Origin of the sequence: Actinokineospora sp. (genome assembly GCF_050699995.1) — a bacterium.
Classification (GTDB): Bacteria; Actinomycetota; Actinomycetes; order Mycobacteriales; family Pseudonocardiaceae; genus Actinokineospora.
This window is the reverse complement of the sequence record NZ_JBOHGC010000172.1, coordinates 1-50093: the sequence shown is the minus strand read 5'-3', so window position 1 is coordinate 50093 and position 50093 is coordinate 1. Positions and strand designations below refer to the sequence as shown.

The 50093-nt window shown below is 69.9% G+C and carries 50 protein-coding genes and 1 pseudogene; 25 read left to right on the top strand and 26 right to left on the bottom strand.

Features of this window, described 5'->3' with window-relative positions; genetic code table 11:
• Positions 1-373: 373 nt before the first annotated feature.
• Positions 374-1015: a DUF1707 SHOCT-like domain-containing protein gene (locus ACRDSQ_RS09700; protein ID WP_431420508.1), complete on the bottom strand. Its 642-nt coding sequence runs from the start codon at positions 1013-1015 to the stop codon at positions 374-376.
• 74 nt (positions 1016-1089) lie between these two features.
• Between ACRDSQ_RS09700 and ACRDSQ_RS09695 the strand changes: the two genes are divergently transcribed.
• Positions 1090-1893, top strand: coding sequence for a methyltransferase domain-containing protein (locus ACRDSQ_RS09695; protein WP_431420507.1), 804 nt, complete (start codon positions 1090-1092; stop codon positions 1891-1893).
• Here the strand turns inward: ACRDSQ_RS09695 and ACRDSQ_RS09690 are convergent.
• Both ACRDSQ_RS09690 and ACRDSQ_RS09685 read right to left on the bottom strand, forming a co-directional pair.
• Entirely contained in the window at positions 1855-3966 is a 2112-nt protein-coding gene (locus tag ACRDSQ_RS09690) for a bifunctional polysaccharide deacetylase/glycosyltransferase family 2 protein (protein ID WP_431420506.1), read from the bottom strand. The genes ACRDSQ_RS09695 and ACRDSQ_RS09690 overlap by 39 nt on opposite strands.
• Positions 3966-4367, bottom strand: a complete 402-nt coding sequence (locus tag ACRDSQ_RS09685) for a hypothetical protein (RefSeq protein WP_431420505.1) — start codon at positions 4365-4367, stop codon at positions 3966-3968. The genes ACRDSQ_RS09690 and ACRDSQ_RS09685 overlap by 1 nt, the downstream gene beginning before the upstream one ends.
• 112 nt (positions 4368-4479) lie before the next feature.
• Between ACRDSQ_RS09685 and upp the strand changes: the two genes are divergently transcribed.
• Complete coding sequence (upp, locus tag ACRDSQ_RS09680; RefSeq protein ID WP_431420504.1) at positions 4480-5103, top strand: uracil phosphoribosyltransferase; 624 nt, start codon at positions 4480-4482, stop codon at positions 5101-5103.
• Here the strand turns inward: upp and ACRDSQ_RS09675 are convergent.
• Positions 5100-5687, bottom strand: a complete 588-nt coding sequence (locus ACRDSQ_RS09675) for a TetR/AcrR family transcriptional regulator (RefSeq protein WP_431420503.1) — start codon at positions 5685-5687, stop codon at positions 5100-5102. The genes upp and ACRDSQ_RS09675 overlap by 4 nt on opposite strands.
• A 78-nt stretch (positions 5688-5765) precedes the next feature.
• On the opposite strand from ACRDSQ_RS09675, the gene ACRDSQ_RS09670 reads away from it, so the two are divergent.
• Genes ACRDSQ_RS09670 through ACRDSQ_RS09655 form a run of 4 tightly spaced genes read left to right on the top strand, consistent with a single transcriptional unit; the run spans position 5766 to position 7750 of the window.
• Positions 5766-5972, top strand: a complete 207-nt coding sequence (locus tag ACRDSQ_RS09670; protein ID WP_091383967.1) for a ribbon-helix-helix protein, CopG family — start codon at positions 5766-5768, stop codon at positions 5970-5972.
• Entirely contained in the window at positions 5969-6358 is a 390-nt protein-coding gene (locus ACRDSQ_RS09665) for a type II toxin-antitoxin system death-on-curing family toxin (protein WP_431420502.1), read from the top strand. The genes ACRDSQ_RS09670 and ACRDSQ_RS09665 overlap by 4 nt, the downstream gene beginning before the upstream one ends.
• Before the next feature lie 37 nt (positions 6359-6395).
• Entirely contained in the window at positions 6396-6773 is a 378-nt protein-coding gene (locus tag ACRDSQ_RS09660) for a MerR family transcriptional regulator (RefSeq protein ID WP_431420501.1), read from the top strand.
• A complete protein-coding gene (locus tag ACRDSQ_RS09655) occupies positions 6770-7750 on the top strand; it encodes an aldo/keto reductase (RefSeq protein ID WP_431420500.1) in 981 nt (326 codons plus the stop codon). Before ACRDSQ_RS09660 ends, ACRDSQ_RS09655 begins: the two co-directional genes overlap by 4 nt.
• A 129-nt stretch (positions 7751-7879) precedes the next feature.
• Here ACRDSQ_RS09655 and ACRDSQ_RS09650 read toward each other — a convergent pair whose 3' ends face one another.
• Genes ACRDSQ_RS09650 through ACRDSQ_RS09630 form a run of 5 tightly spaced genes read right to left on the bottom strand, consistent with a single transcriptional unit; the run spans position 7880 to position 12167 of the window.
• Positions 7880-8329, bottom strand: a complete 450-nt coding sequence (locus tag ACRDSQ_RS09650) for a flavodoxin family protein (protein WP_431420512.1) — start codon at positions 8327-8329, stop codon at positions 7880-7882.
• 23 nt (positions 8330-8352) lie between these two features.
• Positions 8353-9966, bottom strand: coding sequence for a phospho-sugar mutase (locus ACRDSQ_RS09645; protein WP_431420511.1), 1614 nt, complete (start codon positions 9964-9966; stop codon positions 8353-8355).
• Between the two features lie 41 nt (positions 9967-10007).
• On the bottom strand, positions 10008-10820 hold the full coding sequence (locus ACRDSQ_RS09640) for a purine-nucleoside phosphorylase (protein WP_431420499.1): 813 nt from the start codon (positions 10818-10820) through the stop codon (positions 10008-10010).
• Positions 10821-10830: 10 nt separating this feature from the next.
• The gene (locus ACRDSQ_RS09635; protein WP_431420498.1) at positions 10831-11247 is read right to left on the bottom strand and encodes an ABA4-like family protein; all 417 of its coding nucleotides are present in this window, start codon (positions 11245-11247) and stop codon (positions 10831-10833) included.
• Positions 11244-12167 carry a hypothetical protein gene (locus ACRDSQ_RS09630; protein WP_431420497.1) on the bottom strand — a complete coding sequence of 308 codons (924 nt, stop codon included), beginning with the start codon at positions 12165-12167 and terminating at the stop codon, positions 11244-11246. Before ACRDSQ_RS09630 ends, ACRDSQ_RS09635 begins: the two co-directional genes overlap by 4 nt.
• Before the next feature lie 96 nt (positions 12168-12263).
• On the opposite strand from ACRDSQ_RS09630, the gene ACRDSQ_RS09625 reads away from it, so the two are divergent.
• Complete coding sequence (locus ACRDSQ_RS09625; RefSeq protein WP_431420496.1) at positions 12264-12893, top strand: MerR family transcriptional regulator; 630 nt, start codon at positions 12264-12266, stop codon at positions 12891-12893.
• On the opposite strand, the gene ACRDSQ_RS09620 is transcribed toward ACRDSQ_RS09625, so the two are convergent.
• Positions 12894-14570, bottom strand: coding sequence for a protein kinase domain-containing protein (locus tag ACRDSQ_RS09620; protein WP_431420495.1), 1677 nt, complete (start codon positions 14568-14570; stop codon positions 12894-12896).
• A gap of 134 nt (positions 14571-14704) precedes the next feature.
• Here ACRDSQ_RS09620 and ACRDSQ_RS09615 point away from each other — a divergent pair, with 134 nt between their 5' ends.
• From ACRDSQ_RS09615 to ACRDSQ_RS09590, 6 genes are all read left to right on the top strand, one after another.
• The gene (locus ACRDSQ_RS09615) at positions 14705-16555 is read left to right on the top strand and encodes a methylmalonyl-CoA mutase family protein (protein ID WP_431420494.1); all 1851 of its coding nucleotides are present in this window, start codon (positions 14705-14707) and stop codon (positions 16553-16555) included.
• On the top strand, positions 16552-18732 hold the full coding sequence (gene scpA, locus ACRDSQ_RS09610; protein WP_431420493.1) for a methylmalonyl-CoA mutase: 2181 nt from the start codon (positions 16552-16554) through the stop codon (positions 18730-18732). Before ACRDSQ_RS09615 ends, scpA begins: the two co-directional genes overlap by 4 nt.
• A complete protein-coding gene (gene meaB / locus ACRDSQ_RS09605; RefSeq protein WP_431420492.1) occupies positions 18725-19723 on the top strand; it encodes a methylmalonyl Co-A mutase-associated GTPase MeaB in 999 nt (332 codons plus the stop codon). The genes scpA and meaB overlap by 8 nt, the downstream gene beginning before the upstream one ends.
• 36 nt (positions 19724-19759) lie before the next feature.
• Positions 19760-20017, top strand: a complete 258-nt coding sequence (locus ACRDSQ_RS09600) for a hypothetical protein (protein WP_431420491.1) — start codon at positions 19760-19762, stop codon at positions 20015-20017.
• Between the two features lie 190 nt (positions 20018-20207).
• Positions 20208-21512, top strand: a complete 1305-nt coding sequence (locus tag ACRDSQ_RS09595; protein WP_431420490.1) for a M20 family metallopeptidase — start codon at positions 20208-20210, stop codon at positions 21510-21512.
• Between the two features lie 127 nt (positions 21513-21639).
• Positions 21640-22536 carry an endonuclease domain-containing protein gene (locus ACRDSQ_RS09590; protein ID WP_431420489.1) on the top strand — a complete coding sequence of 299 codons (897 nt, stop codon included), beginning with the start codon at positions 21640-21642 and terminating at the stop codon, positions 22534-22536.
• A gap of 68 nt (positions 22537-22604) precedes the next feature.
• Here ACRDSQ_RS09590 and ACRDSQ_RS09585 read toward each other — a convergent pair whose 3' ends face one another.
• Both ACRDSQ_RS09585 and ACRDSQ_RS09580 read right to left on the bottom strand, forming a co-directional pair.
• Entirely contained in the window at positions 22605-23174 is a 570-nt protein-coding gene (locus tag ACRDSQ_RS09585; RefSeq protein WP_431420488.1) for an AMIN-like domain-containing (lipo)protein, read from the bottom strand.
• Positions 23175-23275: 101 nt separating this feature from the next.
• Positions 23276-23734, bottom strand: coding sequence for a gamma-glutamylcyclotransferase family protein (locus ACRDSQ_RS09580; RefSeq protein ID WP_431420487.1), 459 nt, complete (start codon positions 23732-23734; stop codon positions 23276-23278).
• 127 nt (positions 23735-23861) lie between these two features.
• Here ACRDSQ_RS09580 and ACRDSQ_RS09575 point away from each other — a divergent pair, with 127 nt between their 5' ends.
• Positions 23862-25265: an NAD(P)H-quinone dehydrogenase gene (locus tag ACRDSQ_RS09575; protein WP_431420486.1), complete on the top strand. Its 1404-nt coding sequence runs from the start codon at positions 23862-23864 to the stop codon at positions 25263-25265.
• A gap of 36 nt (positions 25266-25301) precedes the next feature.
• On the opposite strand, the gene ACRDSQ_RS09570 is transcribed toward ACRDSQ_RS09575, so the two are convergent.
• The gene (locus ACRDSQ_RS09570) at positions 25302-26306 is read right to left on the bottom strand and encodes a serine hydrolase (protein WP_431420485.1); all 1005 of its coding nucleotides are present in this window, start codon (positions 26304-26306) and stop codon (positions 25302-25304) included.
• A 516-nt stretch (positions 26307-26822) separates the two neighbouring features.
• Between ACRDSQ_RS09570 and ACRDSQ_RS09565 the strand changes: the two genes are divergently transcribed.
• From ACRDSQ_RS09565 to ACRDSQ_RS09540, 6 genes are all read left to right on the top strand, one after another.
• Positions 26823-27038, top strand: coding sequence for a hypothetical protein (locus ACRDSQ_RS09565; RefSeq protein ID WP_431420484.1), 216 nt, complete (start codon positions 26823-26825; stop codon positions 27036-27038).
• A 228-nt stretch (positions 27039-27266) separates the two neighbouring features.
• Positions 27267-27398, top strand: a complete 132-nt coding sequence (locus ACRDSQ_RS09560) for a helix-turn-helix domain-containing protein (protein WP_431420483.1) — start codon at positions 27267-27269, stop codon at positions 27396-27398.
• A gap of 123 nt (positions 27399-27521) precedes the next feature.
• Positions 27522-28295, top strand: coding sequence for a hypothetical protein (locus ACRDSQ_RS09555; protein WP_431420482.1), 774 nt, complete (start codon positions 27522-27524; stop codon positions 28293-28295).
• Positions 28296-28634: 339 nt separating this feature from the next.
• Positions 28635-28796: a hypothetical protein gene (locus ACRDSQ_RS09550; protein ID WP_431420481.1), complete on the top strand. Its 162-nt coding sequence runs from the start codon at positions 28635-28637 to the stop codon at positions 28794-28796.
• Complete coding sequence (locus tag ACRDSQ_RS09545; RefSeq protein WP_431420480.1) at positions 28793-29029, top strand: hypothetical protein; 237 nt, start codon at positions 28793-28795, stop codon at positions 29027-29029. The genes ACRDSQ_RS09550 and ACRDSQ_RS09545 overlap by 4 nt, the downstream gene beginning before the upstream one ends.
• 786 nt (positions 29030-29815) lie before the next feature.
• Positions 29816-30391, top strand: coding sequence for a VanZ family protein (locus ACRDSQ_RS09540; protein ID WP_431420479.1), 576 nt, complete (start codon positions 29816-29818; stop codon positions 30389-30391).
• Between the two features lie 53 nt (positions 30392-30444).
• On the opposite strand, the gene glpK is transcribed toward ACRDSQ_RS09540, so the two are convergent.
• Together glpK and ACRDSQ_RS09530 are read right to left on the bottom strand one after the other, a co-directional pair.
• Entirely contained in the window at positions 30445-31959 is a 1515-nt protein-coding gene (gene glpK, locus ACRDSQ_RS09535) for a glycerol kinase GlpK (protein ID WP_431420478.1), read from the bottom strand.
• A 28-nt stretch (positions 31960-31987) separates the two neighbouring features.
• Positions 31988-32731 carry an MIP/aquaporin family protein gene (locus ACRDSQ_RS09530; RefSeq protein ID WP_431420477.1) on the bottom strand — a complete coding sequence of 248 codons (744 nt, stop codon included), beginning with the start codon at positions 32729-32731 and terminating at the stop codon, positions 31988-31990.
• A 230-nt stretch (positions 32732-32961) separates the two neighbouring features.
• Between ACRDSQ_RS09530 and ACRDSQ_RS09525 the strand changes: the two genes are divergently transcribed.
• Positions 32962-34692 (top strand): glycerol-3-phosphate dehydrogenase/oxidase, encoded by a 1731-nt coding sequence (locus tag ACRDSQ_RS09525; protein ID WP_431420510.1) that lies wholly within the window; start codon positions 32962-32964, stop codon positions 34690-34692.
• A gap of 43 nt (positions 34693-34735) precedes the next feature.
• Here the strand turns inward: ACRDSQ_RS09525 and ACRDSQ_RS09520 are convergent, their stop codons facing one another.
• From ACRDSQ_RS09520 to ACRDSQ_RS09500, 5 genes are all read right to left on the bottom strand, one after another.
• Complete coding sequence (locus ACRDSQ_RS09520) at positions 34736-35914, bottom strand: PPE domain-containing protein (RefSeq protein WP_431420476.1); 1179 nt, start codon at positions 35912-35914, stop codon at positions 34736-34738.
• Positions 35915-35924: 10 nt separating this feature from the next.
• The gene (locus ACRDSQ_RS09515; protein WP_431420475.1) at positions 35925-36284 is read right to left on the bottom strand and encodes a transcriptional regulator; all 360 of its coding nucleotides are present in this window, start codon (positions 36282-36284) and stop codon (positions 35925-35927) included.
• Between the two features lie 135 nt (positions 36285-36419).
• Positions 36420-36926, bottom strand: a complete 507-nt coding sequence (locus ACRDSQ_RS09510) for a GNAT family N-acetyltransferase (RefSeq protein ID WP_431420509.1) — start codon at positions 36924-36926, stop codon at positions 36420-36422.
• Between the two features lie 511 nt (positions 36927-37437).
• The gene (locus ACRDSQ_RS09505; protein ID WP_431420474.1) at positions 37438-37872 is read right to left on the bottom strand and encodes a DUF1707 SHOCT-like domain-containing protein; all 435 of its coding nucleotides are present in this window, start codon (positions 37870-37872) and stop codon (positions 37438-37440) included.
• A 135-nt stretch (positions 37873-38007) separates the two neighbouring features.
• Positions 38008-39789 carry an acetyl/propionyl/methylcrotonyl-CoA carboxylase subunit alpha gene (locus ACRDSQ_RS09500; RefSeq protein ID WP_431420473.1) on the bottom strand — a complete coding sequence of 594 codons (1782 nt, stop codon included), beginning with the start codon at positions 39787-39789 and terminating at the stop codon, positions 38008-38010.
• Positions 39790-39918: 129 nt separating this feature from the next.
• Between ACRDSQ_RS09500 and ACRDSQ_RS09495 the strand changes: the two genes are divergently transcribed.
• Positions 39919-40629, top strand: coding sequence for a hypothetical protein (locus tag ACRDSQ_RS09495; protein ID WP_431420472.1), 711 nt, complete (start codon positions 39919-39921; stop codon positions 40627-40629).
• Positions 40630-40703: 74 nt separating this feature from the next.
• On the opposite strand, the pseudogene ACRDSQ_RS09490 reads toward ACRDSQ_RS09495, so the two are convergent.
• The 6 genes and pseudogenes from ACRDSQ_RS09490 to ACRDSQ_RS09465 form a co-directional block, all read right to left on the bottom strand.
• Positions 40704-40892: pseudogene (locus tag ACRDSQ_RS09490) on the bottom strand (cation:dicarboxylate symporter family transporter); the annotation flags it as partial.
• 288 nt (positions 40893-41180) lie between these two features.
• Positions 41181-41810: a Maf family protein gene (locus ACRDSQ_RS09485; RefSeq protein ID WP_431420471.1), complete on the bottom strand. Its 630-nt coding sequence runs from the start codon at positions 41808-41810 to the stop codon at positions 41181-41183.
• 10 nt (positions 41811-41820) lie between these two features.
• Positions 41821-43647 carry a Xaa-Pro dipeptidyl-peptidase gene (locus ACRDSQ_RS09480; RefSeq protein ID WP_431420470.1) on the bottom strand — a complete coding sequence of 609 codons (1827 nt, stop codon included), beginning with the start codon at positions 43645-43647 and terminating at the stop codon, positions 41821-41823.
• A gap of 9 nt (positions 43648-43656) precedes the next feature.
• A complete protein-coding gene (locus ACRDSQ_RS09475; RefSeq protein WP_431420469.1) occupies positions 43657-45255 on the bottom strand; it encodes a DHA2 family efflux MFS transporter permease subunit in 1599 nt (532 codons plus the stop codon).
• A gap of 34 nt (positions 45256-45289) precedes the next feature.
• Complete coding sequence (locus tag ACRDSQ_RS09470; protein WP_431420468.1) at positions 45290-45499, bottom strand: acyl-CoA carboxylase subunit epsilon; 210 nt, start codon at positions 45497-45499, stop codon at positions 45290-45292.
• Positions 45500-45522: 23 nt separating this feature from the next.
• Complete coding sequence (locus ACRDSQ_RS09465; RefSeq protein ID WP_431420467.1) at positions 45523-47160, bottom strand: acyl-CoA carboxylase subunit beta; 1638 nt, start codon at positions 47158-47160, stop codon at positions 45523-45525.
• A 125-nt stretch (positions 47161-47285) separates the two neighbouring features.
• Here ACRDSQ_RS09465 and ACRDSQ_RS09460 point away from each other — a divergent pair, with 125 nt between their 5' ends.
• From ACRDSQ_RS09460 to ACRDSQ_RS09450, 3 genes are all read left to right on the top strand, one after another.
• Positions 47286-48092: a biotin--[acetyl-CoA-carboxylase] ligase gene (locus ACRDSQ_RS09460; protein WP_431420466.1), complete on the top strand. Its 807-nt coding sequence runs from the start codon at positions 47286-47288 to the stop codon at positions 48090-48092.
• Between the two features lie 82 nt (positions 48093-48174).
• Positions 48175-48744, top strand: coding sequence for a PH domain-containing protein (locus tag ACRDSQ_RS09455; RefSeq protein ID WP_431420465.1), 570 nt, complete (start codon positions 48175-48177; stop codon positions 48742-48744).
• A complete protein-coding gene (locus ACRDSQ_RS09450) occupies positions 48744-49682 on the top strand; it encodes a hydroxymethylglutaryl-CoA lyase (RefSeq protein WP_431420464.1) in 939 nt (312 codons plus the stop codon). The genes ACRDSQ_RS09455 and ACRDSQ_RS09450 overlap by 1 nt, the downstream gene beginning before the upstream one ends.
• The last annotated feature ends 411 nt before the right edge of the window (positions 49683-50093 follow it).

The following is a 50093-nucleotide window of genomic DNA, read 5'->3' as shown; positions in this document are numbered from 1 at the left end:
GTCGCGCTGCGGGCCTTCGTGGCCAACTCGGCGCGACCGCGTGTCAGTCAGAGTCGGGTTGAGGCAGCGGCACGGGAGCGCCCGAGCGCTGGTTCACTGTCGGCTCCGCGATGGAGCAGGCCGGGTTGCCCGCGGTGCTGCTTCTGTTCCCCGCACCACGTCTTGGTTGCCCTGGCCGTGGACCTCTCGCCGCCGCTTACGGGCGATGATCCATCGCGTCGACCGCCTCTGTGGCCCGCAGGGATCGCGCGCCTGTACAAGCGATAGGGGACGGGTCGAGCACCACCACCTGTGGTTCTTCGGGCCGCACGTCGACCCCCGCCCATCCTGGCGAACCCAGTGACACGCGCGACCGATCAACGCCTAAAGCGGGTCAGTGCTCGATCTCGCGGTGTCCGCGCTTGTCCTTGCGCCGACGCGGCGGCTTGACGTCCACGCTGCCCCACATGGCGAAGCCGGTGATGCGGACGACCGGGGAGCCGGGAGGGCCCTGGGTGCGGACGGAGTTGGCGAAGCCGCCCATGAAGCCGATGCCGTCGACCACCACAGTGATGCCCTCGGGCACCCGGATCTCGACCCCGCCCATCAGGGCGTAGGCCTGGATCACGGTCTCCGCCGCTTCGAACGTGGCCTGGGTCAGGTCGATCTCGACCCCGCCCATGATCGCGATGGCGTTGAACGACGGCGGGACCACCCACGGCCCCTTGCGGTCCGAGCCCGACATGATCGCGATCGCGTTGGACGACGTGCCGCGGCCGCCGATGCGGTTGGGTGCGGGCGTCGCGAGTGGCTGTTGGATTCGCGGGACCACCTGGTAGCCGGGCAGGTCGCGGACCACGGGGATCAGGTCCCCGTAGGTTTTCGCGGCGTAGACCTGGTCCAACCGCTCCTCGAGTTCTCCGACGGTGAGCCTGCCCTCGGACATGGCTTCGTGGAGGATTTTCGAGAAGCGCTCCCGGTCGTCGTTGGACGCGCGCATCTCGTGCGGACCTGGGATTGCCGGCTGCTCGCTCACGCCGGGCAGCGTAGCGCGATCGGGTGACGTCGCGAGGCGCAACCGAACCGATCCGACCCGGCTACGGTGGGCTCATGCCAGAAAGTGAACCGTCGTTCCGCGCCGAGCGGATCAATCCAGCCGACCTGGACCGGCTGGTCGCCCTCCTCGACCTGCAGGCCGCCCTGCCCGGCATCCAGCGGCTGCGGCAGTGGGCGATGCTCGCGCTCGACCCGCAGCCAGGCGAGAAGGCCCTCGACGTGGGCGCCGGGACCGGCTCGGAAGTGCAGGCGTTCGCCGCCGCGGTCGGGTCCGCGGGCGACGCTGTCGGGGTCGAGCCGAACGCCGGGATGCGGTCGATCGCCGAGGAGCGCGCGAGGGGCAGCGCCGCCCGGTTCGTCGACGGCGACGCGTACGAACTTCCCTTTGCGGACAACACTTTCGACGCCGTCCGCTGTGAGCGGGTCTTCCAGCACCTCCACGAGCCCGAGCGGGCGGCCGCCGAGATCGCCCGGGTGCTGCGGCCGGGCGGGCGGGCGGTGGTGATCGACTCCGACTGGGCGACCGCGATCCTGCACCCCGGCGACCCGGCCGTGCTGAACGCCCTCACCGGGGCCATGCTCGCCACCACGCCCAACCCCCACAGCGGGCGCGGGCTCGCCGGGCAGCTCACCGCCGCCGGGCTGAAGGTGACCGACATCGGTTCGCAGGCCCTGATCCAGGACAACGCCGCCGCCGACGGCTCCCTCGTGCGCATGCTGGCCGCCACCGGCATCCATCGCGGCGCCATCACCCAGGATCAGGCCGACAAGTTCCTCGCCGACCTGGCCGAGGGCGCCGCGGCAGGCGACTTCCACATGTCAGTGACGATGTTCGCCGTCCTGGCCCACAAGGGCTAGGTCCTGACCGCGCCGCTCCAGCTTGTGCCAGGGCAGCCGCACCCCCGACACGGCCGTGGCCAGCGACTGGATGACCACCAGGTACATCAGCTGCCGGTACACGAACTGCTGCAGCGGCAACGCCCACAGCGGGCCCAGCCGCTCCTTGTCGAGCCGGAACGCGATGATCGCCGGGATCGCCTGCATCAGCAGGAAACCGAGCCACGTCAGCAGCGTCGTCGTCGCGTCGCCGGTGAGCAGGCCGAACACGGCGGCGACGTCGACGATCGGCGCCAGCACCGGCAGCAGCACCTGGAACATCAGCAGGTACGGCAGCCCGCGCCTGCCCAGCTTGCCCGACTGCCCCGGCTCTATGACCGCCCGCCGGTGCTTCCACACGGCCTGCAAAGTGCCGTAGCACCAGCGGTAACGCTGCTTCCACAGCTGCCCGAGCGTCGCCGGGGCCTCGGTCCACGCGCCCTCCGAGTAGATCACCCGCCAGCCGTCGCGCTCCAACGCCATCGTGAGGTCGGTGTCCTCGGCGAGCGTGTCCTCGCCGACGCCGCCCACTTCCAGCACCGCGGAACGACGGAACGCGCCGATCGCGCCGGGCACGGTCGGCATGCACTGCAGCACGTCGTACATGCGACGGTCGAGGTTGAAGCCGATGACGTACTCGATGTGCTGCCAGCGACCCAGGACGCCGCCGCGGTTGCCGACCTTCGCGTTGCCCGACACCGCGCCGATCGTCGGGTCGGCGAAGTGCGCGGCGAGCGTGCCGACCGCTTCGGGTTCCAGCACGGTGTCGCCGTCGACCATGACGATCAGCTCCGTGCGCGCCGCGGCGAGACCGGTGTTCAGCGCCGCCGCTTTGCCCGCGTTGGCCTGCCGGATCAGCCGGACCCTGGGCAGCTGCAGGTCTCGGACGATGCGCCCGGTGCCGTCGATGGAGCCGTCGTCGATGACGATGATCTCCAGCGGGTGCCGCGATTCCAGGATCGACCGCAGAGTAGCCTCGATGCCCTTCGCCTCGTTGTACGCGGGCACCAGCACCGTGACCGGGTAGCGGACCGGCCGCAAACGTTTTCCGCGGACCCGGCGCACGTGCATGCCCGTGGTCAGCAGCACCAGCAGCGTGCGCAGCGCGGCCACCGCGGTCGCCGCGATCAACACCACTTCCAACGATCCCGCGACGAACTGCGCGAGTTGCACGATGCCCACCAGCAGCAGCCCGCCCAGGCGGGCCAGCAGCCCCGGCAACGCGCCCGAGTCCTGCAGGCCGGTCGTCGTCGACACCGTCCCGATGGTCCAGCCGCGTGCCTGTAGGTCCGGGATGAGCCGGTCCAGCGCGGCCACCGTCTCGGTCCGGTCGCCGCCTGCGTCGTGCATGAGCAGGACCGCGCCCCGGTCGTCGCGCGGTGTGGAGTTCGCGACGATGGCGTCCACCCCTGGCTTGCGCCAGTCCTGCGAGTCCAGGTCGGAGAGCACCACGAGCCTGCCGTCGGCCCCGAGCCTGCGCGCGGCCTGCCAGGCCAGGTCGTCGAGGGACTCCGGCGTCGCGGCGTAGGGCGGGCGCACCAGTGCGGTGGTGCGGTTCGCGGTCCACGCGAGGGCCAGGTCGGTCGCCCGCAGCTCCATCCACGTGCGCGATTCGCTCGCCGTGCGCAGGTCGGTGTGCGTGGTGGTGTGGTGGCCGATCTCGTGGCCGCGCAGGATGATCTCGTCGACGAGGCCGGGGTACTTCGCCGCGCCGGCGCCGGTGATGAAGAACGTCGCGCGGACGTTGTGCCGGGCGAGGGTCTCCAGGATCTTCGGCGTCCACTCCGGGTCCGGGCCGTCGTCGAAGGTCAGGGCGAGCATCTTGTCTTTCGGCCCGACGGTCACCGGGGTGTCCCCGCGCGGATCGATCACCGCGCCGCCGTCGCGCGCGGCTGCGGGCACAGTGTTCGCCGTGCCGGTCGGTGAGGCGCCTTCCGCCCCGAGTCCGCCGCTCATGACCGCTTGCACGGTCAGCAAACCGGCCACCGCGACGAGCACGGCGACGAGCAGAACCCAGTGCGCTCGCGGCTTGCGTGCCCGGAGATGCCGCGCCACTAGCGCGGCGGCTTGGTCGGGCGGGGCAACTCGCTGGGCCGGCCGGGAGGCGTGTTGCCGGGTTTGGTCGTGGTGACCGCGGCGGACGAGCTGGTCGTTGTCGCCGGGGCCTTCGACGCCGTCGTCGTGGTGCTGGTCGGCGCCTCGGAGGTCTCGGTGCGCGAAGTCGGGGCCTTGGCGGCAGTGGTCTCTGCGGGCACGGGCTGCGCAGGTGCCGACGGCGGCGGCGGGATCGGCAGCGACGCCGTCGGTCCGATGGGCGCGCCGAACAGCGCGGCGATCAGCAGACCACCCACGGCGACCAGTGCGGCGACGCTCACGACGGCGGTGGTTCGCACGTGCTTGCGCCGCTTGCCGGTCGGGTCGACGAACACCGGTGCTGCGGTGGGTAAGTCGGGCATCTGTCACTCCAGCTCGGCGGACCGCGTCACCCTATCGGGCGACGACGATCCTCGGTATGCCGAACTTGTCACTCGACCCACACCGGTCGCCCAACCGCTACCGTGTGCGGTCATGGACGTCTTGACCGTGGATCACCCGCTCGCCAAAGCCCGTCTCACGGTCATGCGAGACGCCCGCACCGACAGCGCCAACTTCCGGGCCGCGCTGCACGAGCTGACCGTGATGCTCACCTACGAGGCGATGCGCGCCGCGCCGCTGCGGGTCGAGCGGATCCACACGCCCGTCGCACGCACCGACGGGCACTGGCTGGCCAACCCGCCGCTGCTCGTGCCGGTCCTGCGCGCCGGGCTGGGCATGGCCGACCAGGCGCACAAGCTGATTCCCGACGCCCAGATGGGCTTCGTCGGCCTGGCCCGCGACGAGGAGACCCTGCAGCCGACGCCGTACATGGAGTCGCTGCCCGCCGACCTTTCCGACCGGCCGGTGTTCGTGCTCGACCCGATGCTCGCCACCGGCGGCTCGATGGTCTACACGATCAATCTGCTGGTCGACCGCGGCGCCACCGACGTCACGGCGATCTGCGCCCTGGCCGCGCCGGAGGGCGTCGAGCACCTGCGCCAGGCCGGTCTGCCGGTCCGGCTGGTGACCGCGAGCATCGACGAGCGGCTCAACGACTCGGGCTTCATCGTCCCCGGCCTCGGCGACGCGGGCGACCGACAGTACGGCGCGGTCTAGATCAGCCAGCCGACAAGGTTGTTGCGCAGCGCCCGCTCGTAGGTGGGTTCGACGTCGAGATCCGGCGGCAGGTTGCCGGACAGCTCCAGCGACACCAGCCCGTGCACGATGCCCCAGCAGGCCATCGCCATGTGCCGGGCGGGCTCGGCGAACACCCCCGCGTCGATGCCCGCGTGGATGATGTCCTGCAGCGGCGCGAGCGCGGCCAAAGCCTCGGCGTGCGCGTCCTCGTCGGGCTCGAAACCCGGGATGACGTCGCCGAACATCACGCCGTAGAGGTGCGGGTCGGCCAAGGCGCTCTCCCGGTAGGCCAGGCCCAGCCGGACCATGTCCTCGCTCGGGTCGTCGGATGGCGTCACCGCGCGCAGCCTGCGGCCGAGTCGGTCGAACGCCTCGACGTACAGCTCGCGGACCAGGGCGGGCTTGCCGCCGAACAGGGAGTAGACCGCCGTGGTCGACGTGTCGACATCGGAGGCGAGTTTGCGCAGGCTCAACGCGGACGCGCCCTGGGTGGAGATCAGCTCACCGGCCCGGTCGAGCAGTCGGACCCGCAGCGCGTCGTCATGGGTCTTCGGTCGGGGCACGGAGCTCAGCTTAGCGCGAGGCGGTTTGGCAACAGGGTTATTGGTATCACCGTGGTACCACTGCGGTACGCTGGTCGCATGGCGATGACACTGCGCTTGACCGACGAGGAGAACGCCCACCTCGACGAGCTCGCGGCCGCGGAGGGGCGCTCCAAGCAGGAGATCCTGCGGCTGGCGCTGGCCGACCGCTGGGCCCGGCTGCACCGCGAGGAGCAGCTCGGCGAGGTCCTCGGCCGGGTGCTGCCCCGCTACCGGGGCCTGCTCGACCGCATCGGCACGGTGTGACGACTTATCTCGACGCCGGCGACCTGCTCGTCCTGGCCGCCGCCGTGACCGGTGGCGACTTGGTGGTCCGCGACCTGGGCCTGCTCGACTCCGCCGCGCACCGCCCGCGCGCGACCGTGCTCGGGGTGGAGGCGTACGACAACCTGTGGCTCAAGGCCGCCGCCCTGCTCGACTCCATCGTGCGCACCCGGCCGCTGGCCGAGGGGAACTGGCGCCTGGGCTGGGTCGCGGTGGTCACCTTCTGCGACCTCAACGGCTGGTGGATCGACGCCGAGACCGACGACGCCCTGGACCTGGTCCGCGAAGTCGGCCGGGGCGCGCTGGAGGTCCCGAAGCTCGCCGAGCACCTGGAAGCGTGGGCTTTGCCGAAGGAAAGCGATTTGTAGTTGACCTGGAGCGCACTCCAGGTCATACGGTCGAGGCGTGACTTACCCGATCGCCGAGGCGGCCCACCGCAGTGGGCTGTCGATCGACACCCTCCGGTACTACGAGCGCATCGAGCTGATCTCGCCCCCGGCGCGTGACTCCGCGGGCAGGCGCGCCTATTCCGACGACGACCTCGCGTGGCTGGAGTTCCTGACCAAGCTGCGCACCACCGGCATGCCCATCCAGATGATGCGCGAGTACGCCGCGCTGTGCCGCGAGGGCGCGGTCACCGCGGCCCCGCGCAAGGAAATCCTGGAACGCCACCGCGACGACGTCGCCGCGCACATCCAGCAGCTGCTGGCCTGTCTCGACATCCTCGACTACAAGATCGACAACTATGACCGCCTCGCGCGGTCCCAGGAGGCTTCCGCATGAAGACCCGCTTGTTGCGCGACCTGCGAGTCGGCGCCCAGGGCCTCGGCTGCATGGGCATGAGCGAGTTCTACGGCAAGACGGACGACATGGAGTCGATCGCCACCATCCACGCCGCACTGGACGGCGGGGTGACGCTGCTCGACACCGCGGACATGTACGGGCCGCACACGAACGAGGTACTGGTCGGCAAGGCCATCGCCGACCGCCGCGACCAGGTCGTCCTGGCCACGAAGTTCGGCATCGTCCGCGACCCGGCGAACCCGCTGGCCCGAGGCGTCCGCGGCGACGCCGAGTACATCCGTTCCGCTTGCGAGGCGTCGCTGAAGCGGCTCGGCGTCGACCACATCGACCTGTACTACCAGCACCGCGTCGACCCGGACACCCCGATCGAGGAGACCGTCGGCGCGATGGCCGAGCTGGTGTCCGAGGGCAAAGTCCGGCACCTCGGGCTTTCGGAGGCGGGTGCGGAAACCATCCGCCGCGCGAACGCCGTCCACCCGATAGCGGCGCTGCAGACCGAGTGGTCGCTGTGGACCCGTGACCTGGAGGCGGAAATCCTGCCGGTCGCCCGGGAACTGGGCATCGGCATCGTGGCGTACTCCCCGCTCGGCCGGGGCTTTCTCACCGGCCGCTTCACCTCCCGCGCCGACCTCCCCGAAGGCGACATGCGCGACAAGTTCCAGCCGCGCTTCACCGAGGGCAACTTCGAGGAGAACCTGGCCATCGCCGAGCGCCTGCGCACGATGGCGGCCGAACGCGGGGTCACCGCGGGTCAGCTGGCCTTGGCGTGGGTGCACAGCCGCGGCGAGGACGTCGTCCCCATCCCGGGCACCAAGCGCCGCACGTACCTGGCGGAAAACCTGGCCGCCGCCGACCTGGTCCTCACCCCCGAGGACATCAAGGCCCTCGAAGCAGCCGTCCCCACCCCCGCTGGCGCCCGCTACTTCCCCGACTCCCTGCGCACCACCAGCCGCTAACCGCGAGTCCAACACCCAGAACAACGAGTCCAACACCCAGAACAACGAGTCCAACAGTCAGAACAACGAGTTCGACGTTCAGGAGGTCCCGAACGTCGAACTCGTTGTCGGGAACGTTGGACTCGCGGACTAGAGGAGGCCGGCTGCGACCGTGGCGCCGAGTTCCCAGCAGCGGTCCAGGTCGGGCTTTTCGGGTTGGCCGAGGACGACGACGGGTTCCGCCGCCTGCGTCCAGCCCATTCCCTTGGTGATGGTGCGGATGCTGGTGACGGCGCCCTCGGTGCCTTGGTTGCCGTGGACGTAGAAGCCGAAGGGCGTGCCCTTCCCGGCGTCCAGGCACGGGTAGTAGACGGTGTCGAAGAAGTGTTTCAAGGCGCCCGACATGTACCCGATGTTGGCCGGGGTGCCGAGCACGATGGCGTCGGCGGCCAGGACGTCGGCGGCGGTCGCGGAGAGGGCGGGCTCGCGGACGACCTCGACCTCGGCCAGCTCGGGATCGCTCGCGCCCGACACCACGGCCTCGAACATCGCCTGCAGCGCGGGTGACGGTGTGTGGTGAACGATCAGCAGTCTGGGCACGGCCACCGAGTCTGCCAGATCACCTACCGCAGCAGCCCGGCCACCTCGTCAGCCAACGCATCCAGAGAACCGAGAGCGCGCGCCCGAACACCGGCCAGCGAAGAACGATCCGGCACCGGCTCGACGATCTCCAAGTACGCCTTGATCTTCGGCTCCGTCCCGGACGGACGCACGATCACCCGCACGCCCTCCCCGCTGAACCGCAGCACATCCGCGGAAGGCAGCAAGTCCTCGCACGTCACCGCCACCCCCGCCAGCTCGGAGGGCGGGTCGACCCGAAGATCCGACATGAGCTTCGCGATCCGCGCCAAATCGGTGACCCGCAACGACACCTGCCGTGTCAGGTGCAGGCCGTGCGTCACGGCGAGGTCGTCCAGCGCGTCCAGCAGCGTCCGACCGGAAGCCCGCAAGGTCGCTGCCAGGTCGCACACCAGCACCGCCGCGGAGATCCCGTCCTTGTCCCGCACCGAATCCGGGTCGACGCAGTGGCCGAGCGCCTCCTCGTAGGCGTAGACCAGCCCGGTGCCGTTTCCGTCGCCGGCGCGCATCAGCCACTTGAATCCGGTCAGCGTCGCGTCATAGCGAACGCCGTGTGCCGAAGCGATCGACGCGAGCAGCGAGGACGACACAATCGTGTTGGCCACCAAGGCATCCGGATGCATCATTCGGTCCAAAGTGGACAGGGTGTGCACGCCGAGCAGCGCGCCGGTCTCGTCGCCGAGCAGCATCCGCCAGCCCTCAGGACCGCGGACACCTACCGCGCACCGGTCGGCGTCCGGGTCCAGTGCGATCGCCACGTCGGCGTCGACCTCGGCCGCCTTGGCCAGCAACAGATCCGTCGCCCCCGGCTCCTCCGGGTTCGGGAACGGCGCCGTCGGGAAGTCCGGGTCCGGCTGGGCCTGCTCCGACACCATCCGCACGTCGACGAACCCGGCCTGGTTCAACGCCAACGCCAGCGTTCCCGCGCCGACGCCATGCAGAGCGGTCGCCACCACGCGCAGTTCGCGGGCGGTGCCGTGCGGAAGCGACGACACCCGGTCCAGATACGCACGCGGGACATCGTCGCCGAGCGTCGTCCAGTTGTCGGAGCGCGGCACGGACACCGCGGGCGGGCTCGTCGTGACGGCGGCCTCGATCTCACGGTCGGCGGGCGGCACGATCTGTGCGCCCGAGTCGAGGTAGAGCTTGTACCCGTTGTCCGCGGGCGGGTTGTGCGACGCGGTGATCTGGATTCCCGCCACCGCCCCGAACTTGCGCACGGCGAAAGCCAGCACCGGCGTCGGAAGCGGCCGGGGCAACACCCGCACGTCGAACCCGGCGGCGGCCAGAACCCCAGCGGCGTCGGCGAAGAAGGCCTCCGACCCGCGCCGGGCGTCCCGTCCGACGACCACGATCCCCGACGTGCGCCCCTGTGCCTTGAGCCAGGACGCGAGACCGGCGGTGGTCCGGATGACCACCGCACGGTTCATCCCATTGGATCCGGCCCGCACCGGCCCGCGCAGCCCGGCGGTGCCGAACTCCAGCGTGCCCGCCATCCGGTCGGCCACCTCGTCGATCGCCGCCGGGTCGCCGCCCATCGCGGCCGCGACCACCTTCTGCAGTTCCAGCTTGGTGTCCGGGTCGGGGTCGTCGGCCATCCAGCGGAACGCGCGGTCGCGCAGGTCCGAGGTCAGTCGGGTCACGACCGCAGGGCCAGCCCGTGCAGCAGCGTGCCCATCGAACCCGCGGCTTCCCGACCGGCTTCGAGCACTTCCAGGTGGTTGAGCGGCTCGCCGGTGATACCCGCCGCCAGGTTCGTCACCAGCGACAGCCCGAGGACCTCGACACCCGCCGCGCGGGCCGCGATGGCTTCGAGGACCGTGGACATACCGACCAGACCCGCGCCCATGACCCGCAGCATGTGGATCTCCGCCGGGGTCTCGAAGTGCGGTCCCGGCAGGCCCGCGTACACGCCTTCGACCAGCGTCGGGTCGATCTCGCGGGCCACGGCGCGCAGCCGTGAGGAGTACAGGTCGGTCAGGTCGACGAATTCGGCGCCCACCAGCGGGGAGCGCGCGGTCAGGTTCAGGTGGTCGCTGATCAGGACCGGCTGGCCGACCCGCACGCCTTCCATGAGGCAGCCCGCCGCGTTGGTCAGCACCACGGCGCGCACACCGGCGGCCGCCGCCGTGCGAATCCCGTGGACCACACGCGCGACCGGGTGGCCCTCGTAGAGGTGCGTGCGCCCGAGGACGAGGAGGACCTTCTTGCCGTCGACGTCGACCGACCGGATCGTGCCGCCGTGTCCCTGGACCGTCGGCGCGAGGAAGCCGGGCAGCTCCGCCATCGGGACCTCGGCGATCGGGTCGCCGAGGTCGTCGGCGGCGGTCCGCCAGCCGGAGCCGAGGACGAAGGCCAGGTCGTGTCGTTCCACCCCGGTCCGTTCGGCAAGCGCTTTCGCCGCCTGCTCCGCGAAGGCCGTCGGGTCTGTGTCGATGTCGATTGCGGTCACTTCCGGGAGCCTACGCGCGCGTGCGCGCCCGAAGCACGAGGAACACCGGCAGCCCGATCGGTGAGAGCAGGATGGTCAACACGAGCAGGGGCCCCATGATCAGGGGGTGGATCCCGAGCCTGCGGGACTCGAGGTACATCCACCGCCCGATGAACAGGTCCCACGCGATCACCTGCGCCCAGATCAGGGTGATCCCCGCGCCGTCGGCGGCGAACGCGGTGAGCTTCTCCACCGTCGGCGTGGTGAACAGCGCCCACAGCTCGGGCAGCCGTGGCACGCCGAGGACCGCCCAGACGCCCAGCGGCGGCAGCACGATCCACGGTGAGGAGACGATCCGGTGGGTCCACGACCAGGTGGGCGCGAAGACCATCAGCGCCCAGAACGGGACGGTGACGTAGAAGGCGAGGTCGAACAGCAGGTCGTTCACGCGGACACCAGCGCCCGTGCCGCGGACTTGGCCCACGCGACTCCCGCGGCGCCCGCCGCGATGATCCCGGCGAACGCGAGCAGCGTGACCGAGTCCGGCTCGACCAGGGCCTGCCCGCGGAACGCCTGCCAGGTGACCAGGCCGAACAGTCCGATGTAGACACCGCTCGCGGTCCACACCAGCCGGGTGCGCACCTCTTCGTGGGCCAGGATCGCGTACCGGGTGACCAGGGCGGCCAGCACGATCGCGACCAGCGGAAGCACCTGCAGCGCGTGGATGCCCACGAAGTGCCCGACCCGCAGGTCGCCGCCGACCAGGTTCCACCCGGTGATCGGCATGGCGGGCCCGCCGTCGACCACGCCGATCGAGTGCGCCCCCGCGGTCCCGATGATCCCGGTGTCCCGCTGCGACATCAGCGGGCCGATGAGCATTCCGGCCAGCGACGTCGCCATGCCGGTGACGACCGCGAGCCGAAGCGGCCGGGGCATGGCGACGTTGCGCGCGACCGAGACCGAAACGACCAGGGTCGCGGTCCAGATGACCGCCACCGTGATGCCCATGACGACCCACAGCGTGGCGTCGAACGGGGTCTCGACGTTGAAGTGGCTGCGCCTGCCGCGCAGCGCCTGCCCGGCGATCGCCACCATCTCGATGACCCCCGCGACGACCAGCAGGGTGCCGATGTGGTGCAGCCGGCGCGGGCGGCGCGGGTGCAGCGACATCAGCCAGGCCCAGGTCACGCTGTAGGCGATGAACGACACGGCGAACTTGAACGTCTTGAGCCAGTTGGGTGCGCCGGCGATCATCCGGTCGTCCACGACGAGCCCGGCGAGGGAGAAGGCCGCCATGGCGACCATGGCGACGGAGAAGAGCATGAGCGGTCGGTGCCACTCGATGACTTGGGCGAGTCTGGTGCGCACGTGATCCCCCTAAATGGATAGCGGTACTTCCCACTATCGATAAGTACACTATCTGCCTGGCCGGATGGCAAGGACGAATCTCGACGAGGAGGCGCGGTGCGGATCGGCGAACTGAGCAAGCGCAGCGGCGTGGCCGTGCCGACGATCAAGTTCTACCTGCGGGAAGGCATGCTCCCGCCGGGCGAGCGCACCAGCCCCAACCAGGCGCAATACGACGACAGCCACGTACGCAGGCTGCGGCTCGTGCGGGCGATGGTCGACCTCGGCGGTCTGTCCGTGGCGGCCGTCCGCGACATCCTCGCCACCGTCGACTCCCCGACCGACGACCTCGACAAGCTGATGGGCACGGTGTCGAAAGGGCTGACCCAGGCGCCCGAGGAGGTCGACGAGACCGCGCTGGACGAGGTCTTCGACCTGATCGAGGATCTGGGTTGGCTGTGCAACCGGGAGCACCCGGCGGCCCGCTCCCTCGCCCTGGTGTACACCGCCGCGCGCGAGATCGACCATCCCCAGCTCATCGCCGCCATGCGCCGGTACGCCGAGGCCTCCGAGCTGATCGCGAAGGCCGATTTGGACTATGTCGAGAACTTCAGTGGGATCGATCGTGTCCTGGAGAGCGTGGTGGTCGGCACCGTACTGGGTGACTCCGCGCTCGCGGCGTTGCGGAAACTCGCGCAGACGGCGGAGTCCCACCGGCGGTACGGGTCTGACGATCCGGTGGAGTGATCAGCCGGTCGCGCGGAACTCCGCGACCGTGCGGGTGAACAGGCCGCGCTTGCCGCTGTCCTCCTGCTCGATCGGCACGGTCAGGCTGACCACCCACAGGTCCGACCCGGCGGGCAGCAGGTTCGCGAACGTCGCCCGGTTGAGGTCCGCGGTGACCGGACCGGTCGCGTCGTCGGCCACGTCGACCGTCCGGTAGGTCAGCTGCATCGACGGCTCGGGCACTCCCTGGGCCAGCTCTGACGTGCCCACCAGCCGGTATCCGGGCGCGCGGCCAGCCAAGACCTTGAGGTACTTGTCGATGCGGTGGGTGGGATAGAAGTTCGGGAACCGCTCCACCACCAGTTCCGACGTGCCGTCCGGGGCCACCCAGTGCACCCGCGTGCTGTTGGTCAGCGTCTTCTCCGCGCGCTGCTCGACGAACTTGACCCAGTCGGCGGGCACGGGGATGGCGAAGCTGCCCCCCTGCTCGCCCGCGAGGGTGGCGGCGTCCGCCGTGCGCACCTCGACGTCGCGAACCGGCGCCGACGGGGCCTGCGACGCCTGGACCTGGGTCCGCGGGCCGATGGGTTCGCCGCCGACGAACCGGGTCAGCGCGAACCCGCCCGCCGCCGCGGCCGCGAACAACACGACGGCGGCGACGCCGGCCGCGACCGCGCCCCTGCGGGACCGGCTGGGTTCGGGCCCGGTGAAGGGCAGCGGACCGGGCGCGGGCGCGAGCGGCGCGCTGGGGGAGGACACCGGGTCCGCGGTGATCGCGACCGTGGGGCCGCTCGGGGCGGTCGCGGCTTCGATCGGCGCGGGCGGTGTCGTCTTCAGGTCGGCGAACACCGGGGTCCCCGGGACCGGCTGCAGCGGGTGCAGCCGCGCGCGGACCTCGCTCAGCGAGATCCGCTCGGCCGGGTCCTTCACCATCAGCGCCTCGATCACCGACCGCATCGGGCCGTCGACCGTCGGCGTCGGGATCTCGCCGTGCACGACCTCCGAGACGATGTCGAGCGCCTCGCCATCCGGGTCGTACGGCGCCCGACCCTCGACCGCCGCGTAGAGCGTGGCGCCCAGCCCCCACAGATCCGCGCGGGGGCTGACGGCGGCGCCGGACGCGATCTCGGGGGCGATGTAGGCGGGCGAGCCCAGCATGATCCCGGTGCGGGTGAGTGTTTTCTCCGAGACATTGCGCGCGATTCCGAAGTCGGTGAGCTTGACTCGGCCGTCGAGACCCACCAGCACGTTGCCCGGTTTGACGTCCCGGTGTGTGATTCCCGCCTCGTGCGCGGCCTGCAGGCCCGCCGCGACCGCGTCACCGACGACGGCCGCCTGGGTGATCGTGAGCGGCCCGTTGGCCCGCAAAATCTGCGCCAAGCTGGCCGCGGGCAGGTATTCCATGATCACGAACGGCTCGCCGTCGACCCGGACGACGTCGTGCAGGGTGATGACATTGGGGTGCGACACGACGGCGATGGCCCTGGCCTCGCGCATCGTGCGTTCCCGCAGCTCATCGGCCTCGCCCTGGGGAATTCCCTGGTCGAGCCGGACCTCTTTCACCGCGACCGGGCGGTGCAGGTGCTCGTCGTAGGCCTCCCACACCGTGCCCATGGACCCCTGCCCGAGCAGCGCGCGCAGCCGGTAACGGCCTGCGACCAGGCGCTGAGGTGGATCTGAGTCGGACACAGTGGACACCCGGCCATTGTCGCCGAAACTCGCGGCTCGGCGGTGGCGAAAGCAGGCAAGACCCCGGGCGGTTTGTGAATCGCGATTAGCCTCACAACGTCCTCGCCTGGTGTTGACGCCCGGTTTCCGTAGCATTTCTGGGCATGACATCCCCCACTGCGAGGGCGAGCACGGCGCCGGACGACTTGGTTCTGGCGGGCGAGTTCGCCGACGCCGCCCGCGAGCAGTGGCAGGACCTTGTCGCGGGCGTGCTCCGCAAGTCAGGTGCCCTGCCCGAAGAGTTCGACGGGGCGGTCGAGTCGCTGCTCGCGACCACCACCTACGACGGCATTGTCCTGGAGCCGCTCTACACCGCCGAGGACGCGCCGCCGCCCGCCGGATTCCCCGGTCTGCCGCCTTATGTCCGCGGCGGCAAGCCGCAGGGCAACGTCGCGACCGGGTGGGATGTGCGCCAGCGCCACGCCGACCCCGACCCCGAAGCGGCGCGCAAGGCCGTCATGGCGGACCTGGAGAACGGCGTCACGTCGCTGTGGCTGGCCGTGGGTGGCAGCGGGCTGCCGGTCTCGGCGCTGGCCGACGTGCTGCAGGACGTCTACCTCGACCTCGCTCCGGTCACCCTCGACGCGGGCGCCGAGTTCCGCGCCGCCGCCGACGAGCTGCTGCGCGTGCACGCCGACAAGGGCATTCCCGCAGGTGAGGTCAAGGGCAACCTGGGTGCCGACCCCATCGGCCACCACGCCCGCACCGCCGCGGGGGCCGACCTCGACGGGGCCGCCGCGCTCGCGGTGAAGGTCGCCGCCGAGTACCCGGCGCTGCGCTCGGTCGTCGTCGACGGCCTGCCGTTCCATCACGCGGGCGGGTCCGACGCCGAGGAGCTGGGCGCGTCCATCGCCGCCGGTGTCGCCTACCTGCGTGCCCTGACCGACGCCGGGCTCGGCGTCGAGGCAGCCGCCGCGCAGCTGGAGTTCCGCTACGCCGCCACGGCCGACCAGTTCCTCACCATCGCCAAGTTCCGCGCCGGCCGCAGGCTGTGGGCCCGCGTCGCCGAGGTCACCGGGTTCGCCGAGCCGCAGCGGCAGCACGCGGTCAGCTCGCCGGCGATGATGACCAGGCGCGACCCGTGGGTGAACATGCTGCGCACCACGCTCGCCTGCTTCGGCGCGGGCGTCGGGGGCGCCGACTCCGTCACCGTCCTCCCGTTCGACGCCGCGCTCGGGCTGCCCGACGGGTTCGCCCGGCGCATCGCCCGCAACACGCAATCGGTGCTGCTTGACGAGTCCAAACTGGCCGGTGTGATCGACCCGGCGGGCGGCTCCTGGTTCGTCGAGCGGCTCACCGACGACCTCGCCCGCGCCGCGTGGGACTTCTTCACCGAGATCGAGCGCGCGGGTGGGATCGTCGCCGCCCTCGACACCGGCGTGATCGGCGACCGGCTCGCCGCCACCTGGGCGGCCCGCTCGGCCAACATCGCGAACCGGACCGACGCGATCACCGGCGTCAACGAGTTCCCGAACCTCGCCGAGAAGCCGATCGAGCGTTCACCGGAGCCCGCCGCGCCGAGCGGCGGCCTGCCGGTCATCCACTACGCCGAGGCGTACGAGGAACTGCGCGACCGTTCCGACCGGATACTCTCCGAGACCGGTGCACGGCCCAAGATCTTCCTCGCCACGTTCGGACCGGTCGCCGCGCACACCGCGCGGGCTTCCTTCGCCGCCAACCTGTTCCAGGCGGGCGGCATCGAGACAGTCGCCGGACCGGCCGAGGAGTTCGCGGCGAGCGGCGCGACCATCGCGTGTCTCGCAGGCACCGACAAGGCCTACGCCGCCGACGCGGCCGCGGTCATCGAGACCCTGAAATCGGCGGGCGCCCAGCGGGTCCTGCTGGCCGGGAAGCCGAACGCCGAGCTGTCCACTGTGGACGAGTTCGTGTTCGCGGGCTGCGACGCGCTTGCCGTTCTGCGAGCTACCATGGAGACGTTGGGAGTCAAGGCATGAGCATCCCCGATTTCTCCGGAATCGACCTGGGTGGGCCCGCCGCGGGGTCGGCGGCCGACTGGCAGGCGGCGCTGCACGAGGCCACCGGCAAGGGCGCCGACGCGCTGTCCTGGGACACGCCTGAAGGCATCGGCGTCAAGCCGGTCTACGGGGCGGAGGACCTCGAAGGTCTCGACTTCCTGAACACGTACCCGGGAATCGCGCCGTACCTGCGCGGGCCGTACCCGACGATGTACGTCAACCAGCCGTGGACCATCCGCCAGTACGCGGGTTTCTCCACCGCCGAGGAGTCCAACGCCTTCTACCGCCGCAACCTCGCGGCAGGCCAAAAAGGACTGTCGGTCGCCTTCGACCTCGCCACCCACCGCGGCTACGACTCCGACCACCCGCGGGTGGCCGGTGACGTCGGCATGGCGGGCGTGGCCATCGACTCCATCTACGACATGCGCCGGCTCTTCGACGGCATCCCGCTGGACAAGATGAGCGTGTCGATGACGATGAACGGCGCCGTGCTGCCCGTTCTCGCGCTCTACGTCGTCGCGGCTGAGGAACAGGGTGTGGCGCCGGAAGCGCTTGCCGGGACCATCCAGAACGACATCCTCAAAGAGTTCATGGTTCGCAACACCTACATCTACCCGCCGCGGCCGTCGATGCGGATCATCTCCGACATCTTCAGCTACACGTCGCAGCACATGCCGAAGTACAACTCGATCTCCATCTCCGGCTACCACATGCAGGAAGCCGGGGCGACCGCCGACCTGGAACTGGCGTACACCCTCGCCGACGGCGTGGAGTACATCCGGGCCGGGCGCGACGCGGGCATGGACGTCGACCGGTTCGCGCCGCGGCTGTCGTTCTTCTGGGCCATCGGCATGAACTTCTTCATGGAGGTCGCCAAGATGCGGGCGGCCCGCCTGCTCTGGGCGAAACTCGTCAAGGGATTCGAGCCGAAGTCGGCGAAGTCGCTGTCGCTGCGCACCCACTGCCAGACCTCGGGCTGGTCGCTGACCGCGCAGGACGTCTACAACAACGTGATCCGCACCTGCGTCGAGGCGATGGCCGCGACCCAGGGCCACACGCAGTCGCTGCACACCAACGCCCTCGACGAGGCGCTGGCGCTGCCCACGGACTTCTCCGCGCGCATCGCCCGCAACACGCAGCTGCTGCTGCAGCAGGAGTCCGGCACCACCCGGGTCATCGACCCGTGGGGCGGCAGCGCGTTCATCGAGCGGCTCACCTACGACCTCGCCCGCAAGGCGTGGGGCCACATCAGCGAGGTCGAGGCCGCCGGCGGCATGGCGCAGGCCATCGATGCGGGCATCCCCAAGCTGCGCATCGAGGAAGCCGCGGCCCGCACCCAGGCCCGCATCGACTCCGGGCGCCAGCCGGTCATCGGGGTCAACAAGTACCGGGTCGAGACCGAGGACCACATCGACGTCCTCAAGGTCGACAACAAGGGTGTGCGCGGGCAGCAGATCGAGAAGCTGCGCAGGCTCCGCGAGGAACGCGACTCCGACGCCGTCGGGAGCGCGCTGAACGCCCTGACCAACGCCGCCGACGGTGGCGGCAACCTGCTCGAACTCGCGATCGACGCGGCCCGCAAGAAGGCCACGGTCGGCGAGATCTCCGAGGCGCTGGGCAAGGTCTGGGGACGGCACTCCGCCCAGATCCGTACGATCTCCGGTGTGTACCGCGACGAAGTCGGCCAGTCGTCCACTGTGGACGACGCGCGCGCCGTCGTCGACGCGTTCGCCGAGGCCGAGGGCCGCCGTCCGCGCATCCTGGTCGCCAAGATGGGCCAGGACGGGCACGACCGCGGCCAGAAGGTGATCGCCACAGCGTTCGCCGACCTCGGCTTCGACGTCGACGTGGGCCCGCTGTTCTCCACCCCGGACGAGGTCGCGCGCCAGGCCGTCGAGGCCGACGTGCACATCGTCGGGGTCAACTCCCTCGCCGCCGGTCACCTCACCCTGGTGCCCGCGCTGCGCGAGGAGCTCGCGGCGTTGGGCCGCGACGACATCATGATCGTGGTCGGCGGCGTCATCCCGCCGCAGGACTTCGACGAGCTACGCGCCGCGGGCGCGGCGGCGATCTTCCCGCCCGGCACGGTCATCGCCGACGCCGCCGCCGAACTGCTGCGCAAGCTCGCCGAGCGGCACGGGCACTCGCTTGGGTAGAAAAATCGATGTCGGCGAGTACGCCAAAGGTGTGCTCGCCGGCGACCGGGGGCTGCTCTCGCGGGCCATCACGCTGGTGGAGTCCAAGCGGGCCGACCACCGCGCGCTGGCCCAGGAGCTGCTCGTCGAGCTGCTGCCGCACGCGGGCGGCGCGCACCGGGTCGGCATCACCGGCGTCCCCGGCGTGGGCAAGTCGACGTTCATCGACGCGCTCGGGTCGAACCTGACCGCGGCGGGCCATCGGGTCGCGGTCCTGGCCGTCGACCCGTCGTCGACCCGGACGGGCGGCAGCATCCTGGGTGACAAGACCCGGATGGCGCGGCTCGCGGTCGACCCGTCGGCGTTCATCCGGCCGTCGCCGACGTCGGGCACGCTCGGCGGGGTCGCGAAGGCCACGCGCGAGACCATCGTGCTGATGGAGGCCGCGGGCTACGACACGGTCCTCGTCGAGACCGTCGGCGTCGGGCAGTCCGAGGTCACGGTCGCCAACATGGTCGACTGTTTCCTGTTCCTGACCCTCGCGCGCACCGGCGACCAGCTGCAGGGGATCAAGAAGGGCGTCCTGGAGCTGGCGGACGTCATCGCGGTCAACAAGGCCGACGGCGACCACGCGCGGGAGGCCCAGAAGGCCGCCCGAGAGCTCGCTGGGGCGCTGCGGCTGCTGCGCGCCCCCGAAGGGGCCTGGACTCCGCCCGTGCTCACGTGCAGCGGCCAGGAGAACCTCGGGCTCGACACGCTGTGGGAGCAGATCGAGCTGCACCACAAGACCCTGTCGGAGTCGGGCGAACTGGCCGACAAGCGGCGCCGCCAGCAGGTCGACTGGACCTGGTCGATGGTCCAGGACACCCTTCTCGGCCGACTTCACGACCACCCGGCCGTGCGCGCGCTGGCCCCGGACCTGGAACGACAGGTCCGCGACGGCGAGCTGACCGCCACCCTGGCCGCCGAACGCATCCTCGCGGCCTTCGCGGAGCGTGAGCGGTCCGACTAATCTGGTCACGACCTCACCACCCTTTGGAGGGCTCGGATGCCTGTGACCAGGCTGCTGCTCGGACTTCTGCTCAGCGCGCTCGTCGTGCTCGGCGCGGCCCCGATGGCCGGTGCCGACCCCCTGGCGCAGCCCACGGAGACCGTCGCGCCGACGGGCCCGACCCTGGAGCCCGCGCCCACCGAGGACGATGCGGCACGTTCGAAGAACAAGCTTGTGATCGGGCTGACCGCGGCCGTCCTCTTGGGAATCGTGATCTATGGCAATCGGGTGAGGGCGAAGCGGCGCAAGTCGTGATGACCGCAGCTCAGCGCCGGTAGGCGGTCCTTCGTCTTGATCATCGAACTGCTCGGCCGAACACCGCGTGCCGTTCGTCGCATGGTCAGTACCGGCGGTCTTGCGATGTGGTCGCCGTAACGGATCGGGCCGGGGGATGATGCACTATGGGACAGGAGATGGAAACCGAAACCACAGCCGGAGGGGTCGCGTGACTCTGCTGGACTCGCGACCCGAACTCCCGTCGGAGGGTGGTCGCAACGGACACCTCGCCGTCTCCGGAGAGGATTCAGCCGTGCTGATCACGTCCAGTGGGGTCAGTATGCCCACTGTGGAGGATCTCGCGGCCGGGCGTGGACCCGCCTGGCTCGACCAGTGGCTGGACGCCAACGCGTCCGACGTGTTGGCGTGGTTCCGGCACTTCCACGAGCACCCGGAGCTGTCCCGGCAGGAGTTCGCGACCACCGAGATGGTGGCGGGGCTGCTCAAGTCCTTCGGCCTGCAGCCCGAGTTGCTCCCCGACGGCAACGGCCTGATCTGCGACGTCGGCGAGGGCGACCGCTGCGTCGCCCTGCGGGCCGACATGGACGCGCTGCCGATGACCGAGGCGACCGGCCTGCCGTACGCGGCCAAGGTCCAGGGCGTCTGCCACGCCTGCGGCCACGACGCCCACACCACGATCCTGCTGGCCACCGGCATCGCGCTGGCTTCCGCGCCCGAGCTGCCCGGCCGGGTCCGGCTCATCTTCCAGCCCGCCGAGGAGGTCATGCCCGGCGGAGCCCTGGAGGTCATCGACGCGGGCGGCCTCGACGGCGTCGACCGCATCTTCGGCCTCCACTGCGACCCGCGCCTGGAGGTCGGCCGCATCGGCACCCGGGTCGGCGCGATCACCTCGGCCACCGACCTGCTGGAGCTGCGCCTGACGTCGCCGGGCGGCCACACCTCGCGCCCGCACCTGACGGCCGACCTGGTGCACGCCCTCGGCACGGTCATCACCGGCCTCCCGGCCCTGCTGTCCCGCCGAATCGATCCCCGCTCCGGCACCGTCCTGGTCTGGGGCGCGGTCCACGCGGGCGAGGCCGCCAACGCGGTCCCCCAGGACGGCGTCCTGCGCGGCACCCTGCGCACCGGCGACCACGACGTCTGGGCGGACCTTGAGCCCATCGTCGCCAGCCTGGTCGAGTCTCTCCTGGCCCCCACCGGCGTCGGCTTCGAACTGATCCACACCCGCGGCGTGCCCCCGGTGATCAACGACCGCGAGAGCACCCAAATCCTCCGCGCGGGCATCGAGTCCGCCCTCGGCCAGGACGCCCTGGCAGGCACCAAGCAGTCCAGCGGCGGCGAGGACTTCGGCTGGTACCTGGAAAAGATCCCCGGCTCCTTCATGCGCCTCGGCGTGTGGTCCGGCGAAGGCCCGATCCACGACCTCCACCAGCCAACGTTCCAACTGGACGAACGCGCCCTCCTCACCGGCATCCGCACCATGACCCACACCGCCCTAACCGCCCTCACCTAACCGCGAGTCCCCACCTCCCGACAACGAGTTCTCACTCCACGACAATGAGTTCTCAATTCGGGCCCGGTTATCCACAGGCGCGCGACTGATCGAGGACGTGCGGCCGAATTGTTGACAGTGTGGACGCATGATTTCGAACTATTCCCATGGTGCGTTCCTTCGCAGTGATCTGACCGCAAGGCTCGGCGAACCCACCGTTCGCGCAGCATTGGCGAGCGGCCGGCTCGTCGCGTACTCCCGCAAGGTGATCATCGATCGCCACCGGATGTTCGAATTGCTGACGAGAGCCAATGCGGCCTTGCTCCACACCGGACCGAAGGCCGCCCTGACCGGGTTCACAGCGGCTTGGCTGCACGGTTGCGCAGCCGCAGACATCGGTGTTGTGCATGTGCTCTCCGGCTACGACAGAAAGGTCCCGGCGCGACCGGGTCTCATCGTGCACGCGGGCAGCATGGACGGACTCGAGGTGATCGACATCGAGGGTCTTCGGGTGGTCGCGCTGGAAATGGCCATCGCGGAGGTTCTCTGCACCGGTCACCGGCCGACAGCCCTCGCCTGTGTTGATCAAGCCTTGGCTTTGGTCGGCCCGATGGGCCGAGGCGACTTGCATGGGGCGATCGAACACCGACTAGCCACCCGCCCAGATCCGCGAGGTCGTAGGCGCGCTCAAGCCTTGCTTGATCTAGCCACCGGAAGACCGGAATCACCTGCCGAGAGCGCGCTCCTACTGGCGATCTTCGACGAAGGTCTGCCTCTTCCCGCAGCCCAAGTGCCCGTAGTGGATATCCACGGGAGACCGATTTACCGCCTGGACTTCGGCTGGGAGGAGCCGATGGTCGCTCTGGAATACGACGGTCACGCCGAGCACGAGGGCCGAGCCGAGCGGGATGCGGCACGCGATCGTGACCTGGCAGCGCGTGGCTGGATGGTCGTCCGGGCCACGGCTGCTGATCTGCGATCCCCCGCCCGCCTCATGGACGATCTCCGGACGGCATTCGCCGCCCGGAGATTCTTGTCCGCCTGATTCATCAGCGAACTGAGACTCGTTGTCGTGACGTGAGAACTCGCTGTCGGGAGGTGGGGACTCGCGGGTTACCAGAAGTGGGCTACGTCGATGACTATGCGGGAGCCGCCGTCTGGGTTGTTGAGGACGAAGGTGCGGAAGGGGAGGCGGGCGCGGACGCCGAGACCGATGGTGGTCTGGCCTTCGAAGCTGCCCGCGTACGCGACCTGGCGGAAGGTCTGCCAGCCGGTGACGTTGACGAGTTCGTTGCGGTTGGCCGGGGTGAACGTGGGATTGCCGTAGTCGTCGTACGCCGGGGCGGTCGCGAGGATCTGCAGCTTGGCGCCGCCACGGAGGGGGACGACGTGGCCGGAGCCGTCCTGGATGACTTCGCTGACGTACTGGACGCGGTAGCCGTCGGCGCCGCCGGAGCGGATGTCGATGACGAGCCGATCCCAGCAGTAGTGCCTGCCACCGCGTACGCCCACCATGGGCGCGGACTCGGTCGGTGTCGCGGACTTCGCCAGGGAACCCCAGCTGATCCCGCAGTAGCCCTCAGTCGCCGACGCCGACGACGGGCCCACTACCGCGACCGCGGCTGCCGCGCCGAGGGTGACCGCCAGGGTGGTCAGTCGCTTGGTCCATCTTCGAGCCTTCATCGCCATCTCTCCTCGCACCGGCCGAATCGTTCGGCGAGCGTCTGACCGTGATTTCGGTCATATCCGAGAAGACGTGCGGCGGACCCGCTGGTTGCGGTCGGTCAGCCCTTTGCCGGGCCGATGCCGTCGCAGGGGCGAACCCGCAGGTCGGCGACGTAGTCCGCGGGTGCTCCGGCGGCTTCGGCCGCGTCGGCGACCACCCCGAGGTACCGGGCCGACGGCAGGCCGCCCTCGTAGGCGTCGAGGACGTAGAGCCAGGCGAGCACGGAGCCCTCCAGGGTCTGCACCCGCAGCCTGATTTTGGAGTGAAGGCCCAGCTCAGAGCCCTCCCACCGGTCGAGCAGCGGCTCGTCGTCGGTGACGTCGTAGAGCACGACGAACACCTGCGAGTCCGGGTCTTCGACGATGGTGGCCAGTGCGCCTTCCCAACCGAGGTCTTCGCCTCCGAAGGTCAGCCGCCACCCCACCAGCCATCCAGTCCCCGCCATCGGCGAGTGCGGGGCTCGCTGCATCATCTGGGCCGGGTCCATGTTCGACCCATAAGCGGCGTATAGCGGCACTCCGACAGCGTAGCGACACAACCGATCATCGGCAGGGAAGCCGGGCGTTTTCCATCCGACCAGATGTGACCTGCGTCCCGCGCGTACCGTATTCGCGGACGTCAACGCGCATATGAGGAGGACGCACGTGAGCCGGATCGTGATCATGGGTGGAGGCCCCGCGGGTTACGAGGCGGCCCTGGTCGCGGCCCAGCACGGCGCCGATGTCACCGTGGTCGAGCGGGATGGCCTCGGTGGCGCCTGCGTCCTCTACGACTGTGTTCCGTCGAAGACCTTCATCGCCTCCGCGGGCGCCCGCTCGGCCTTCCGCGATGCCGATGAGCTGGGGATCGGCGTCGAGGACGTCGACTCCTCGGTCAATCTGCCGGTCGTGCGCGGCCGGGTTCGCGGGCTTGCCTTGGCCCAGTCCGCCGACATCCGCAACCGCATCCAGCGCGAGGGTGTGCGCCTGCTGACCGGCTACGGCCGCTTCTGCAACGACCGCCCCGGCATGGCCGCCCACCGGGTCGCCGTCACCGGCAACGACGGGACCGAAGAGGTCCTCGACGCCGATGTCGTCCTCATCGCCACCGGCGCGAACCCGCGGGTCATCGCGGGCGCCGAGCCGGACGGCAAGCGGGTGCTCGACTGGCGCCAGATCTACGACCTCCCCGAACTGCCCGAGCACCTCGTGGTCGTCGGCTCCGGGGTGACCGGCGCCGAGTTCGCGTCGGCGTTCATCGAGATGGGCGTCAAGGTCACCGTCATCTCCAGCCGCGACCGCGTCCTGCCCCATGAGGACGCCGACGCCGCCGCCGTGCTGGAGGACGTGTTCTCCGAGCGCGGCACCACGCTGGTCAAGCACGCCCGCGCCGAGAAGATCGAGCGCGACGACACCGGCGTGAAGGTCCACCTCAAGGGCGGCGAGATCGTCGAGGCGTCGCACGCGCTGATGACGGTCGGCTCGGTGCCCAACACCAGCGACATCGGCCTGGACAAGATCGGCATCGACCTGGGTCCCGGCGGGTTCATCAACGTCGACCGGGTCTCGCGCACCAGCGTCCCCGGTGTCTACGCGGCGGGCGACTGCACCGGCGTGCTGATGCTGGCCTCCGTCGCGGCCATGCAGGGCCGCATCGCGATGTGGCACGCGCTGGGCGAGGGGGTCGCGCCGATCAAGCTCAAAACGGTGGCCGCCAACGTCTTCACCCACCCGGAGATCGCGACCGTCGGCATCAGCCAGCAGGCGATCGACTCCGGCGAGGTGCCCGCACGCACCGTCATGCTGCCGCTGGCCACCAACGCCCGGGCCAAGATGGAGGGCCTGCGGCGCGGCTTCGTGAAGCTGTTCTGCCGTCCCGCGACCGGTGTGGTCATCGGTGGCGTGATCGTGGCCCCGAGCGCGAGCGAGCTGATCCTGCCTATCGCGCTCGCGGTTCAGAACCAGCTCACCGTGGACGACTTGGCACTGACCTTCTCGGTGTACCCGTCGCTCTCGGGTTCGATCACCGAAGCGGGCCGCCAGCTGATGCGCCACGACGACCTGGATTGATGGTCCGGGCGGGTGCCCGGACCACCACTCCCTGGGTCAGCCGCCGTTGGACGGTTGGTACTGCGGGACGCTGAACGTGCGGGCGCTCGTGGTGCTGACCGGCGGCACCGAGTCGAGCAGGGTGCGGCCGATCACCTGGCGGGCGCGCAGCGCCGGGTGCGTGGCGCTGTAGTTGTCCTTGTTCGCCGTGGCGTCCCCGGCGAACTGCCCGGAGGCGAACAGCGCGTACGTGATGGCCGCCTTGCCCGCGGTGTCGAAGACGATGCCCGCCTCGTTGCGGCCGTCGGCGAACCAGCCCGCCTTGGTCGCCACGCGCACCCGCTCCGCGGAGCTCATGTTCAGCCGGATCCCGTCGGTGAACGAAGTCAGCGACCGCAGCAGCTTCAGCACGTACGCGCTCGACGTGGCCGAGAGCAGCGTGCCGTCGATGAGCCGTTGCAGCATCGCGTGCGTCTCACGGGCCGTCGTGGTGCCCAGGTAGAACCGGTTGGGGTTCGCCACCGGCTTGACCTGGGTGTACACGAAACCCTTGGCGCGCAGGATCTCGTTGAGCTCCGCGGCCGGGACGACGAGCCCGCACAGGCGCACGGCCGTGTTGTCCGAGACGGTCAGCAGGTTGGCCAGGACGTGGCCGAGGGTCACCGAACTCGGGTACGCGCCGTCGTAGCCGAAGATCCCGTCGCCGTCGTAGCTGACGATGGCGGAGGTGACGTCGACGCGCTGGTCGAGGGCCAGCAGCCCCCGGTCGACCTTGTCGAGCACGGCCGTGGCGACCGCGATCTTGTTGACGCTGTAGGCCTCGACGACCTGGTCCGCCCGCGCCTCGACGGCGGGAGCGGCTTCCCCGGTCACGCTGATGAAGGACGACCAGGTGCCCGCGGCCTTGGTCGTCTCGTGGTCGTAAGCTGACTTGATCTTGGAGCAGGCCTGCGCCGCCGTGGCAGGCGTGCTCGCCGACGCCGATGTGGTGGCGCCGACCCCCAGTGCGGTGGCGCCGACTACGGCGCCGAGGCCCAGAGCGGACCTTCGTGTGACGTTCATGATCCGAGTAAACCAGAATGTGATTTACCGACATGGCGCTTGGTGTGAACCCAACTGAGATGGTGGATTGACACTGTCCGTCATGGCGGTGTCGTACGTGCTGCAAGAACGGGTGAACATCGCCGGATTAGCTGGGGTTCGACCTACTGAGGCGGTACGTCTGATAACCCGGGCCAAAACAGGCCTGGAACCCTTGGAGGCGCGATGTCTCGCCGAATCGAATGTCCCGAATGCCTGGGCTCGGGTTTGGCCCCCAACCGCCGCGACTTCTGCCCCCGCTGCGGCGGGATCGGTCAAATCCCGCGCCTTGGCGGATTCAGCCATATCGCGATCCGCAGATAGCGCCGCGGAACCACGAGCCGCCGGTCGCGCACCCATGGAGGGAGCGGGTGCGCGACCGGCGGGCAGACAATTCCGTTGACGAGTGGCCCTACTGTGCCGTCTCCCCTCGCCGGACACTGAGCCCGTGAGCGTCCCTACGGCGGCGGACCGTTCGAGCATTGGGGTCCACGCGCCATGGCCGTGATGCTGTTCGTGTTCATGCTGGTCTGTGCGCTGGAAGGGGTAGCGGGCCGGCTGCTGTGGAGTGGCCACACCGCGGGCGCCGTGCTGGCGCTGGCTCTGCTCCCGGTGGGGGTGTTGTTCTGGTGGGGTTTCGCGCTGCCGATCCCGCCGCTGCTCGGGCTCATCCGGACGGTCCTGATCCTGCTGAACTGGCGCGCCTTGAAATGAGGGCCCAGGCCGGGATCGTCCGACCTGGGCCTGCCAGTGCTCACGCTGGGGCACCAACGCGCCACAACGCATCTGTCGCACGGTGATACATCGTGATGCCCCCCTCATCATTGCTCGGTCGTTCATCCCGCCCCTACGCTGGGCGTACTCCTCTTGCCGAGGCAGTGAGCCCCCGGTCGACGGGCTGGAGGCGTCCGGCAGGCGGGGCCTCGGCAAAGGAGACGCTCGATGCAGATCGAGGACGCCCATATCGGCCGCCGCGTTCGCGAAGTCCGATCATGGCGCGGCTTGAGCCTGACCGCTGCGGCGCAGCTCGCGGGAATCCAACCTTCCTACCTGAGCATGATCGAACGCGGCTAGCGCGCGGTCACCAAGCGCACCACGCTGGAGGCAATCGCCGGTGCCCTCCAGGTCTCACCGGCCGAGCTTGTGGGCAAGCCATACGCGCCTTCCGATCCAGCCTCGGCCGCCGCCCACGCGGCGATGACTGGCCTCGTCGACGCCCTCACCAGTTGGTCGATCGACGAGGTGCCGCGGCCCCTCGCACGTCCCTGGGAGGCCGTCCTGGCTGACATCCACCGGATCAACTTCGTGCTTCGCCCGAACGCGGACTATGACACCCAGGCCGCCCTCCTGCCGGGACTCGTTCAGGATCTCATCGTCGCCACCGCTACCCCCGCACGGCACGAAGCCCTTGTCGCCTTGCTGTCCGCGTACAAGGCGGCGGCCTACCTCGCGCATGATCTCGGCGTGGCGGGACTACCCGCACTCGCGGCGGAACGGATGCGCCAGGTCGCCGAGGAGTTGGACGACCCGGTGTGGCTGTCCTACGCGCGATATCAACGCGCGCAGCTGTTGACAGGTATCAACCGGGCCCGCCAGTACGACCTCGCCGTGCAGGTCGCTGACATTCCTGGGGCGCGGATCGAGACGCGCGGCATGGCTCACCTGACCGCCGCGCTGTCTACCGCCGTGCGCGGTGACGGTGACAGCGCCCAGTCGCATCTCGCCGAGGCCGCACAGCTGGCGGACCAGCTGGAGCCCGAGACCAGCCCATGGATGCAGACGAATTTCGGCCGGACCAACGTGGGTATCTGGCGGGTGAGCATCGGCGTCGAGCTTGGGGCGGGGCCTGGGGGGAGGAGATCACGCCGACGCTGCAACTCGCCACGGTGTCGAAGTCGCGTCAGGCCGCATTCTGGATCGACTACGGCCGGGGTCTGCTTTCCGAGCGTCGATACCGTGACCGCGGGCTGAAGGCGCTGCTTCAGGCCGAACGCATTGCGCCCCAGAAGGTGCGCGGCAATCCGTTTGTGCGCGAGGCCGTCGCCAGCTTGCTGACGTCAGCCCAGCGCGTCGCGGGTGGGCGTGACCTCCGCGGACTGGCTCACCGGGCGGGTATTGCCCCGAAGGGGTGATTGGGCAGCCCCGTTCACAAGCTGTGAAAATGTGACCCCGCGCCACTCTTAGTGTCGCCTCCAACACAGGAGGTGACACCATGCAGCTGTTCTGGATCATCGTCTCGATTGTCATCGTGATCGGGCTGGCGTGGGCCGTGGTCGGTCTCACGGTGGGCCGGCGGCAGGACGATGACGGATGATCGCCGTCCTGGTCCGCATGGGCTTCGTCGCGCTGCTCGCGATCTTCGCCTCGGTGGCAAGGCCTGCCATGGCTCGATGGCGGGGCCGCCGCCAGGAGCGTGCCAGGCTCCGCGCTGTCGTGGCCGTGATGCACATGTTCAACGGCGGCGACCGATGACCGCGCCCCGCGGCGCCGGGGCCGCCAAACCGCGCCATCTGCCGCCGGGTCTCAAGGGCGTGCACGGCACCCTTGTGGACGTGTCGGCACTGGCCGGTCGCGCCAAGAGCGCGATCCAGGACGCCGAGCTGACCGGGGAACTTGTGGGCGAGTTGGCGGAGGCCGCCCGACTCGCGGTGCTGCAGTGCTACTGGATCGTGGATCACCCTGAGGTCAGGGACCAGGTCCGATGACGGCGACCGTTGACCAGGTCGATCTCGCGAAGAACCTGACAGCCCTCGCGAAGGTCTTGACCAACGTCCTGGTGCCGAGGACGCACGACTACGCCGCCGGCCTGATCACCGAATGGTCCACACCGGAGAAGGCCGACGACCTCGCCGCGGCGCTTGAGGAAACCGCCCGCCACGTCCGGGCTTGCCGAGCCGACCCAGCTCACTCGAACCCAAAGGAGAAGACATGTTCTGGCAACGATTCGCGGTCCCCAGGATCGAGATGGAGGAGTGCCCCAGGTGTTACGGATCTGGCCTTGGGACCAACGGTGAGTATTGTCCAACCTGTGGAGGAATTGGACAGATCCGCAAGCGCAAGTGACGACGCCTGTCCCCAATGCGCGGGCAGCGGTGTGATCAAGTGGACGCAGCCCGTACCGGATGGCTCGGGCGGTTTCTCCATGCGCGACATGGAGCACTTCTGTCCTCGCGGATGTGGGCCGGAATGGAAGCACCCGCACGCTGAGCGAAAGCGTGTTGTGGATGCCACGGCCGCGGCTCCCCCCGTGCGTATCGAGGGCAACGCCAAGGCAGCGAATCAACTTCCTCCCGAGCTGGATCGCCTCTTGGCGGACATCTACGACCGATACGGTCGCAGCTAAGACGAACGCGTGGTCATATGACCTGTCAATGACACCAGGGATGTCCCTGCCTTCTAGTGCTCAGGCGACAGGTCCACTCCGTCTGCCGGGCCACACTCGGGTGTGGTCCGGCAGACGAAGTTTCGTATGTCTGATTCGGGGGTAGGACGTGCAGCAGCTGTGGAGGACCTTCGGTGAAGGTCTGCTTCTCCTTGTCGTATTGGTTCCATTTGTCTTGATGGGTTGCTGGGGCCTGGTTACGTTGCGTCGCAGGCGTATGCCCGCAAAGGACGCAGTTCGTCTGTCAGTCTTGGAAATGTTGTTCATGCTGTCGCTGCTGCCGGTGCTCTATCTGGTGTTCATGCCGGTTCCCGGAGGGCGGGGCGTGATCAGTTTGATGCCGGGAGCGGCGGCCAGCTCGGTGTTCGGTGGAGGGACAGCGGGCGGCTCGACATTGGTGCAGCTGATAGGGAACGCGCTGTTGCTTCTTCCGGCGGGGGCGTTGGCCGCGCTGCGCTGGCCGTGGTGTCGTCGAGTAGGTCGGATGACCTTGGTAAGCCTGGGCGTCGCGGCGGCGATTGAGGTCGTTCAGTGGGTGCTTGATGTGGGCCGTGTCAGTGCGACTGACGACGTCATCCTCAACGCTTGTGGCGCCATAGCAGGAATGATGCTGGTGCGGCCATGGTGGAAGACGGCCGAAACCGAGGACGCGCGACTGACATCGGGCGACAGTTCTCAGGCGTGAACGCGCACCGGGGGTGCGTCCGCCCGGACGCACCCCCAGGCTATTCTAGCCACTCAGTCGTCCTGCTCGACCCAGTCGAAGGTGCGGGTCACCGCCTTCTTCCACTGCCCGAACGTCTTCTCCCGGGCGTCATCGGCCATCGCCGGGGTCCATTCCTTGTCCTTGGCCCAGTTCTTGCGGATGTCGTCCTCGCTTTCCCAGAACCCGACCGCGAGTCCGGCCGCGTACGCCGCGCCCAGTGCCGTGGTTTCCGCGACGACCGGGCGGATCACCGGGACGCCGAGGATGTCGGCCTGGAACTGCATCAGCAGTTCGTTGCCGACCATGCCGCCGTCGACCTTGAGCGCGGTCAGCGGCACACCGGAGTCGGCGTTCATCGCGTCGATGACCTCGCGGGTCTGGAAAGCGGTGGCCTCCAGGACCGCGCGCGCCAGGTGGCCCTTGTTGACGAACCGGGTCAGGCCGACGATCGCGCCGCGGGCGTCGGAGCGCCAGTAGGGGGCGAACAGGCCGGAGAACGCGGGCACGAAATAGCAACCGCCGTTGTCCTCGACCGTGCGCGCGTGCTCCTCGATCTCCGCCGCGGAGCTGATCATGCCCAGGTTGTCCCTGATCCACTGCACCAGCGACCCGGTGACCGCGATCGATCCTTCGAGCGCGTAGACCGGCGCCTGCGTGCCGATCTGGTAGCAAACCGTTGTGAGCAAACCGTTCTCGCTCATCACCTGGTCGGTGCCGGTGTTGAGGAGGACGAAATTGCCCGTGCCGTAAGTGTTCTTGGCTTCGCCCGGCGACAGGCACGCCTGGCCGAAGGTGGCCGCCTGCTGGTCGCCGAGGATTCCGGCGATGGGGACACCCGCGAGCGCGCCGCGTTCGCGGACCTTGCCGTACTCCTCCGACGACGACCGGATCTCCGGCAGCATCGACAGCGGAACGCCCATCTCCGAGGCGATATCGGCGTCCCACGACAGCGTCGACAGGTCCATCAGCAGCGTTCGGGACGCGTTGGTCGGGTCGGTGGCGTGCACCCCGCCGTCGACGCCGCCGGTCATGTTCCACAGGACCCAGGTGTCCATGTTGCCGAACATCAACTCGCCTGCCTCCGCCTTGGCGCGCGCGCCTTCGACGTTGTCGAGGATCCAGCGGATCTTGGGCCCGGAGAAGTACGTCGCCAACGGCAGCCCGGTCTTCGCGCGGTAGCGCTCCTGGCCGCCGCCGAGATTGCCCAGTTCGGTGGCGATCCGGTCGGTCCTGGTGTCCTGCCACACGATCGCGTTGTACACCGGCTCGCCGGTGTTGCGGTCCCACACGACGGCGGTCTCGCGCTGGTTGGTGATGCCGACCGCGGCGATGTCGGGGGCGTGCAGGTCGGCCTTGGCGAGCGCGCCCGCCGCCACCGTCCGGGTGTTCTCCCAGACCTCCGCCGGGTCGTGCTCCACCCAGCCCGCCTTGGGGAAGATCTGCTTGTGCTCGCGCTGGTCGACCGCGACCACCTCACCCGCGTGACTGAAGATCATGCAGCGGGTGGACGTGGTGCCCTGGTCGATCGCGGCCACGTACTTGGTCATCTGTCATTCGCCCTTCGTAGCTGGTCGATCAGGAAGGCAGGATCTGCGAGAGCAGGCCGGCGAGCACCGCGCCGACGAGGGGGCCGACGACGGGGACCCACGAGTAGTTCCAGTCCGCCGCGCCCTTGTCCTTGATCGGCAGGATCGCGTACGCGACGCGGGGGCCGAGGTCGCGGGCCGGGTTGATGGCGTAGCCGGTGGGGCCACCGAGGGAGGCGCCGATGCCGATGACGACGAACGCCACGGCCGCGTAGCCCAGCGCGGAATTGCCGAACTGCGGCACGCCGTTCTCGGTGCTCACGGTGGGGCTGGTGAGGATCCAGAAGACCAGCACGAACGTGCCGATGATCTCCGTGACCAGGTTCCACGCGTAGTTCGGCACCGTCGGGCCGGTGGCGAAGATCCCGCGGGTCTTCGCGGGCTCGTCGTGGGTGTCGAACTGCAGTTTGTAGGCCGCCCAGGCCAGCGCCGCGCCCAGGAAGGCGCCCACGAACTGGCCGACCAGGTAGGCGGGAACTTTGTCCCATTCGAGCTTGTCCGCTGCGGCCAGCCCGAGCGTGACCGCCGGGTTGATGTGCGCGCCGGTCGGGTTGGCGATGCTCGCGCCTACGAACACGGCGAAGCCCCACCCAATCGTGATCAATAGCCAGCCGCCCGCGAATCCGAGCGACTTCTTGAGCACCACGTTCGCGACGACACCGCAGCCGAGCAGTGTCAGCGCCGCCGTGCCCATCAATTCCCAAAGGACTATCTCGCCGAAGTTGAGGTCCATGGCTGATCTCCCTCTCGCTCCTAGTAGCGAAGGGCAGGCAGCCGAGTTGCCTGGCACGGGCGCGGCGGCGATGCCTACCCTGAGGGGTTCGGACGCTACCCGTGCGCGCCCTGGGCTGTCCATCAGTCGAATGCCCCAGCGGTCCGGACGCGGTAGCGTGATCGTGGTCGTGTTTGCCCGCGTGATCAGGGAGGCGGACCGTGGCGACTCGCAAGCCAAGGACGGCCGAAATTCGTTCCGATTCGGACCCGTTCGGCGGCAGACTCGACGCCGCCGCCCGCGAGCGCGCCTGGGAGCGCCTGGGCTCGGAGCCGTTCGACGTGGTGATCATCGGCGGCGGTGTCGTGGGCGCCGGGGCCGCGCTCGACGCGGCGACCAGGGGACTCACGGTCGCGCTCGTCGAGGCCCGAGATCTGGCGTCCGGGACGTCGAGCCGGTCGAGCAAGCTGTTCCACGGCGGTCTGCGCTATCTCGAACAGCTGGAGTTCGGCCTGGTCCGTGAGGCCCTGCGGGAACGCGAGCTGATGCTGACGCTCATCGCGCCGCACCTGGTGAAGCCGGTCAGCTTCCTCTACCCGCTGACCCGGCGGATCTGGGAACGCCCGTACACGGCAGCCGGTTTGCTGCTCTACGACACCATGGGCGGCGCCCGCTCGGTGCCGGGCCAGAAGCACCTGACCCGCGCGGGCGCGCTGCGCATGGTGCCCGCGCTCAAGCGCAACGCCTTGATCGGCGGCATCCGCTACTTCGACGCCCAAGCCGACGACGCCCGCCACACCATGACGGTCGCGCGCACCGCCGCCCACTACGGCGCCGTGATCAGGACGTCGACCCAGGTCGTCGACTTCCTCCACGAGGCCGACCGGGTCCGCGGCGTCCGCGTCCGAGACGTGGAGAACGGGCGCGAGGTGGATGTCAGCGCCAACGCGGTGATCAACTGCACCGGCGTCTGGACGGATGAGTTGCAGCGGATCTCGGGCAGCCGCGGCCGCTTCCGGGTACGGGCCAGCAAGGGCGTGCACATCGTGGTCCCGCGCGACCGGATCGTTTCCGAGTCGGGGCTGATCCTGCGCACGGAGAAGTCGGTCCTGTTCGTCATCCCGTGGCGCAACCACTGGATCGTCGGGACCACCGACACCGACTGGAACCTCGACCTCGCCCACCCGGCCGCCACCAAGCGCGACATCGACTACATCCTCGACCACGTCAACTCCGTCCTCGCGACACCGCTCACCCACGCCGACATCGAAGGCGTCTACGCCGGTCTGCGCCCGCTGCTGGCGGGCGAGAGCGAGGAGAGCTCCAAGCTCTCCCGCGAACACGCCGTCGCCCGCGTGGCGCCGGGCCTGGTCGCGATCGCGGGCGGCAAGTACACGACGTACCGGGTGATGGCGGCGGACGCGATCGACGCGGCCTCGGTGGACCTGCCGGGCAGGCTCCAGCTCTCCATCACCGACCGCGTCCCGCTGCTGGGCGCCGACGGCTACCACGCACTGGTGAACCAGGCCGACCTGCTGGCCGCCCGCCACGGGCTGCACCCCTACCGGGTCCGCCACCTGCTCGACCGGTACGGCTCGCTGGTGCACGAGGTCCTCAACCTGGGTGCGGGCAGGCCGGACCTGCTCAAGCCCCTGGACTCGGCCCCGGACTACCTGAAGGTGGAGATCGTCTACGCGGCAAGCCACGAGGGCGCGCTGCATGTGGAGGACGTGCTGGCCCGGCGCACCCGCATCTCGATCGAATACCCGCACCGGGGCGTGGACTGCGCCCGGCAGGTGGCGGAGCTGATGGGCGAAACCCTGGCCTGGACACCGGAGGACGTGACCCGAGAGGTGGACGTCTACCTGTCCCGCGTGGAAGCCGAACGCGACTCCCAAACCCAACCTGACGACCAGGCCGCCGACGCGACCCGTTCGGCGGCCCCGGAAGCCCGGCCGCACCTGGTGGAGCCGGTGGTCTAGCCGGTTTGAGTGGCGGACCACCCAAACCGGCGCGCGAGCGGGATCAGCCGCCGATCACGTTGGGCGGCAGGTGATGATCCTCCCCGTCCACCACAACCGATTCCGTCACCTGTTCCACCGAGCCAAGATCACGCCGCCGCCCCGAGACATCCCGGCTCGGCGCGGATTCCGTCTCCGCGAACCACTGGCTGGACCCGAGCGCCTCGGTCCCGAAGCGCCGCAGGGTCGGCTTGTCCGCGGTCGTCGGCGCCATCCCGCCCGATGACACCGGCGCAGCCGCGCCCGCACCCGCCACCGGCGCGACCGGCGTACCGGCAAGATCACCGATCGCGGCCGGAACCGCGGGAGCGGCGGGGGCGGCAAGGGGCGTGGCCCGGCCAGAAGCACGGCCCTCCCTGGCTTTCGGAGCGGGACTCGGCGCCGCCCCGATCGCCGGGTGCGCCTCGACCGGCGCCACACCCGACGACATGCCGGGGGTGATCGCTCGCCGGGCGGGCTCGGCCTCCAGGGTCGCCCCCGAGAGCACGACCCCCTGGTTGCCCGCGAAATCGCGCAGGTGCGGCTGGTGCTTGTGCGGCTTGTCGACGACCGTGGGCAGCGCGGCCGCGACTGTCGACGCGATCGTCGACACGACAGCGGAAAGGCCGATGCCCTGGCCGCGGTTGCTGTGCCGCTCCCGGCCGCTCTCAAGCAGTTCCGCGGGCTGCTCGAACGCCGACAACGCGGTCAGATTCGCGGTGGTGACCTCCTCGTAGGCGGCCATCACCTCGAACGCTCGCTGCTCGCCGCTCGACCGTGCGGCCTCGATGGGCTCCGGGTCGGTCTGGGCGCCGACAACCTGGATCGCGGGTGCGATCGTGGGGTCCGGCTGCTGCTGGGGGACGTTCTCGGGCGCGGGCATGTCGGCCCGCGCCTTGGCCACGTAGTCGCCTTGGTTCTCCACCGCCGTGCGCATCTCGGCCGCCGACTCCCCGGCCGCGGTCGCCCAGGCGGCCAGTGGGGCGAGCCGCTCGTAGGCCCGGCCCGCGGCTCGGCCCGTCCAGGTCGCGCCGGAGCTGTCGAGTGCGGTGGCGAGGTCCTGGCCGACGTCGGACAGGGTGCTCGCCAGCTCGGCCCAGCGACGTCCAGGGTCGGCGGACGCCTGTGCGCCTGGGCCCTCGTGCAGCAGGCGGTAGAGCTCTTCGTGCGTGAAACCGCGCCAGCGCTTGGTCTGCTCGGTCATGTCGTCCCCCTCAGCCCTGGCCGGTGTGACTGACGTTCGCCTTGTTGTCGTCCTCCAGCAGCCGGTACTGCTCGGCGATCTTGTCGAGCGTGTCGACCGCCGTCCCCAGCTGGGTGCGGAACGACCGCAGCTGTTCCAGCGCGGCCGTCTCGGTGTCGACCGACAGCGCGTTGATCCCCCCGGTGGCGTCCTGGCTGACCGGGTCGTTCGCCCACGCGGCGACCCTGACCTCGGTGGCCGCCAGTTCGAGTTGACGGTCGACCTGCTCCAGCGCCGAGACGAACGCGCCGCGCAACGCGGGAACGGCGTTCGGTTCGACGTCGAGCAGGTCCTTCTGGTTGTGCCCGTGCTTGTCCGGCACGTAATTCACACCCGCCTCCCCGGTCCCTACCTGTGCTGCGTCCACCTTATCGAGAGTCGATACTCGGATTCGACTGTTCGATACCCCTGTTGTGGACGCGCCGGAACCCCGTTGGGTTCCGATCCAGGTACCGTCGGTGAGCGCTCAGGCGTTACGCAGCACCAGGACCGAGTTTTCGGCGTCCTCGGTCAGCACGGTGAAGCCGAGCTTCTCCGCTACCCGCCGCGAGGCCTCGTTCTCGGGGTGGTGTTTGTAGAAGACCTCACGCAGTCCCAGCGCGCCGAAGCCGAAGCGCAGGACCGCGCCGAGCGCCTCGGTGGTCATGCCGCGGCCGCGCGCCGACGGGTGCGCCCAGCAGCCCGCTTCGGCGGTGTGGTTGTCCCAGTCGACCTTCTTGAGCAGCACCTCACCGAGCAGGTCGCCGGTCGTCGGCTCGGCCACGGCCCAGGAGAACCGTGTCTCCTCGGCCCATCCCTGCGCGCGCCGGACGATGTAGGCCTCGGCCCGGTCCAGGTCGGAGATGTCGATGTGCGACATCCAGCGCTTGCTCTCGGGGTCGGTGAAACCCTCGATGATGGCCTGCCGGTCATCGATCCGGTCGTCCGCGCGCAAGGCCCGCAGGTAGTACTTGCCCGCGTTGATCTCCACCATTTCCACGCGCGCCACGCTAGCCGTTCAGCCCAGCAACCCATGCACGGACAGCGCTGTGCGCAACGCGTCGGTGTCCGGAACGTGGCGGCGGCGAGTCCGAGCTGCTGTGCCGCCACCACATTGCGCTCGCTGTCATCGCAGAACAACGTCGCCCCGGCGGTGGCGTCGAGCAGGTCCAGGGCGGCCAGGTTCGTCAGCAGCGCCACCCGACACCGTGTCCGCGCCGCCCGGACCAGCGCCAACGCGGCCGTGATCACATACCCGGGCCGCGACCAGGCCGCCACCGCGGCGGCGGCCGACGAAGCGGACACGGCACCGCCGGTGAGTTCACGCGCGACCGTGGCGAGCCACCGGTCGTGGCTGACCAGGCCGGTGACAGCGGGAGTCAACAGCTTGGGGGCGAACGCGGTGTCGGCGACGGACCCGGTGGCGAGCCCGAACTCGGTGTCGTCGAAGGAGGCGAAGCCGCGCAGAACCCCGTCGAGGTCGAGCAGCAGCAGCTCCGGGCCGCTCAGCGCCCGCCCCGACCGAGATGCCTGCGGCGCCAGTCGTTGTTGGACCGGTTGACAAGGACGGCGACAAGGATGGGCAGCACGATGAAGGGGAAGAAGCCGAACCGGAAGGCCATGACGACGCCCACGATCATCGCGATCGGGACCAGGGCTGATGACAGGCGCAGGCCCAGGGGGCGTTGCGGGAGGTAGGGCATGGGTGGCGCAGCGGCGAAAGCCGGTGGGGGAGCGTGGAAACGTGGGCGGGGATCGGGGAGATCGGTGAAGAGCGACAGGAGTTCGCCGCGGGTTCGGGCGGTCGCCACCTTGGCGCTGCGGTCGCCGTACTCGTCGACGGACAGCCTGCCCGCGGCCATGTGCTCACCCAGAGCGCGCAGGCCGTCCTCGCGCTCGGCATCGCCGATGCGCATGTTGGGCTGCGGTTCGTGGGCCATGTGTCGATCCTACGGAAACTGTCGGGTTGTGAGCTGAGGTCTCTCTCAGTTGTCGCTTCCGCGCGTTCCTGTGAACGAAATCGGGGACCTGCCGAGTGGCAGGTCCCCAATTTCGTGGCTCGTTCGAACTGGGTGTCAGTCCTTGATTTCGCAGATGACCGTGCCGGTGGTGACGGTCTCGCCGACCGCGATGCCCAGGCCGGTGATGGTGCCCGACTTGTGCGCGGTGACCGGGTTCTCCATCTTCATCGCCTCAAGCACCAGCACAAGCTCGCCCGCTTCGACGGTCTGGCCGTCTTCCACGGCGATCTTCACGATGGTGCCCTGCATCGGCGCGGTGACCGAGTCGCCGGAGGCCGCGGTGCCGCCCTTGCCGCCGGAACGCTTGCGGGGCTTGGCTTTCGCCGCCGCGCTGCCGCCGCCTGAGCCGAGGGAGAAGGCGCCGGGCAGGGAGACCTCGAGGCGCCTGCCGCCGACCTCGACTACGACGTTCTGGCGGGGCTGCTCTTCCTCCGCGGCTTCCGCGCCGCCGGTGAAGGGTTCGATGGTGTTGTCGAACTCGGTTTCGATCCACCGGGTGTGCACGAAGAAAGTCTTGCCATCGCCGATGAACGCCGGGTCACGCACGATCGCGCGGTGGAACGGGGTCACGGTGGCCATGCCCTCGACCACCAGCTCGTCCAGGGCGCGGCGGGAGCGGGCGATGGCCTCGTCGCGGTTCTCGCCGGTGACGATGATCTTCGCCAGCAGCGAGTCGAACTGGCCGCCGATGACGGTGCCGCTCTCCACGCCCGCGTCGACGCGGACGCCGGGGCCGTCGGGGGTGATGAACTTGGTGACGGTTCCGGGGGCGGGGAGGAATCCGCGGCCTGCGTCCTCGCCGTTGATGCGGAACTCGATCGAGTGGCCGCGGGGTTCCGGGTCCTCGGTGAAGCGGAGCTTCTCACCGGCGGCGATGCGGAACTGCTCGCGGACCAGGTCGACGCCCGCGGTCTCCTCGGAGACCGGGTGCTCGACCTGCAGGCGGGTGTTCACCTCAAGGAACGAGATGGTGCCGTCGGTGCCGACCAGGTACTCCACCGTGCCCGCGCCGGAGTAGCCCGCTTCCTTGCAGATGGCCTTCGCCGACGAGTGGATCTCGGCGCGCTGGCTGTCGGTTAGGAACGGGGCCGGGGCCTCCTCGACCAGCTTCTGGTGGCGGCGCTGCAGCGAGCAGTCGCGGGTGCCGACGACGACGACGTTGCCGTGCTGGTCGGCGAGGACCTGGGCCTCGACGTGGCGGGGCTTGTCCAGGTAGCGCTCGACGAAGCACTCGCCGCGGCCGAACGCGGTCACGGCCTCGCGGACCGCCGAGTCGAACAGCTCGGGGATCTCCTCGATCGTGCGGGCCACCTTCAGGCCACGCCCGCCGCCGCCGAACGCGGCCTTGATCGCGACCGGGAGACCGTGCTCCTCGGCGAACGCGACGATCTCCTCGGCGCCGCCGACCGGCTCCTTGGTGCCGGGCACCAGCGGCGCGCCCGCGCGCATCGCGATGTGCCGCGCGGTCACCTTGTCGCCGAGGTCGCGGATGGCCTGCGGCGTGGGTCCGATCCAGATCAGCCCCGCGTCGAGCACCGCCTGGGCGAACTCGGCGTTCTCGGAAAGGAAGCCGTAGCCGGGGTGCACGGAGTCGGCGCCGGAGCGCTTGGCCACGTCGAGCAGCTTGTCGAAGGACAGGTAGCTCTCGCCCGGGGTGTTGCCGCCCAGCGCGAAGGCCTCGTCCGCCAGCCGCACGAACGGGGCGTCCCGGTCGGGGTCGGCGTAGACGGCCACACTGGCCAGACCGGCGTCCTGGCAGGCACGAATAACGCGGACAGCGATCTCGCCGCGATTGGCGATGAGAACCTTGCTCAGCGTCTTTGCCGACTCGGGCACGCCGTTCCTCCTAGTTCGCGGGCTTTGGGGGAGTTTACGGACCCAACGCCATTAGTGAACCGAGAGCAACCCCACATGTGTGTGGATACTGTGCCCAGTTCTCACCGCACCCCAGGAGGTGACAGCGCCATGGCCGGACGGATGCCCCGCTCCGTGGCGGTGACGGCGCTGCTCTGCGGCTTGGTGACCGCCGCGTCCCTGATCGGTGCCGCGGTGCTCAAGGCCAGGTCACAGCGGGTGGCGATGCCCGCGTCGACCAGCGTTTCCACCCCGTCGACGACCCCCAGCGTGGGTCTCTCGGGGTGCTTGCGCGAGCCCTGTCAGGTGCTCGCGTCGACCACTGTGGCGGGCACTTTCGTCGAGCTGATCGCCGACGCCGGGGCCACTTCTGGGCGCGTGCGCATCGGCGGACCGTCAGCCAGTCAGGTGATCGAGACGACAGTCACCGACCTGGGTGTGACGCTCACCGCGACCTCGCTGCAGTGCGTGCCCGGGTCCGCGTCGGCGTGCCTGATCCGCGGCGAGGGCCCGGACGGGACGACGGGTCAGGTCGTGGTCGGCCGCTCGGACAAGTGGAGCGCCCAGGAGCGCCCGTACCTCTCGTCGGCGGGCCTGCTGGTCCTCAACAACGTCGTCAGCGACTCCTCGCCCGAGGTCATCGCCGCCCAGTACGACTGCCCGCCCAACCAGGACTCGTGCACGAAGCGCCCGGTCTACGCCCAGGTCTTCACCCTCAGCGGCGAGGAGATCGGCTGCACCCGCACCTACACCCGCATCGAGCAACTCCCCGGCTACCCCCAAGTCACCTTCCCCGCCGCGCAACTGCGGGACTGCCCGTAAACGCCGCCCCGGCAACCCGGGGCGGCGTCCACGGTTACCAACTTCCCGGACGTTCGCTCCACCGGTGACCAGGCTCAAAAGTTCCGGGGAGGCGGGACAGGGATCGCTTTGTCGAACTCCACGAACGGCGCCGCGCGCTCGCCCAGGCTGTACGCGGCGATGCCGACCAGGGCCGCGACGAACACGACCTGCAGCACCTCGCCCTCGGTGAAGGCGGAGAACAGGTTGCTCGGGACCAGTCCATTGAGGACGGTCAGCCAGTCGCCGTGGTCGCGGGTGGCGAGCTAGCGTCTTGCCGCCGAGGCGGGCGGCAGTGCGCGCGCCGCAGTTGCGTGAACTCCGGGACTTGGGCGTGCACATGCGGAAAGTCCAGGGAAGAGCGGGGAAAGGTGTGGGTGCGGCCAGATCAGCGCGTACACAGCGATCCGGCCGGCAGGCACAGATCGAGCAGGCGCACGGTCAGCGCGACTCCACGGTTCGTCCCCATCACGGTCGGTCCAACCGCGATCGCGGTGACCTTCTTCCCGATCGGAGTGCGATCGGGTCGACTCTCAGTCCGTGGGAGTTCCCCAGAAGTCGACGACACTGAGGCCGACCTCGTTGAGCAGCCTGCGCATCAGCGGCAGGCTGATCCCGATCACCCCGGACGAGTCGCCGTCGATGCCGTCGACGAACCAGCCGCCGCGGCCGTCGAGGGTGAACGCGCCCGCGACCCGCAGCGGCTCACCGGAGGCGAGGTAGGCCTCCAGTTCGCGCTCGGTCGGCTTGCCGAAGCGGACGACCGTGCTCTCGGTGCCGGTCGCGGTCGCGGTGACCTCGCCGCCCTCGACCCGCAGGACCGCGTGTCCGGTCATCAGGTCGCCGGTGTTGCCCGCCATCCGGCCCCACCGCTCGCGCGCGATGTCGACGGTCGCCGGCTTGCCCATCAGCTGCCCGTCGAAGTGCAGCATCGAGTCGCAGCCCACGATCAGCGCGTCCGGGTGCTCGGCCACGACGTCGGCCAGCACCGCCCGCGCCTTGGCCTCGGCGAGCGCGACGACGACGGTGTCGGGCTTCGCATCGGGCAGTGACGCCTCGATAGCCTCCTCGTCCACACCCGACACCCGGACCACCGGCTCGATCCCGGCATCGCGGAGCATGCCGAGGCGGGCGGGGGACTGTGAGGCGAGAACGAAGCGCATGCGGCTAAGCCTAGAAGGACCCGGTCATCGGAATCCGCAGGACCGTCTTGGTGAGGTCGACGGCGATCTTCGGGTAGTAGCCCGCCGAGCCGATGTGGGAGCTGTCGGTGCTGCCGATCACCAGCGCGAGCCGGTGGCCCGCGGGGATGACCTGGTCGGTGCTCGCCAGGTTGAAAGTGATCTTGTACGGGGTGTCGGGGGAGAGCGTCTTGCGCGAGTCGAGCGAGGCGTGGTGGCCGAGGTCGGCCCAGCCGCGGCTGATGATGTCGGCGCTGGTGCTGGTCTTGTTCGTGGCGGTGTCGAGGAAGCAGGCGCTGTCGCCGGTCGCGCTCTCGCCCCAACACGATCGGGTGGACAGCGTCGTGATGCCCTCGCCGGGGCCGCGGTAGTTGCGGATCGTCGACGGGCCGAGGTCGACCAGGACGGCGGTCAGCCGGGCGGCACTCGACGACGAGGTCGCGGTGATCGTGATGCGCGGTGTCCCCGAGATCCGGTTGTCGGCGGTGAGCGCGGGTGAGCTGTAGATCAGCCGGGCCGAGGAGGTCGACGTCGGGTTGGTGACCCACGTGTACTCGCTGCCGCGGTTGTCGGTGAACCGCGCCCACACCGGGATCTCGGTGGGCGGCGGTGGCGCGGAGTTCAGCACCCCGACCCCGGCGGTGCTCGACGCGTGCGCGAAGAGGTGCTTCGGGGTGGTGACGACCGGCCAGCCCGGGTCGTCCTTCCACACGTCCGGCTGGTGCTCGACGGTGGAGCGCGGCTCGTTCTGGACGCCGTTGTCGATGCCCATCAGGTAGTGGTCGAACCAGCGGTGCAGCGTGTCGACCCACACCGCGCGGCGGAAGTCGAACGGGTCGACGTGGCCTGCCTGGGTCAGCCAGATCTTGCGTTCGACGGTGGCGGGCAGGGCGTTCCACCACTGGCCGAAGTTGATCGACTTCACGTTGAGGTCGTTGACGCCGTGCACGACGAACACGCTTGCCTTGACGCCCGCGGCGTTCGGCACGTAGTCGCGCTCGCGCCACATCGCCGTCATATCCCCACTCGACGGCGACCCCCTGGCCAAAGTGGACTTGACGGTGGCGCAGTTGTTCGCCGCCGCCGAGTTCTCCACGCGCGAGGCGAGTGCGGAGGGTGTGCCCATGGTCAGGGTGGCGCCGTGCGCGCGGTAGTAGTCGTACCAGGAGCTGATGGCGCCGATGGGCACGATGGTCTTGAGCCCGTCGACACCCGTCGCCGCGACGCCGTTGGCGATCGTGCCGTCCCACGACTTGCCGATCATGCCGACCGCGCCGCTCGACCACGACGCGCTCGCCTGGGTGGCGCCGGTGGCGGAGGTGTAGCCGGTGGCGCGGCCGTTGAGCCAGTCGACCACGGCCTTGCCGGAGGCGACCTCCGAGCGGCCGCCGACGTCGACACAGCCGGTGGAGCGCGCGGTGCCGGACAGGTCGACCAGCACGACCGCGTAGCCGCGGGGGACGAAGTAGTTGTCATAGAACAACGGGAACTGGATCGGGCGGCCCGCCGAGTCGTACGTCTTCTTCTGGCTCTCGTTGCCGCGGCCGAGCGAGGTGTAGTACGGGCTGGCGTCCATGATCACCGGCACTTTGCCGCCCGCCGTCTGCGCTTCGCGGGGCCGGATGATGTCGGCGGCGACCCGCACCCGCGCGCCCTGCGGCGAGGTCAGGCCGGTGTCGACCCAGACCGTCTCGCGGACGGCGTCGGCGTAGGAGTAGATCGGCGTGCTCTCCAGCGGCTCGGCCGCGGCCGGGCTGAGCGGGACGAGAGCGGCGCCGACGGCGAACGCGACGGTGAGCAGGGATCGCCTGATCGTCATGGGTCGACGCTACGGAGTCGCGCCTTCCGGGCGATAGTCCACGTCCTTCGCGTTACCACTTGGCGGCTGGATGCCCGCGGCGCAGAGGATGCCGAGGACCAGCACGACGACCGGCAGCACCAGCGTCGCCTTTGCCGCGTTGGTGAACCCGAGGGCGTAGGCGTCCGTCGCGAGGTCACGCACCCGCTCGGCGATCGACGGGGACCAGTCGGCGGGCACCTGCGGGCCGGTCTCACGGAACTGGCTGGCCGTGTTGGCCGCGTCGCTGACCCGCCGGACGAACTCCTCGACGTAGCGCGGCGGCAGGGACTTGGCGGTCTGCCGGGCCGCCTCCGGCACGGACACGCTGAGCCCGACCTGCAGCAGCAGCCCGGTTGTCGCGCTGCCCAGCACCCCGCCGACCTGCCGGGAGGTGTTGAACACCCCGGAAGCCGCGCCGACCAGGTGCCCGGGCAGCCCAAAGGTGGCCGCGGCGGTCAGCGGCGCGTACACCAGCCCGATTCCGACGCCCGCGATGACCAGGCCCGGCACCAGCAGCATCGGCGGGGTGTCCGGCTCGGCCAGCGCCGCGATCAGCACCGTCCCGCCCGCGAGCGCGCCCAACCCGCTCATGATCAGGTGTTTCCCGCCGACCCGGCCCGCCACGATCGCCGCCGCACCCGCCGCGACGGCCATCGGCGCGCACAGCAGGCTCGACTCGACCGGCCCGAGGCCGAGCACGGACTGCACGTAGATCACCAGCGGCAGGAACATCCCGGTGACGGCGAACCCGAGCGCGCCGTGGGTGAGGTTGGCGAAGGCGAAGGTCGGGTTGGCGAACAACCCGAGCGGCACCAGCGGCTCGTCGGTCATCCGCCGCTGCCAGATGATGAAGCCGCCGAGCAGGAGCAGCCCGATCCCGATCACGTGCGGCACGCCGAGCGGCCCGACGACCGTGCCCCAGTGGTAGTGCTGGCCGTTCTGCAGGCCGAACACCAGCGCCCCGAGGCCGGTGGAGGCAAGCATTGCGCCCAGGGTGTCGAACCGGATCCGCCCGTTCGGCAGCCAGTCGGGAAGGAACACCAGGGCGATGAGCAGGCCCACGGCGCCGATGGGCAGGTTCAGCAGGAAGATCCACTGCCAGCCGAACTGCTCGACAAGCAGGCCGCCGACCACCGGCCCGGTGATCGTCGCGACCCCGGCCACGGCACCCCACACCGCGATCGGCGTTCCCCGCTTTTCCGGGGGGAACAGCCGCGTGATGAACGTCAGCGTCTGCGGCGTCATCGCCGCCGCCCCGAGCCCTTGCACCGCACGGGCCGCGATCAGCGACCCCGCTGAGGTGGCGAGTCCACACCAGAGGGAGGCGCCCAGGAAGATGACCAGCCCGACGAGGAGGACCCGCTTGGGCCCGTACCGGTCGCCCAGGCGGCCGGTGAGCAGCAGGGGGACGGTGTTGGCCAGCAGGTAGACGCTGTTGACCCAGATGACCTCGTTGAGGCTGGCGTCGAGACCGGTGAGGATGGCCGGGATGGCCACGGTGACGATCGTGGAATCCAGCATCACCATGAAGAAGCAGGCACAAAGCGCCATGAGGGCAGCCCACGACCGCCGCTCAGTGCTCACCATGGTCGCTCCCGCAGTGCCGCCCGATTGCACCGACTCAGCGCGGCAGGCCCGAGGCCCGCCAGGCGCCGGGGCCGTGGTCGAGCTGCCGCCGGACCAGCGTCGTCCGCGCCGACCACGCCGATGACGCCTGGGTCTCCTCGTCCGCCGAAGCGGTGGCCGCGACCGCGACCACCGCCGTCAGGGCGGCCAGCTCGACGTCGTCCGGGGTGCCGCGCACGACGCGCAGCAGAGGTTGGTCGCTCACGGGCTGCTCCTGTGTCACTGGCTCTACAGCGGGATGTTGCCGTGCTTCTTGGGAGGCAAAGTCTCCCGCTTGTCGCGCAGCATGCGCAACGACCGGGCGACGTAGCCGCGGGTGTACGACGGCGGGATGACCGAGTCCACATAGCCGCGCTCAGCCGCCACATACGGGTTGAGCAGGGTGTCCTCGTACTCGCGGTCCAGCTTCGCGCGCAGGGCGTCGACGTCCTCGCCCGCATCCAGAGCATTCTTGAGGGTCTTGCGGTGCAGGATGTTCGACGCGCCGGAGGCGCCCATGACCGCGATCTGGGCGGTCGGCCACGCCAGGTTCATGTCGGCGCCGAGGTGCTTGGAGCCCATGACGTCGTACGCGCCGCCGTAGGCCTTGCGGGTGATCACCGTGATCTTCGGGACCGTGGCCTCGGCGTAGGCGTAGATCAGCTTCGCGCCGCGGCGGATGATGCCGGTCCACTCCTGGTCGGTGCCCGGCAGGAAGCCCGGCACGTCGACGAAGGTCAGCACCGGGATGTTGAAGGCGTCGCAGGTGCGCACGAAGCGGGCGGCCTTCTCCGACGCGTCGATGTCCAGGCAGCCGGCGAACTGGGTGGGCTGGTTGGCCACGATGCCGACGCTCTGCCCCTCGACCCGGCCGAAGCCGACCAGGATGTTCGGCGCGAACAGCGGGTGGACCTCCAGGAACTCGCCGTCGTCGACGACCCGGGTGATCACCTCGTGCATGTCGTACGGCTGGTTCGCGGAGTCCGGGATCAGCGTCTCGAGCTCGCGGTCGGTGTCGGTCAGGTTGTCGTTGACCGAGCCGTCCTCGGCGAACCCGGGGAACAGCGGCGCCTCGGACAGGTTGTTCGACGGCAGGAAGGACAGCAGCTCCTTGACGTAGGAGATCGCGTCCTCCTCGTCGGCGCCCATGTAGTGCGCGACACCGGACTTGGTGTTGTGCGTGCGCGCGCCGCCGAGCTCCTCGAGGGTCACTTCCTCACCGGTGACGGTCTTGACCACGTCCGGGCCGGTGATGAACATCTGCGAGGTCTGGTCGACCATCACGATGAAGTCGGTCAGCGCCGGCGAGTACACGTGCCCGCCCGCGTTCGCGCCCATGATCAGCGAGATCTGCGGGACCACGCCGGACGCGCGCACGTTGCGGGTGAAGATCTCGCCATAGAGGCCGAGCGAGACGACACCCTCCTGGATGCGCGCGCCACCGCCCTCGTTGATGCCGATGATCGGGCGGCCGGTCTTGATCGCCAGGTCCATGACCTTGACGATCTTCTCGCCGTACACCTGGCCGAGCGAGCCGCCGAAGACGGTCACGTCCTGGGAGAACACGCACACCGGGCGGCCGTCGACCGTGCCGTAGCCGGTAACCACGCCGTCGCCGTAGGGGCGGTTCTTCTCCAGGCCGAAGTTCGTCGACCGGTGCCGCGCCAGCTCGTCGAGCTCGATGAACGACCCGGCGTCGAGCAGCATGTCGATGCGCTCGCGGGCGGTCATCTTGCCCTTGGCGTGCTGCTTCTCCACTGCCCGCGCCGACCCCGCGTGCACCGCTTCGTCATTGCGGCGATAGAGGTCCGCGAGCTTGCCCGCCGTGGTGTGGATATCGGGCTCGTCCACCGGGGCTTTTCCGATCGGCTCGGTCGCGCTGCTCATGAAGCGGCAGCCTAGCGATCCGGAGCACGCAGTCGGGGCTTGGCGTATTCGACATCACGCCGTTCGGGTCGTGTGACCCCGCGTCCGTGAGGCCGGACCTGGGGAACGGATCTACGCTGATCGGCATGGCAGCTCTCGATGCGGAAGCCCTGCGCGCGGCTCTCCTCGCGCCCGCGGGCGAGTACGCGGCACTCGACGTGGTGGACACGACCGGGTCGACCAACGCCGACCTGCTGGCCTCCGCCGACGCGGCCGACCGCACGGTCCTCATCGCCGAGTCGCAGACCGCCGGGCGCGGTCGGCGCAGCCGCGAGTGGGTGTCGCCGCCGGACTCCGGCCTCTACCTCAGCGTGCTCCTGCGCCCCGACGGCGTGCCCCCTGCCCGCTATGGCTCGCTGGCCCTGGTGGCGGGGATCGCGCTGGTGCGCGCCGCCCGGCACGCGGGGGTCGCGGCGGCCCTGAAATGGCCGAACGACCTGCTCGCGGGCGCTTCCATGCGCAAGTGCGCGGGTGTGCTGGCCGAGGTCGACGGCGGGCAGAACACCGCCGTGGTCCTCGGCATCGGGCTCAACGTCGGCCCGCTGGGCACCGACGTGCCGCCCGGCCCCGGCGGGCTGCCCGCGACGTCCCTCGCCGAGGAAGGCGGGTCGGCCGACCGCGCCGAGGTCGCCATCGCCCTGCTGCGGGCCTTCGACGAGGCCGAACGCGCCTGGCGCGGCGCCCAGGGCGACCTCGCCGCCGCCGGGTTGCTCGCCGAGTACCGCAGCCACTGCTCGACGCTCGGGCAGCGGGTGCGCGTCGAGATGCCCGAGGGCCACGACCTGCAGGGCATCGCCATCGACATCGACACCGACGGCAGGCTCGTGGTGGACGCGGCGGGCACGGCGAAGACGGTCTCGGCAGGCGACGTCGTGCACCTTCGCGGCGCATGATGACAGTTTGGTGCGTTCCGCGCGCCTGAGCGCCTCGCGCCGGTACGGTAGCCGCGTCATCAGTGGTGATCGGGAGGAAACCGTGGCATATCCGGACGACCTGCTCAGCGACGGCGAGCGCGTCGTGCTGCACAAGCACCCGCACTGGAAGATGCTGTTGCTTCCCTACTTGGTCCTCGTGGTCGTGCTCGGCCTCGCGATCTGGGGCGCCATCCTGGTCCAGGACCTGTCGTGGGCGATGATCGCGCAGATCATCATCGCCGGGGTCGCGGTCCTGCTGATCGCGTGGCTGTTCATCGCGCCGTTCATCCGCTGGCGCACGACGCACTTCGTGGTCACCACCGACCGCGTCATGTACCGCGTCGGCGTGGTCAACCGCACCGGCATCGACATCCCGCTCTCGCGGATCAGCAGCGTGCGCTTCGAGCACGGCCTGATCGACCGGATCGTCGGCTGCGGCACCCTGATCATGGAGTCCTCCGCGCAGGACCCGCTGACCTTCGACGACATCCCGAACGTCGAGAAGGTGCAGACCCTGCTCTACCGCGAGGTCAACGACAACCCGAACGACGACTTCCACAGCCCAGGGGCACCCGGCTTCCCGGCCACCCAGCAGTTCCCCGACGCGGGGGACGCCCCCGGACGCCGGTAATGGGCGCGCGCGAAGTCGGCCTGCCGACCGTCGTCCCCGCTGACGGCCTCCCGGACCGGGTGACCATCTGGGAGGTCGGCGCCCGCGACGGCCTGCAGAACGAGAAGGCGGTCGTCCCGGTCGACGTCAAGCTCGAGTTCCTCGACCGGCTCGCCGCCGCCGGGCTGTCGATCCTGGAGGCGACCAGCTTCGTGCACCCCAAGTGGGTGCCGCAGCTGGCCGACGCCGAGGACCTGCTCGCCGCGCTGACCCGGGTCGACGGCATCCGCTACCCGGTGCTGGTGCCCAACGAGCGCGGCCTCGACCGCGCCCTGGCGGCGGGTGTGCGGGACATCGCGATCTTCGGCAGCGCCACGGAGACCTTCGCCAACAAGAACCTCAACCGCTCGCTCGACGAGCAGTTCTCGATGTTCGACCCGGTCGTCACCCGCGCCCGCGCCGAGGGCCTGGACGTGCGCGCGTACGTCTCGATGTGCTTCGGCGACCCGTGGGAGGGCTCGGTCGAGCCCAAGCAGGTGGCCGCGGTCGGCAAGCGGCTGATGGACATGGGCTGCTCGCAGCTCTCCCTCGGCGACACCATCGGTGTCGCGACGCCGGGCCAGGTCGAGGCGGTGATCGCGGCCGTCGCGCTCGACGGTGTCCCGGTCGAGGCGGTCGCCGTGCACTTCCACGACACCTACGGCCAGGCGCTGTCCAACACCCTGGCAGCGCTGCGCCTCGGGGTCACCACCGTCGACTCGTCCGCGGGCGGCCTCGGCGGCTGCCCATACGCCGAGTCCGCGACCGGCAACCTCGCCACCGAGGACCTTGTGTGGATGCTCGACGGCCTCGGCGTCGAAACCGGGGTGGACCTGGACAAACTCGCCGACACCAGCGCGTGGATGGCCGAGCGGCTGGGCAGGCCGAGCCCGTCGCGGGTCGTGCGCGCCCTGCGCTAGACCTCTACCACGGCACGCTGAGGCTGTTCCTCAACGCGGGTTTCGGCCTCGTCGAACGGCGGGGCCCACAGCGGGCGCTGGTGCGCAAAGCGCTGCGCTGAAGGGGTGCGCTTCCTCGCGGTGCTTCACTCGTTAGGCGGTGGCGGGACCGGTCCGATGCGACTCGGCTCTTGGCAGGATGGTCCCTGGCGCGCGAGCACCCCGATCGGGTGGCCGTGCCGAGTTTCACCCGAACGGACGGAACCGGGCTCGCCGCCCGGTCGTCCAATGGGCGAATGTGACGACTACCCGCGGAGGTGGCTTAGGTGGCCGACCACCGAGCCCAGGTCGAAGACCTGCTCGCCGATTACCGCCGCAGTCGTGATCAACTGGCTGGGGTGCACCGCGCGCTCGCCGGGATCAGCGAGTCGG

Bases quoted from the DNA above. Each gene is read 5' to 3' on its own strand.
- ACRDSQ_RS09645 (WP_431420511.1), bottom strand. From the start codon at position 9,966: ATGGCCGACGACCCCGACCCGGACACCAAGCTGGAACTGCAGAAGGTG.
- ACRDSQ_RS09600 (WP_431420491.1), top strand. From the start codon at position 19,760: ATGCCTGTGACCAGGCTGCTGCTCGGACTTCTGCTCAGCGCGCTCGTC.
- ACRDSQ_RS09555 (WP_431420482.1), top strand. From the start codon at position 27,522: ATGACTGGCCTCGTCGACGCCCTCACCAGTTGGTCGATCGACGAGGTG.
- ACRDSQ_RS09485 (WP_431420471.1), bottom strand. From the start codon at position 41,810: ATGCGCTTCGTTCTCGCCTCACAGTCCCCCGCCCGCCTCGGCATGCTC.
- ACRDSQ_RS09585 (WP_431420488.1), bottom strand. From the start codon at position 23,174: ATGAAGGCTCGAAGATGGACCAAGCGACTGACCACCCTGGCGGTCACC.
- ACRDSQ_RS09560 (WP_431420483.1), top strand. From the start codon at position 27,267: ATGCAGATCGAGGACGCCCATATCGGCCGCCGCGTTCGCGAAGTCCGA.
- ACRDSQ_RS09480 (WP_431420470.1), bottom strand. From the start codon at position 43,647: ATGACGATCAGGCGATCCCTGCTCACCGTCGCGTTCGCCGTCGGCGCC.
- scpA (WP_431420493.1), top strand. From the start codon at position 16,552: ATGAGCATCCCCGATTTCTCCGGAATCGACCTGGGTGGGCCCGCCGCG.
- ACRDSQ_RS09520 (WP_431420476.1), bottom strand. From the start codon at position 35,914: ATGACCGAGCAGACCAAGCGCTGGCGCGGTTTCACGCACGAAGAGCTC.
- ACRDSQ_RS09545 (WP_431420480.1), top strand. From the start codon at position 28,793: ATGACCGCGCCCCGCGGCGCCGGGGCCGCCAAACCGCGCCATCTGCCG.
- glpK (WP_431420478.1), bottom strand. From the start codon at position 31,959: ATGACCAAGTACGTGGCCGCGATCGACCAGGGCACCACGTCCACCCGC.
- ACRDSQ_RS09685 (WP_431420505.1), bottom strand. From the start codon at position 4,367: ATGCCCGACTTACCCACCGCAGCACCGGTGTTCGTCGACCCGACCGGC.
- ACRDSQ_RS09505 (WP_431420474.1), bottom strand. From the start codon at position 37,872: ATGGCCCACGAACCGCAGCCCAACATGCGCATCGGCGATGCCGAGCGC.
- ACRDSQ_RS09460 (WP_431420466.1), top strand. From the start codon at position 47,286: ATGGCAGCTCTCGATGCGGAAGCCCTGCGCGCGGCTCTCCTCGCGCCC.
- ACRDSQ_RS09565 (WP_431420484.1), top strand. From the start codon at position 26,823: ATGGCCGTGATGCTGTTCGTGTTCATGCTGGTCTGTGCGCTGGAAGGG.
- ACRDSQ_RS09655 (WP_431420500.1), top strand. From the start codon at position 6,770: ATGAAGACCCGCTTGTTGCGCGACCTGCGAGTCGGCGCCCAGGGCCTC.
- ACRDSQ_RS09495 (WP_431420472.1), top strand. From the start codon at position 39,919: ATGGCCGGACGGATGCCCCGCTCCGTGGCGGTGACGGCGCTGCTCTGC.
- ACRDSQ_RS09475 (WP_431420469.1), bottom strand. From the start codon at position 45,255: ATGGTGAGCACTGAGCGGCGGTCGTGGGCTGCCCTCATGGCGCTTTGT.
- ACRDSQ_RS09615 (WP_431420494.1), top strand. From the start codon at position 14,705: ATGACATCCCCCACTGCGAGGGCGAGCACGGCGCCGGACGACTTGGTT.
- ACRDSQ_RS09465 (WP_431420467.1), bottom strand. From the start codon at position 47,160: ATGAGCAGCGCGACCGAGCCGATCGGAAAAGCCCCGGTGGACGAGCCC.
- upp (WP_431420504.1), top strand. From the start codon at position 4,480: ATGGACGTCTTGACCGTGGATCACCCGCTCGCCAAAGCCCGTCTCACG.
- ACRDSQ_RS09695 (WP_431420507.1), top strand. From the start codon at position 1,090: ATGCCAGAAAGTGAACCGTCGTTCCGCGCCGAGCGGATCAATCCAGCC.
- ACRDSQ_RS09670 (WP_091383967.1), top strand. From the start codon at position 5,766: ATGGCGATGACACTGCGCTTGACCGACGAGGAGAACGCCCACCTCGAC.
- ACRDSQ_RS09590 (WP_431420489.1), top strand. From the start codon at position 21,640: ATGATTTCGAACTATTCCCATGGTGCGTTCCTTCGCAGTGATCTGACC.
- ACRDSQ_RS09550 (WP_431420481.1), top strand. From the start codon at position 28,635: ATGATCGCCGTCCTGGTCCGCATGGGCTTCGTCGCGCTGCTCGCGATC.
- ACRDSQ_RS09530 (WP_431420477.1), bottom strand. From the start codon at position 32,731: ATGGACCTCAACTTCGGCGAGATAGTCCTTTGGGAATTGATGGGCACG.
- ACRDSQ_RS09570 (WP_431420485.1), bottom strand. From the start codon at position 26,306: ATGAACGTCACACGAAGGTCCGCTCTGGGCCTCGGCGCCGTAGTCGGC.
- ACRDSQ_RS09450 (WP_431420464.1), top strand. From the start codon at position 48,744: ATGGGCGCGCGCGAAGTCGGCCTGCCGACCGTCGTCCCCGCTGACGGC.
- ACRDSQ_RS09510 (WP_431420509.1), bottom strand. From the start codon at position 36,926: ATGGTGGAGATCAACGCGGGCAAGTACTACCTGCGGGCCTTGCGCGCG.